Genomic DNA, 57,671 nt, shown 5'->3' with positions numbered 1-57,671 from the left:
TCAGATTTACAGTCTGATCCCTTTGGCCGCTCGGGAACCCCTCCACACTAATTTTATTGCATTTGGCCCCACTTAACTTAGCGGTAAGAAAAGTGGTGGAGGGAGCTGGATTCGAACCAGCGAAGGCTGAGCCGTCAGATTTACAGTCTGATCCCTTTGGCCGCTCGGGAACCCCTCCAATGCAACGGCGCTGATAATAGCAAATTGCGTATTTAAGTAAAGAAAAAAGCTAAAGAAAATTGAAATAAAGCCGATAAATATCTATCAGTTACCACAATCGACTAAAGACTATGCAAATAGATGATTTGTTAATCACAGAGAGTCAGTTAAACAGTAGGCTCAATAATAGTGTGCATGAAAATCGCCGTGGCGAATTTTCTCTATTATTAGCGATGCTGTCACATGACGCACTCGACTTTAGCCAATTTCATTTACCAAAAACTGAAATAGATAATTTAGTTATAGAAGAAGAGGCATTAAGAAAGCAATTTGGCGCAGGTCCAAAGCAACTTTTAGCCCCTGATGAATACAATATGTTGGTTGGACAGTTTAATGCATCATTAATATCTCAAGAAGGAGAGCGCTGCGGTATGACAAGTATTAAGCTAAAACAGTGCTTAAAGCCTGAACCACTTGCGATTAGAAATGATGATAAGCATATTCCACTTAATATAATAGATAACTGTGAGCTTGCTGTCAGAAGAAGAATTAAAAGCGAACAAACACAACTTGCGAATCCTCCTATAGATGCAGCTGCTTTTTACGACAGCCTTAATAATGATGCAATACATCAACCACTTCAGCTTATTGCGGTGTGATATATGATTGTATTAATCATCAGTTAATATATGCTTTATAACGGGTCTGCTTTATATATTTGCTAATAATTGATTTAATGAAAAAAAAGCATCCAAAAATTAAATGCAATTGCTATAATGGCGTCAAATGGTATGACATGAAATGCCATTATCATTAAACCAAGGTAATTAGGAACGTAATGAAGAAAACATTCACGCTAAATCACGAGAAAATCAAATACCCTCGTATGGTTGATGCTGCAAAGCACGAAGTGAAAAAATATTTGAAAAGAGAGCGTAATAAAACGCTACCTGAAGATGCTGACTATTGGGCATTTGACTGTAAGTTTGGTAACACAGCTGAAGATGCGCAAGTTGTGCACGTTGCTGAATTAAGTAACCAAATTGGCGAAATTGAAAAGCAAGGTTTGACCTCTTTCTACGTAGAGATTTTAGCTCGACCTGCTCAACGTCAGCAATTAGATTTAGATGATGACGAATAATACTTAACTAAATTAAGTATTCGAAGTTTTAAAATGAGCCCAAGTGGCTCATTTTTTGTTTTTATGCATTAAAGATTCACCATAAATCATTTTTATTAGTAACTAATAAGTAGAATTTTATTATATTAACATTTACATAACAAAATATAGTGATATAAGGTGTGTTTAATTAAAAAAACAAAACAGTTGTACCATGCCTATAAATTACTCTGACCACCAATTGAAATTAAGCTTAAAGAACTCTAAGGTACTTGTCGTTGATGATCAGCTATTAAGCTTAATTGTATTAAAAAAAATATTATCAGAGCATTTTAGTGTAACAACAACGAGCTGTGGTGAGGATGCGATTGAAATTTGTAAACATAATCCGCCAGATATAATACTACTCGATATTAATATGGAAGGAATGAGTGGTATTGAAACATGTCTAAAATTAAAAAATATACCTGAAACACAAGATATCCCCGTTATTTTTGTAACCTCATCTGAAAATCAAGAAGAAGAGTGCTGGGAAGCAGGGGCTGTAGATTTTATAAAGAAACCAACTAACTCGGAAACTTTATATAGAAGAGTGCGCGCCCATATCACGATGAAACTTCAACACGACTTACTCAATCAAAAAGTATTTTTAGATGATTTAACTAAAGTATTCAATCGCCGTTATTTTGATGCACATTTTTCTAAAATGGAACGAAGCGCCTTACGAGAAAAAGTTGACTATGCACTATTACTCATCGATATAGATTACTTTAAGCAATACAATGATATCTATGGTCATGTGCAGGGGGATACGGTGTTAAACCTAGTAGCACAAACTATTACTAATAGTTTGCAAAGGCCAACCGATTTTGTTGCGCGTTATGGCGGCGAAGAGTTTGTAGCTGTTCTACCGCATACAAGCACTGAAGGTGCAATTTGTGTTGCTGATAAAATTAAACAGAATGTGGCCGATTTAGGAATATTACACAAATATTCAGAATATGATTTTGTGACTATTAGTATTGGCGGTGCAACCCTACAACCATACGTAAATAACAAAAACACGTTGCAGATCGCAGATGAAAAAATGTATGAGTCTAAAATGCAAGGGCGTAACAAAGTGTGTTTTTAAGTTTAGTTAGCTAATAAATCACTCTGCCACTTAAAAACACCTTTTAGGTAATAAATATTAAATAAGATTATTGATTACATGCTATGACATTTTTTGTACTTTTTATTGCTACCGCATGGGCAGTTATCATTTCTGCCTACTTTAATATCTTCAACAGGATATATAGTGCCATCTAAATAACGCCATTGAGTGTTTTCTTTAATAAACTGCGATTTTTCATGAAGCTCACAAAATAAGTTTTGATAAAAATATTGGGCTTTAAATTCTACAGTTCCAGTATCGCCATCATGGCTTGAGTCAATTAAATCAAGATTTATAAATCGACAGCTGTTAGCAAAATCATTGATTTCTTTAACCGGATTCTCAGCTTGTTTTTCTTTTGCGTAGGTTTGATAAACATATTTTGCATTTTTAATAACATAAGCGCTGAATCGTGAGCGCATAAGTTGTTCAGGAGTGTCAGCTTGCTTTACAGATAAGTGAAGCGGCTCGCAGCAATCGGCATAATTGTGCCCACTGCTGCAAAAACATAGTATGGCATTGAGTGAAGTCATAATAATAATACAAAGTCTAAAACATTAGTTTAACAAGCTTATTGAGCGAGTGGTATCTCTGTTGTTTGTGCGTTTTTAGTAAAACAGTATAGTTTTGTATTCGTTTTACTTAAATCGAACGATAGATTTGTAAGTAGTTGGTTATTAACTATATCGGTCCAGGTGATTACCGCTGCAAAGTTTCCATTATGTAACGCAGAATTTAATACATACTCTAGATTTACTAGGTGCTTCTGTCTAATAACAAGTAATTTACTTGTATCAATAGAGCATGAGTCAAGTAAAGCTTTGCTCGGTACATGATCTGGCGCAATTAATAACGTCCATGCATTAGAGCTATTGTATTGGTGTAATACTTTTAAAAGCTCAAAGGTCGCTGAAATTTCATCTTCAATTTGGATCAAATTTACGCAATCGCTTTGCTCGTCTTGTTGGTAACTTTTAACTGTTCGCACGGTAATAGGCTGTAACATAGTTTCACTCACTGGGTTTTTATACAGTATTCATATACAGTATTCATATACAGTAGTTTATACAGTGCTTTCGTGCAAGCATTTTATGCTATTTATTTGTACAGTTATTCAGCCTTTGATCATTGTTTTTTATTTTTAAATCTATAATTCTTTATTAATCAACTTGTTATAGGCTTGTTTTTGAGAAGGTTGTTTTAAAATAAATTTTTGAGTAGTGTCTTCATTTGTGGGTTTTATACTGTGTAGGAGTATCTTTGTAACTATATACAGTATTTTTCAACACTGTATACAGTACTTATAACTTAGTTGGTTTATGTGTTTTCACTCGTGCGAGGGATCATATGAGAAAACTGGAGTTGGTGAATTTGTTCGTACAAACTTGCTGCATAACATTGAGCATCTTTAAATCGCTTAGTTTCGATATGTTTGCGTATATCTGTAACCGCTGCAGTGGCAGGTGCATACCCTTGGCTACTCGCTAAGCTCAACCACGCTACAGCATGAAATACACTTTGTGGCACGCCTTCACCTTTTACAAAAAATAAACCTAAATAAAACTGTGCTCTATGGTTTCCTGCCATTGCAGCAAGGCGCATCCATTTTGCAGCCAATGGAGCTTGATTATTTTTTAAATAATATAGGGCTTTATTAATAGTACTTTGCTCATCTTTTTTATTATCAATGGGCGCGGGGCTGCTTTCTGGTTGAGTAACAAAACCTAAAATGTTGTCTAGCTGTTGCTCTAAGTCTTGCTCACAAGGTGTTGTTTTAAGCATATTGGTTCATTTATTATTTTAACTACTTTAACAGTTTAGTATATAGCAAGGTAAAATGTCCTGTAAAAGATAATTTTTATGTTAAAATCTCGCCACTTTTTACTATCACAAGTTTATTATGTTTGAAGCCTTATTTAAACTCAGCGAAAATAATTCAACAGTTAAACGCGAATGCGTTGCTGGCCTAACTACCTTTATTACTATGGTATACATTGTATTTGTAAACCCGGCTATGCTTGCTGAGGCAGGGATGGACCAAGGGGCTGCATTTGTAGCGACATGTATAGCAGCTGCGATAGGCTGTTTTATAATGGGCTTATGGGCTAATTATCCATTAGCATTAGCGCCTGGCATGGGACTAAATGCCTTTTTTACGTATGGCGTCGTATTAGGAATGGGTTATACCTGGCAAGCCGCATTAGGGGCTGTTTTTATGTCGGGTTGTATATTTTTATTCTTAAGCTTATTTAAAGTCAGAGAATGGATTATTAATGCCATACCTCTGGTGCTCAAGCGAGCTATCGCAACAGGTATTGGTGCTTTTTTAGCCTTAATTGCCCTTAAAAATGCAGGCATTATTGTCTCAAGCCCTGCAACACTAGTGCAATTGGGCGACATTACTTCCCCAGGCCCATTATTAGCTATATTAAGCTTTTTTGTAATTGCAGCGCTTTTATACCGCGATTTTAAAAGCGGTGTACTTATTAGTATTTTATTAGTGACAGGCATTGCACTAAGTTTAGGGCTAGTTGAATATCACGGTGTTATGGCTATGCCACCATCAATAATGCCTACTTTTATGCAACTAGATTTTGCCGCCGCTTTTGATATATCAATGATGAGTGTTATTTTTGCATTCTTGTTTGTCGATCTTTTTGATACTTCGGGTACATTAGTTGCAGTCACTCAAAAAGCTGGTTTAGCTGATGAAAAAGGTAACATGCCTCGTTTAGGACGCGCACTAAGTGCTGACAGCTCTGCAACAATTGCAGGTGCGATGCTAGGCACGTCTACGACTACATCGTATATAGAATCGGTTGCTGGTGTATCTGTTGGCGGACGTACTGGCTTAACGGCTGTAGTTGTAGGTATTTGCTTTTTACTAATGATGTTTTTTGCACCGCTTGCACAAATGGTACCGGCTTATGCTACGGCAGGTGCTATTTTATATGTCGCTGTACTGATGCTACAAAATTTAAAGTTTGTAGATTGGGATGATATGACCGATGCAATTCCCGTAACGGTTGTGTTGCTAATGACACCATTAACGTTCTCGATTGCACACGGTATTGCGCTTGGCTTTATATCTTACACCGCGGTTAAAGTATTGTGTGGTAAAAAAGATCAAGTCAGTATTAGTGTTTGGATATTAACAGCCTTGTTTGTTTTCAAGTTTGCATTTTTGTCTTAATGGCTAACGAAAAATAAAAAAAGCCTGCACAAATTTAATTTGTGCAGGCTTTTTAATGCTTTTATAAAAACGCTACCATTTCTTTTTAGGAGCAAACAATATATCTAAGTCGTCTTGCTCTTCTTCTGTTTTCTTTTTAAGTGCGCTTGCATTAGAAGCTCTTAGTTCAACACTAATTGCTTCTAAGTAACCTTCAACTTCTTGGCGTTTTGTTGTTACATATTCATCGGTGTATGTAACTGCATTGAGCGTTGCCTGTGCTTTTTCAAAATACTGTCTTGCAGAGCCAACCATACTTGCTGAGCGGGCAGATAAGCCACGTTTTATTTGGCTTTCAATATTAATACGCAGTTGTAGTTTTTCAAGACGTTTATCTTCTAAAACAAAAACTTGGCTGTCAATACGACCTTTACTGTGTTCAGAGCGTAAAATTGAGCGTAATTTTTTAATGCCCTGAATTAAGCCTACAAGTTGCTTGTCATTATTCGGTAGCGTTAAAGCTTCACTGCTATTATCTTGAACGGGATTAGATAAGTGCGTTTTCGCTTCACTTAAGCGGCTTTTAAGTGCTTTAGATGTTTGCGAGTTATTAACCATTGTATTTAAAGCTTCGTAAATACGGCGTTGTAACGTACGAATTAGATTCTCAGACAGGGGTATGTTAGCACTATTCATTAGTGCTTCTTCTGTTTCTTCTATTATAGCTTTTTGTTTTGTAAGCTCTTTGCGGCGTTCTGCCTCTTGTTTTTCTTTGTGTTGTTGTACAGCACTTACCCAAAGTGCAATCACAATCAATGCAACTATAAGCACTATTATAATAGAAACGATCATGGTGTAATTCTCGGACATATAACCTAATTATTTAATCTTACATTAAATATACGTTAACAGGGTAGCTTTGCGCCGATTAACTTAAAAAATACACCCAAAAATTGATAGGTTGAGCTCTTTATAAACCGTAGTCACCCTAAGGGCTTATAAACTAAAGCTGAATAAACATCGCTACCTCAAGCATATTTATTATGCTAGCCTTGAGCTCTAATCAGATAATTGCACACCTAAAGACCTAAAGTGATATTTTACGTAAATAACACTTGGTTTTAAGCTGTATTGCCTTTATAAATAATATGAATAATAACGTTAAAATTTGCAGCCATGAAATTACAACAACTCAGATACATCGTAGAAGTACAAAATCATAAATTAAATGTTTCAGCGACTGCTGAGAGTTTATTTACCTCGCAGCCAGGAATTTCTAAACAAGTACGCATGTTAGAAGATGAGTTGGGTGTACAAATTTTTGGTCGCAGTGGTAAACATTTAACGCATGTAACCGGTGCTGGCGAAGATATAATTAATATTTCTCGTGAAATACTCTCCAAAGTAGAAGGTATTAAAGCCGTTGCTAATGAGCATACGTTACCTGATCAAGGTAAGTTAAATATTGCCACAACACATACCCAAGCCCGTTATGCTTTGCCTAACGTTATTCAAGGGTTTATGAAAAAATACCCTGCGGTATCGCTTCATATGCACCAAGGTACTCCACAGCAAATATCGGATGCTGCAGCACGCGGTGATGCCGACTTTGCTATTGCAACAGAAGCACTGCATTTGTATTCAGATTTAGTTATGTTGCCTTGTTATCATTGGAATCGCAGTATTGTTGTTGCTAAAGACCATCCGCTCGCTAAAAAGGCAAATAGTTTAACTGTTGCTGACATTGCCCAATATCCACTCATTACATATGTATTTGGTTTTACGGGCCGCTCAGAGTTAGATAAAGCATTTAGCGCACACGGACTTGAGCCACACATTGTATTTACTGCAACCGATGCTGATGTTATAAAAACATACGTACGACTGGGTTTAGGAGTTGGTGTTGTCGCTTCAATGGCGATAGATCAAGTGAGCGATACCGATTTAGTGTGTATTGATGCAAGCCACTTATTTGAAGCAAGCACGACCAAAATTGGTTTTAGAAAGGGCAGCTTTTTACGTACTTACATGTATGATTTTATTGAACGTTTTGCACCGCACTTAACTAAAGAGCGCGTAGAGCGAGCAAGCTTGTTACGTAACCAAGATGACGTAGATAAGTTATTTGCAGATATAGAGTTACCCGTTAAATAATGTCACTACATTAAACGAATAATAAAAAAGCCGCCTATTTTAAAAATAGGCGGCTTTTTCTTTTTATAGCGAGCTGATTAACATTCGATAATATTAACTGCTAATCCACCGCGAGCGGTTTCTTTATATTTAGTTTTCATATCGTTACCAGTTTCAAGCATGGTCTTAATCACTTTATCAAGTGATACCTTTTGCTCGCCACTGCCACGTATAGCTAAACGTGAGGCATTAATTGCTTTAATCGCGCCCATTGCATTACGTTCAATACACGGTACTTGTACTAAGCCACCAACAGGGTCGCACGTGAGGCCTAAATTATGTTCCATACCAATTTCTGCTGCGTTTTCTACTTGCACAACATTGCCACCAACAATTTCTGTTAATGCGCCTGCAGCCATAGAGCACGCAACGCCGACTTCACCTTGGCAACCTACTTCGGCACCCGATATAGAGGCATTCTTTTTATATAAAATACCAATAGCAGCAGCGGTTAATAAATAACGCGTGGCTATATCGCGGTCTACTTCTTTCACAAATGTGTGATAGTACATAAGCACAGCCGGTAAAATACCCGCAGCACCATTAGTTGGTGCGGTAACTACACGGCCACCTGCCGCATTTTCTTCGTTTACGGCAAGGGCAAATAAATCAACCCAGTCCATTGCACGAAGTGGGTCGTTACTGACCTCTATATTTAGTTTTAAGTATAAGCTAGGCGCTCGGCGCTTTACTTTTAAGCCGCCAGGTAAAATACCTTCGGTACGCATACCACGGTCAATACAGGCCATCATTACTTTCCAGATATGAAACAGCGTGTCTTTTATTTCATCTTCAGTGCGTAGTGTTTTTTCGTTCTTCATCATTAAGCTTGAAACACTAAGCCCTGACTCTTTACACATCTCTAGTAGCTCTTTTGCGCTACTGAAAGGGAAAGGAGCTGGGTTTTCTTCTCTAATATCAAGGGCTGCTTGTTTTTCGTTTTCAAACTCTTCATCAGTGACAATAAAGCCACCGCCAATAGAGTAATATACTTTGCTGTAAACTTTTTCGCCGTTGTTTGAGGCGATAATTTCCATTGCATTAGAGTGCTTAGGCAGCGTTTTGCGACGATGAAAAACAATAGCGCCTTGTTTTGGAAACTTAGCTTTGTGTGTTTTGTTTAAATAAATAACCTGATCTTTTTCGATTGTCGCTAAAATGTCGTCGACTAAATCGGCATCTATAGTTTCAGGGTCATAACCGGCTAAACCAAGAATTACGGCTTTACCCGAGCCATGGCCAACACCTGTTTGACCCAAAGAGCCATAAAGCTCTACTTTAATATCGGTCACATTTGCTAATAATTGTTGTTCTTGTAGGTCATTAACAAATAAGCGTGATGCGCGCATTGGGCCAACGGTGTGTGATGACGAAGGGCCAATACCAATGCTAAACATATCAAATGCACTGATCATAATGTGTGTGTCTCTACTTTGTTTTATCAGCACGAAGCTGCTCTTTGAACGGTCGAGCATGATAACGTGGAATTGTGATTGTGTAACTACTAATAACGAAGATTTAAACTGGTAAGGCGAGTTGTTTTGTAAAGTTTTTTATAATGCTTGCTGTCGCACCCCAAAGTAAACCATGTGGCGTTTTAAAACCTTGCAAAATAACCGTTTTCCCAAATCGTTGAAAAGGTAAGGGTTGCCAATTAGCTTCGTTATTTAACTCAGTGACCGAGAGTAAAAAGCTCGCTTGTACTTCATTATAGTCATTTTCCCAGGTGGTGTCTTTTTTGAGTAAACCCACATAGGGGCTAATACTAAAACCCGTTAAGGTTGAATACTCAGGTAAGTGACCTAATACATTAACGTTGTTTTGGGCAATATTTAGCTCTTCTTTTAGTTCGCGAAGGGCTGTGGTGCGAAGGGTAATGTCGCTTACTTCAAACTTACCTCCGGGCAAACAAATCTCCCCTGGGTGATGGTGTAAATAAGTAGGGCGTTTACACAGTAAAATATGTGCATGATTATCTATATCAATAATTGGCAGCATAACAGCGCTAGCACGTTTTTTACGCGTGTCTTTTAACTGGTTTGGCGCAGCTGTAGGGCTTAACAGAAACCGCGCCATAATGTGTTCACTATTCAAAGCGACCTACTGTTTTAATAAAGGGAGGATTTTATTTACTTTATCGTAAGTTTCTTGATATTCCAATTCGACTTTAGAATCAGCTACTATTCCGCCACCTGCCCAGCAGTAAATTTGCGCTTTGTGGCACACCAAGGTGCGAATAGTGATACTCGTATCCATATTTCCACATGCACTTAAATAACCAATTGAACCACAATAAATGCTGCGTCGATGTGGTTCTAGTTCTTCAATTATTTCCATCGCTCTAATTTTGGGCGCACCGGTGATTGAGCCACCCGGAAAAGCCGCTTTTAATTGATCGACCGCTGTTTTGCCTTCATCAAGTTCTGAGGTTACCGTGCTTACTAAATGATGCACTGCCGGAAAGCTTTCAATAGCAAAAAGGGAAGGGACGTGGACGCTGCCAGGTTTTGCCACTTTGCCTAAGTCGTTACGCAGTAAATCAACAATCATTACGTTTTCAGCGCGATCTTTAGCTGATGCTGCGAGTATTTGGGCTTGGCGTTGATCCTCCAGCGCATCCGCTTTTCGCGGCAGAGTGCCTTTAATAGGTTTGGTTTCTACAACGTTATTATTTACAGATATAAAGCGCTCAGGGGAAATTGATAAAATTGCCCCTTGAGGGTGATTTATAAAGCTCGAAAATGGCGCTTTATTTGCCTCACGCAGTTTAATATAAGCTGCCCAAGGGGAGCCTTCAAACTGAGCGTTAAAGCGCTGCGCTAAATTAATTTGGTAACAATCGCCACTTTTTAGATACTCCTCAATTTGGGCAAACTTTGCAGCGTATTCCGTTTCGCTCATATTTGATTGCCAGTCGCTGTTTAGGGCAAAGGACTGCGTATTAACTTGGGAGTTAGCGTGTGTATTTAAGTATTGCTCATAAAGCGCTAATCGATCGGTGTTTGGCTGCGATACATAAAACCAGCTTTGTTGCTGCTTGTCGTAAATAAGGGCATCTAAGTAAAGGCCAATAGCCATTTGGGGAAGATTAATGTCTTCAATGGCATGAGTGGGGATGTTTTCAATTGTACGCCCTAAGTCGTAGCCAAAGTAGCCAAGCCAGCCGCCGTTAAAGGGTAAATCGTAATCGGCTTTTGTTTTAGCAAGATGCGAAAGCTCATTATTCATAATTTCAAAGCAGTTATCACTACTTTCTATATTATTTAAAAAGCTTTTATTATTTTTTACTTCAAGGGTACTTTGCGGCTCAATGGCAATAATATCAAAACGGCTGTTTATATGATTACTATTTGCAGAATCTAATAGAATTGCGTAAGGCAAATGTGAAAAATGCGCAAAAACGTCAATGCAGTTTTGTGTTATGCCTAATTTAATACAATTTTTTTTATTGTTTAGCATTTACTGCCCCTTTAAGAACTGGCTCGAAACGGGCTGGGAGGGTATCATAAGTCAAATTTTTTGGCAGCACTAAGCTGCAAAAAACAGTGCAAACCACCGTCACCGGTTTGATTTAGATTACGCGACAACGCGTAACGGTAACTTAAGGAACCACTATGAGTACAATTTGTCAGCAAGACTTTATTGATAGCATTGAAGATGCATTGCAATATATTTCGTTCTATCACCCACTTGATTTTGTTCAAGCACTCGAAAAAGCGTACAACAAAGAACAAAGTAAAGCGGCTAAAGACGCCATTGCACAAATTTTAATTAACTCACGCATGTCGGCTGAAGGCAAGCGTCCACTTTGCCAAGACACCGGTATTATTACCTGTTTTGTTAAAGTAGGTATGGATGTTAAGTGGGATAAAACAGATTTAACCGTTCAACAAATGGTTGATGAAGGTACTCGTCGTGCATATTTAAATCCAGATAACCCTTTACGTGCATCTATTGTTGCAGACCCTGCTGGCACACGTAAAAACACTAAAGATAATACGCCTTCGGTTGTGCATATTGATTTAGTAGCGGGTGGAAAAGTAGAAGTAATGGTTGCGGCTAAAGGCGGCGGCTCTGAAAACAAAAGTAAAATGGTTATGTTAAACCCGTCAGATGATGTTGCTGCATGGGTAGAAAAAACACTACCAACAATGGGTGCTGGTTGGTGTCCGCCAGGCATGCTAGGTATAGGTATTGGTGGTACGGCTGAAAAAGCAGCAGTAATGGCTAAAGAGTCGTTAATGGATCCGGTTGATATCCATGAGCTAATGGAACGCGGCGCAGAGACAACAGAAGAAAAACTGCGTTTAGAAATTTTTGATCGTGCTAATAAATTAGGTATTGGCGCACAAGGCTTAGGCGGTTTAACAACGGTTGTTGATGTTAAAATTAAAACGGCACCAACGCATGCCGCTTCAAAACCTGTAGTAATGATCCCAAATTGTGCGGCAACTCGCCATGTACATTTTACGCTTGACGGTTCTGGCCCTGCTAATTTAAAAGCACCTAAACTAGAAGATTGGCCACAAGTAACATTTGAAGTAGGCGAAGGCACACGTCGTGTTGATTTAAATACACTGACTAAAAAAGATGTTCAAGAATGGAAAATGGGTGAAACCGTTTTACTTTCGGGTACTATTTTAACAGGTCGTGATGCAGCGCATAAACGTTTGCAAGATATGATCAATTCAGGTGAAGGTTTACCTGAGGGCGTAGACTTTGATAATAAATTTATTTATTACGTAGGCCCTGTGGATGCGGTACGCGATGAAGCAGTAGGTCCTGCTGGCCCTACAACAGCCACTCGCATGGATAAATTTACCGATATGATGCTAGAAAAAACAGGCATTGTAGGCATGATTGGTAAAGCTGAACGTGGCCCTGCGACTGTTGAGTCTATTAAAGAGCATAAATCTGTTTATTTGATGGCTGTAGGCGGCGCAGCTTACTTAGTATCTAAAGCGATTAAAAAAGCGCGTGTTGTAGCTTTTGAAGATTTAGGTATGGAAGCTATTTACGAATTTGAAGTAGAAGATATGCCAGTGACTGTTGCAGTAGACAGTGAAGGCGCCAATGCGCATACACAAGGCCCTGCTATCTGGAAAGCTAAAATTGAAGAGCTTGATAGCAAGCTAAAATAACGTACGTTTTGTATTTTTAAAAAGCGAGCCTAGTGCTCGCTTTTTTGTTTTTTTAAATAGAGTTATTAGCAAGTTTACAGCTCTGACCAGTTTGCGAAAAAGCTTACTTTTTACTGGAAACCTATAGGCACCAGTACGTAGCAGCCAGGTAGCACTTGTATATTAAACTTTACATGCAACAATTGCATTACGTTCACGTAAACGTAAGTCGGTGTGGTTCTTATATTTATAGTATTTAAAACTTAAAAATGACGGTTTTGTAAATTTTTTATCTATATAAAAGTTTTAATTAGGTTATTTAATTTAAGCTTAATGTTTTCATTGGTTTTATCATCTGTGAGTATAGCGAACACGTATATGAAGTGATAAAGTCTCGGCAATTTCCAGCGCGCATACCCTCTCACGGGTTAACTATTTCGGAGTATTTTAAGTGGCTGTGTTTAATCGAGTTGAATTTGATAACCATGAACAAGTGGTTTTTTGTTCTGATGAAGAGTCGGGTTTAAAAGCAATTATTGCTGTACATAATACCAACCTAGGTCCTGCAGTTGGCGGATGTAGAATGTGGGATTATGCGAACGACGAAGATGCTGTTTATGACGTGCTACGTTTATCAAAGGGCATGACTTATAAAAATGCAGTTGCGCGCTTACCCTTTGGTGGCGGTAAATCTGTAATTATAGGTAATGCGAAAGAAATTAAATCTGAGCAATTATTCCGTGCATTTGGTCGTCAATTAGAGCGATTAAATGGCAGCTATTACTCAGCAGAAGATGTAAACATCACATGTGCTGATGTAGCTATTATGAATAAAGAAACTAATTACGTACTGGGCCTTGAAGGTAAAAGCGGTAACCCATCGCCATTTACAGCATACGGTACTTTTTTAGGAATTAAAGCAGCGCTACAGCATCAACGTGGCCATCAAAATTTTGCAGGTGTGAAAGTGGCTGTGCAAGGTCTAGGTGCTGTTGCTTATGGTTTATGTAAACATTTACATGATGCGGGCGCTGAGTTGTTTGTAACTGATATTAACCAAGCTGCCATTGATCGTGTAGTAAGTGACTTTGGCGCAACTGCGGTTGGCATTGATGACATTTACGACTTAGATGTTGATGTTTATGCACCTTGTGCATTAGGCGCAACTATTAACGATTTAACGATACCGCGTTTAAAAGCGACTATTATTGCAGGCTGTGCTAATAATCAGCTGGCAGAATCTCGCCACGGTGAAGTTATTCGTGAAAAAGGCATTTTATATGCACCAGATTACGTAATTAACGCCGGTGGTATTATTAATGTTTATTACGAAACAGCGCCAGAAGGTTACAGTGCAGCAGCGTCTAATAAACATGTTGAAGGTATTTTTAATACGTTAACTGAAATTTTTGCTCGCAGCGAAAAAGAGCAAAAATCAACGCATTTAATTGCTGACGAATTAGCGCAAGAGATCATTAAAAACGGTCTGTGATCTAAGTTCTAATTTATATAAGGGTGTGCAATTGCACACCTTTTGTTTATCTGTAAGTTAATGCAATTATTACTGAACAGCGGTACACTTTATTTTTAATTTTGTGCGGCAAATTATGACTCCCTCAACTTCTCTCATGCAGCCTATCGATTTAGATAATTGGCCTAGAAAGCAACACTTTGAATTATTTAAACACTTTTCTCAGCCTTATTTTAATGTGTGTGTGCGTTTAGATGCTCAAGCACTTTACGACTATTGCAAAACCAATCAATTTTCTTTTTTTCAAGCATATGTATATTGCACCTTAAAAGCGTGCCATGAGTACGATTCAATAATGCTACGTATAATAGATAGTAGGCCATGGTTACTTAATAGTGTTCGCGCAAGTGTGGTTGAGTTGTCTGAAAACGATACGTTTGTTTTTAGTTATTTTAATAGCGCAAGCGATTTTAAAGAGTTTGCAAATCATGCAAGTGACGTAAGCAAAAAAGCGAAACAACAGCCGTTATTTTCTGATGCATTTGCCCAAACAGAAGGGCAGGCCGACTTAATTCATATATCTGTTTTGCCGTGGCTGAATTTTAGTGCGTTTTCGCATGCATTTAGTGAAGGGGAGAGTTTAGGCATTCCTAAATTTGTATTTGGTCAGTTTGATAAACACACAGGTACAATGCCTTTAGCTATCGATGTACACCACTCATTAATGGATGGTTTGCACGTAGCGAAATTTATAAACACATTGCAGGGTACATTTGACTCCTTTTGCAAAGGTTAACTTAAACACGTCATCTAACGGCAGTGCAAGCAGTAATTAACCTGAACTTTGGATAATAAATCTATCTCAAGCAGCTATTTTTAGCGCTAACTGCGTTGAATTTACTTGCAATAGGCCCGCTATTGACGCGTAAATTCGCCTTGTTTTCACTAAAAATCTCTGGCTAGAGAAAATAAATTTAAATATCACCATGATCCAATACATTAGTAAATCTCTTAACCAAAGTTCAGGTTAAGTAATCTATAAGCAATGCGATGTGAATTACTTTTTATTCAAATACATAACCTTATATGCTTGAAAAGCACGTGTGCTGGACATATTTATATACCATACCTTAGCTCAGGAAATCCCCATGATAAATGGACTGTTAATTGTTGTTTTAATTCTTTTTGTGGTGATTTTCTGGCGTTGGCCATCAATTCAAAACCGATTATGGCGCAGTAAATATAAAGACTTTGCTTTAAATTCACAGCAAAAAGATATTTTACTGCGTTGCATGCCCATCTATAAAAAAATGACCGATGCCGACAGAGAAAAGTTAGAGCGACATATTACGTGGTTTTTAAATGAAAAACGCTTCGTTGGTTGTGATGGCTTAAAGCTAACGTCTGCAATGAAGTTAATTGTAGCCGCCGATGCGTGTGTATTAGTGCTTAATAAACCGTGGCCGTTATATAGAAATGTAAAAGAAATTTTATTATACCCCAGTGCTTATTACGCCCCACAATCAACTCGCGATAGTGCAGGACTTGTGAGTTACCACAATACGGTAAGACTAGGCGAGTCATGGCCTGGCGGCACGCTTGTACTCAGTTGGCATGATGTGCTTGAGGGTAACCGCTTGCCAAGTGATGGACATAATTTAGTTTTTCATGAGTTTGCTCATCAACTCGATCAAGAAACAGGTAAAACAACGGGCACACCCATTTTAAAAAGCTCAGCAGATTACAAAGAGTGGGGCCGAGTATTTAGCCGTGCTTTCACCCAGTTAAAAAGTCACGTTGCTTATAGCATGCCGCATGTTATTCACAGCTATGGTGCGACTAACGAAGCTGAGTTTTTTGCTGTACTCACCGAAACCTTCCTCGAAAAACCCGCAGAGCTTCGCCGATACGATCCTGAAATTTACAGTATGCTAGTTAATTACTATCAATTTGACCCTATTGTTTGGCATTAAACCTACATAAACCGCGCTTTATCATATAACGCTGGCAAGTTGCGTTTGTTTTTGTTGCAATCATGTGAAATAGTTTTTACTGCAACAAAAACAAGCGAGAAACGCATGAAAAAAATGCTTCATACAGTATTAGCATTGTCGGTGTCATTAGCGATAGGGCAGGTAAATGCCGCTGAAAAAGACGAACAAAAATGGCAAGTAGATTCACCAAAAGGGCAATTTGTTGACGCTGCAATTAGCGTTGAGCAAGGCACATGGATGAATATAGATATTAGCCCTGATGGTAAAACTGTGGTGTTTGACTTACTTGGCGATATTTACATTATGCCAATGAGTGGTGGTACAGCTACAAAGCTCACCTCTGATATTGCATGGCAAATGCAACCACGCTTTAGTCCTAACGGCAAAAGTATTGCGTTTACCTCCGACCAAGGTGGCGGCGATAACATTTGGATAATGGACTTAAATGGCGAAAATCAACACGCTGTTACCGATGAAACCTTTAGGTTATTAAATAGTCCTGCATGGAGTCCTGATGGCGACTACTTAGTTGCGCGTAAACACTTTACAGCTAGCCGCTCATTGGGAGCAGGTGAAGTGTGGTTGTATCATAAAGCGGGTGGCAAGGGCGTGCAGCTTACAAAACGCGAGAACGATCAAAAAGATTTAGGTGAGCCAATGTTTTCACCTAATGGTCGTTATGTATACTTTTCGCATGATGCAACACCCGGTAAAACCTTTCATTATTCAAAAGATTCTGTAGCGGGCATTTATAAAATTAAGCGCTACGACCGTGAAACGGGTGAAATTGAAACCATAATCGATACGATGGGCGGTGCTATTAGGCCTACACCGTCACCTGATGGAAAAAAACTGGCGTATATAAAGCGTGATGATTTTCAAACTAGTCTTTATTTATATGACTTAACCAGCGGTGAGCACACTAAGCTTTACGATAAGCTTGAGCGAGATATGCAAGAAACCTGGGCTATTCATGGTGTATACCCAACCATTGCATGGACACCAGATAACGAAGAACTGGTGTTTTGGGCTGGTGGCACAATTCACAAGCTAGATGTTGCAGACAAATCTGTAAAAACCATTCCTTTTAAAGTGCAAACAAGTAAAAAAATTCAAAAAGCGGTGCGCTTTACACAAAACTTAGATACTGATGAGTTTGATGTAAAAATGCTGCGTAATGTGCAAGTAAGCCCAGATGGCGAAACGGCAATTTTTGAAGCGCTTGGGCATATTTATAAACGTGATTTAGAGTCGGGTAAAATTAAGCGTTTAACAAAGCAAACAGATCATTACGAATTATTTCCACAGTACTCTCGCGATGGTAAAAAAATAGTTTACACCACATGGGATGATAACAAACAAGGGTCTGTAAGAGTGGTTTCTGCGCGCAGTGGTCGTGGCGATACAATTACTAAAGAGCCTGGGAAATATGTAGAGCCAACGTTTAGCCCAGATGGTAAAACGGTTGTTTATCGAAAAGCTACTGGCGGCAGTATTTTAAACCCTAAATGGTCACTTAACCCTGGTATATATAGCGTAAGCGCAAAAGGCGGTAAAAGTGAGCTTATTTCAAAAAGTGGATATCAACCACAATTTGGAGATGCAAACGATCGCGTTTTTATAATGAGTCCCTGGCCAAAACCAACGCTTAGCGTAGTTGAGCTTGAAAGTAAAAAAGTTCGCAAACTGTACGAATCAGAGCATGCTACTGAATTTAGAGTATCACCAGATGGGCAATACCTCGCTTTTGCTGAGCGATTTAAAGTATTTGTAACGCCGTTTGTTCAAAGTGGTAAAACAATTAATATTGGGCCTAAAGACAGTCAATTCCCAATAGAGCAGTTATCGGTACGTGCTGGTGAAAACATTAGCTGGAGTGCTAAGAGCAACAAACTTTATTGGACATTAGGGCCTGAGCTTTATCATGCAAGCCTTGAGGGGATGTTTGCCATTAACAAAGCCGAAGATGCCGACTTTAAAGTGAAAAGTGGCGATAATATTGGTTTCAGTAAAAAAATGGCAGAGCCTAAAGGCATGATTGCGCTCACTGGTGCAAAAATTATAACTATGGATGGCGAAAAGGTTATTGAAAATGGTGTAATCATCACCGATGGCAAGCATATTAAAGCAATTGGTACAGCCAGCGAGATAAGCATCCCTAAAGGTGCTGAGGTTATTGATGTAACAGGCAAAACAATTATGCCTGGTATTGTTGATGCTCATGCACATGGCTCGCAAGCAAGCGGTGAAATTATACCTGAGCAAAACTGGAAAAACTTTGCAGGTTTAGCGCTGGGTGTAACTACAATTCACGATCCATCAAATGATACCTCAGAAATATTTACCGCAAGCGAAATGCAAAAGGCAGGCATGATTGTTGGTCCGCGTATTTTCTCAACGGGTACTATTTTATATGGCGCAAATATGCCAGGTTATACGTCGCATATTGACTCGTTAGACGATGCTAAATTTCATTTAGAGCGCCTTAAAAAAGTAGGGGCGTTTAGTGTTAAATCGTATAACCAGCCACGCCGAGAGCAGCGCCAACAAGTTATTGAAGCAGGCCGTGAACTTGAAATGATGGTTGTCCCTGAAGGTGGCTCATTATTACAACATAACTTAAGTATGATTGTAGATGGACACACAGGTATTGAGCATTCAATCCCTGTAGAGAACATATATGACGATATAAAGCAGTTATGGTCGCAAAGTGATGTTGGTTACACACCAACACTTGTAGTGGCTTATGGTGGCATTTGGGGTGAGAACTACTGGTACGATAAAACTGATGTGTGGAATCATCCACGTTTAAGTAAATTTGTGCCAAAAAATCAATTATTACCACGCTCTATGCGCCGCATTAAAGCGCCCGATCATCACTATAATCACTTTAATAACGCACGCGTTGCTGCTGAGCTGCAAGACCTAGGTGTATTAGTTAACTTAGGTGCGCACGGTCAGCGTGAAGGCTTAGGTGCACACTGGGAGATGTGGATGTTCGCACAAGGCGGAATGACACCGCTTGAGGCAATACGTGCATCAACACTCGATCCGGCTAAGTATTTAGGACTTGATAAAAACGTAGGCTCGCTTGAAGTGGGCAAACTGGCTGATTTAATGGTTATAGATGGCGATCCGCTTAAAAATATTCGAGATTCGGATAAAGTAGATTACACCATGATCAATGGTCGACTATTCAATGCAGAGACAATGAATGAAGTGGGTAAAAAAGAACGCGAACCACTTTATTTTGAAGAACTGTAATTTACTTTAAACTTCTTAAAGCGGCTACATAGCCGCTTTTTTTAGCTTTGTATTATGTGTTTTAGCAAAGCAGTACTTGGCATAGTAAGCGGTTGAGTATGCATGACACGTGCTTGGCATATAAGCCCTTCCTTTAGAGTAAATAATGTTTGTGCGACATTTTCGGCTTTAGCTTTATTATTTTTTAGCTGAGGAGTGGCAAGTAAAGCATTCAATATAATTTTAAATACAGCTTGTTTATGTGCCTTACACTGAATTGCAATAGTATGCGCTGCGAGTGGGTATTCTGCTGCTGCGTTTATGAAGAAGCATCCATTAAAATCGCCCAATTCCGGCACTCCACTATTAAACCAGCTCTCTAAACCTTTAAATAATCCATTCGCAACGTCAAGGGCGCTTTGTTTATCACAGACTTGTTCTAGCCAATTATTAAAATTTTTATCACGTGTGGCTAAGCAAGCAAGTATTAGCTCATCTTTGCTTGCGAAGTGATTATAAAGCGTTTTTTTAGCGATACTTGAAACGGCTAGAATTTCATTAATACCCACAGCATGTAATCCTTTGCTATAAAAGAGATTAAGTGCTGTTGTAATAATTTGCTCTTGTTTATTCATAAAACCCCTTAAATATTAGCTGAAAGGTATCTTGACATAAGTAGACAGACTTGTCTATCATTGCCAGGTAGACAAGTCTGTCTGCCTTATTTGAGGATGTAGCATGAATATTGAAGATATTAAATTAGCCTGTGTTGCTGGCTTTTTTTCAGCGCTAGTATTGGGTTTTTTATCTTGGCTGAATAATATTGGAGGCTATGGACTGTGGTTAATGGCACCTTTTGGCGCAACGGCAGTACTTGTATTTGGCATACCAAATAGCCCATTAGCACAACCAAAAAATGTGATTTTTGGTCATCTTTTAACAGCATTTGTGGGGATCATTTTTGTAACCTATGTTGGTGACGGGAGTGTATCTATTGCATTGGCCGTTGGTTTTGCAATTACACTCATGATGCTCACTAAAACAGTCCACCCTGCGGCGGGTGCTAACCCTATTCTGATTATTGTATCTGGACAAAGTTGGGACTTTTTAATTATGCCAGTATTAGTCGGGACGATGTTCATTGTTATTTGTGGCTTTGCTGCAAAGTGGTTACTGTCTTCCACGGTAAATCGCGCACATAAAAAAACCGCTTAACGCGGTTTCTTTTAAAAATCATAAATGTTGATTAAACAACACCGCGCGGTAAGCGACAGTCATGATCTTTACGAGCTAAAATTACAATCCAAAGTTCTTCCGCTGTGTAACCTTCTTCATTTTCGGTAACAACAGTGAATGGCGCTTTTTTCTGTGCTTTAACAGGAGCAGCTGCTTTTGGTTTTTTCGTTTTAGTTGTTTTACCAGAGTTTAATTTTTTAGTAAGCTCTGCTACGTCAGCTAGGCGTAAATTTTTACCGCCATCAATGCTGTACCAACCAGGTTTGGTTGTGATTTCAGGTTTTTTACCATTGGCAGTTTCGTACGCTGCTTCAAAGGCAGATAACACTTCTGTTTTGTCTAGTTTGCTCATCAGAGACCCTATACGTTGTGAACACAGATAAAGAAGAGGTATTTATACCTATTTTAAAACAGTTTTTCAATTTTTTGCGATTTTCCTTCCATTTTAGGCCTATAAACGCCAAAATTTGCACAAAATTCAGTGCTAAGTAAGGTAAGTTGTATGCAACGTAGAGAATTTAACCAACTCCTAAATGACATTTTGAAACCTCATTTAATAAAAGATTTTTGCCCAAATGGCTTACAGGTCGAAGGTAAAAACGAAATTAAAAAAATTGTGACGGGTGTAACCGCAAGTCAAGCTTTAATAGAAGCTGCCATTGAGCAACAAGCAGATGCTATTTTGGTTCATCATGGTTTTTTTTGGAAAGGGGAATCTCAACCAATAACGGGTATGAAAAAGCGTCGCATAGGCGCACTACTAGCAAACGATATTAATTTATTCGGCTATCACTTACCACTCGATATTCATCCAGCAGTTGGCAATAACGCACAACTTGCAAAGTTATTAGATATTGAAATTGAAACAGGGCTAGAGCCAACTTCAAATAGCGTAGCAATGAAAGGGCGTTTAAAAACACCATTAAGTAGTGAAGATTTTGCAGATAAAATTGCAAAAGTGCTTAATCGAACCCCGCTCACAAGCTTAGTACGCTCAGCTAAAATAGAAACCATTGCACTGTGTACTGGTGGTGGGCAAGGATATATTGACTTAGCAGCAGAGCAAGGCATTGATGCTTATTTAACGGGTGAAGCATCGGAGCAGACAATTCATAGTTCTCGTGAGCAAAACATTGATTTTTTTGCAGCCGGGCATCATGCAACAGAACGCTATGGTGTAAAAGCACTAGGTGAGTTACTTGCTCAAGAGCATGGTTTTGATGTGACATTTATAGACATAGATAACCCAGTTTAATTAGGCTATATAAGTTACAGCGCCTCTGGATCTATCCAGCGGCGCAAACTTATCCATATATTTCCTACTACTTCGTGACTGTATTGCGTAACCACAAGTAAGGCATGAGCATTGGGAATAAACTGCTTGCTCCATGGAAGTGCAGCAAAATTATGATAATCAGTGGCTGCGGTTATGACTTCAATACCTTGAGCATTAAATAAGTCTTTGGCACGGGGCATGTGCAGTACAGATGTTACTAGTGCAACTTTAAAGTCGACTAATTTTGATGCCAGTAATTTAGCTTCTTCACCTGTGTCCATTGCTTTTGGATTTTGGAAAATACGGCTCTTATTAACGCCTAAACTAATTGCCGTTTGATACATAAGCCCGCTATTAGTGGTATTTTTATAACCCCCGCCTGAAACTATAAGCTCTGCGTTAGAGTAGTGCTTTGCCAGTTTTACACCTTCTACCAAGCGCGTTAGCGCACAATTACCTAATTGATTATTAGCACTGAGTGCAGGATTTGGGTTTATATCGCAACCTAGTACAACTATTTTGTCTATTTTTGGATGCTTTAGAGTATTAAATGCAAGCGACGCAGGTTCATTATTTTGGATAATTAAATTGGCGATAAAGGGTGTGCTCAATGCAAGTAATACAATTAAACTTAAAGTAGACAAAAAGAGAGCTGATTTGCGGCCTTTAAATGCCAGTAGGAGCATCAGACACGCAAATAAACCAAATAGAGGCAGTGGCATAAGTAAACCACCAATCATTTTTTTAATAACAAACATAAGAGTTAAACGCTGTAGAGTTAATTACAGCGATATTACTTATTATATTGATGATTATCGACCGTTATTTAGCTTACAGGTATTTAAAAAGTGACGATAAACAGGGTTATCTTTCATGTCTTTTTTCATCGCTAAATACATAGGGCGAGTAAGACCAAGAGCGCCTAAAGGAATTGATTTAATTAAGCCTTGGCTTTCATAAGGTGTAACTAGCCAATCGGGCAAAGCAGCAACGCCCATTCCAGCACTTACTAGTTGAAAAATAAGTAGCCCTTGGTCAACCGTTTTTAGTGTACCGTCAAAACGAGCATTTTGAATGAAATGCTTAAATATATCTTGGCGTTCACGCGGGATAGGGTATGAAATAATAGTTTCGTTTTTTAAATCAAGCGCTGTTACATACGCTTTTTTAGCAAGTTCATGATCCGGCGCCACAATAAGCTTCAATTTAAAATCAAATAAGTGCGCGTATTCTAATGTGTCGGGTTCGCGTATGTCAGACGTTAAAACTAAATCGAGCTCATCGCTTAGTAAGTCAGGAATAGCGTCGTAACTAAAGCCACGTTCATAATCAATTTTTATATCAGGCCAAAAGTTATTAAATTCTTTAATAGTAGGTAATAACCAATGAAAACATGCATGGCATTCCACGCTCAAACGTAGTTGAGAAATAGGCTGGTTTAAGCTTTCTTTTAAACGACATTTAGTCGCTTCCATTTTTGGCAATATTTCGTGAGCTAATTCAAGTAATAGCATTCCCTGAGGGGTAAAGCGGACTGGTTGAGTTTTACGCTCAAATAATTGGCAATCCAATTTATTCTCTAAATCTTTGATTTGATGAGATAAAGCAGACTGTGTCAAAAATAACTCTCGTGCTGTATTAACCAAAGATCCTGTTTCTTTTAGGGTTGCTATGGTTTTTAAATGTTTAATACCAATCATCTTTAAAAATTCTCATGGGAAAAGTGAGTTCAGCTCAGATTAATTACATACTACGCCTATATAAAAAACGTTTCAACGTCTAGATGGCTAAAGTTATGCGTTTTATTGCAGTTTATCGCTATGAATCGTGAAAATATTAGAGTTAGTAATGATAAAAGTCATTTGAAAACTGGTTTGATGAGTTTTAGATGAGTTTGCTTCATGTTGTATTTTAGATATAACGATTGCTGTGCGTTTTAGCTCAGCGTGAGTTTTAACCATGCTGATAACGGTATGAGGTGAGGTTTGTTGAATGCTTACTTTAGATTGTGCTTTAAAAAATAGAGTCGTTTTGCCTTATAGCTTAAGTTTAGCTCAATGGGAGAGTATATGCGTAATACCTAAGCCAGCGACCTACTCGCTGGCTCTTTTTATAAGGGTTTATTAATTAGTAATATGGCTTCTTTGGCAGTAACAGGTTTTGATTTTAAAAAGCCTTGGCCATAGTCGCACGCGGTGGATTGCAAAATAGTTAATTGCTCAACTGTTTCTATTCCTTCAGCTACAACTTCAAGTTTTAATGATTGCGCAAGTGATAAAATGGCTTCAACAAGTGGGTTAGTAGAATCCTGTAGATGGTCAATAAAGCTTTTATCTATTTTTAAAATATGAATAGGCAGTTGGTGCAAGTAGCCTAGTGCTGAATAACCTGTTCCAAAATCATCAAGACATAATTTTACTTTTAGAGGTGAGAGACCTTCAATTATTTGAGTGGCGAGTTCTAGATTTTCTATTAAGCCAGATTCGGTAATTTCTAAGCATAAAGAACCTAGAGGTAATTGGTACTTATTATAAATGGAATGTATTTGCGCTACAAAATCGAGGCTTGCAAAGTGTCGTGACGATACGTTAACGGTGACTTTTAAAAAGCGATGGCCTTGTTGGTGCCAATTTGAAATATGCTGGGCCGCCAAATCAAGTAAATGTAAATCAAGATTTATAATTTGCCCTGTAGTTTCAGCTATCGGTATAAAGTCATTAGGGGGTACAAACCCTTTTGTAGGGTGGTGCCAACGAACAAGTGCTTCAAAGCCGATAACTTCACTGGTATTAATTGTGAAAATTGGCTGAAAATAGAGTTCAAACTCGTTGTGTTCTATACCGTGTTGTAAGTCGTTTTCTATATCGGCATGGGTTTTAAGTTTTTTACGCATCGTGTTATTAAAAAACTTTACCTGACCACGTCCGGTTGACTTAGCTTCATACATAGCGGCATCGGCTTGTTGCAGTAATATATAAGCTTTGTCGTTTACGTTATCTGTATAGGCAATCCCAATACTCGTTGATGCTTGGAGTAAGTGGTTATCTATATTTAAAGGTTTTGATAATGCGTTTTTAATGCGGTTTAAAGCTTCATTAACTTGGTTTTTATGCGTGATGTTTTCCATAAAAATTGCAAATTCATCGCCGCCTAAACGTGCAAATGTATCCGTGCTTCGTACTGTACCTTTAATCAAGTCGCATATTTTTATAAGGAAGTGGTCCCCAACTTCATGCCCGAGCGAATCATTAATACTTTTAAAACGGTCAAAGTCTAGATACAACAGGGCATGGCTAGTACTCTTTTTAGCACGCGTTAAACGTAAAATAGCATGTTTTATACGTTCAATAAGTAGTGAGCGGTTAGCAAGGCCTGTAAGCTCGTCATGTAATGCTTTGTGCTCAAGTTCTTGGCGGGCTAATTGCCTATCAATTGCCATACTTATTTGGCGACTTACATACGTTAGAAGAGCACTATCGTGTTTGTTGTAATGCAGTGTTTTATCGTAGCTTTGTACAACGATAACCCCGCTTATACGATCACTTGTTTGAAATGGAACACCTAACCAAGACTCAGATTGCCGACCTACCATTTTAAAATCACCGTTATTAATGTGACTTTGAAAGGCATCTTTGTTAAGTAATAGGGTTTGCTCTGTTTTTAGAAGGTAATATGAAGCGGTATCTTTAAGTTGTTCTTTAGATATTTTTTGATGAGTTTTAGTGTTTATGCCTTCTTCGACTATGTAAACGAGGTCAAGTATATCTACTTTTTTGTCGTATAGAGCGATAAAAAAGTTATCGGCTCGAAGTAAGTTATTTATGATTGAATGCAAGGCTTTAAAAAATGTATCTAGGTCATTCGCTTTGTAAGTTAGGTTAGCTATTTGTAATAAGCTGTTTTCTAATTTTTGTGCATTGTTGAGTTGCTCAACTGTTTTTTGTAAGTTGTTTACTGTATTAACCTGGTTAATCTTGGCACTGAGTAAGTGAGCAACTGTTGTAAGAATTTCAAGGTGTGCATTGGTAAAATAACCTTTGATTGGGTGCTCACAATCAATAACACCTAAAACTTGTTCTTTATATATAAGGGGAACACATAGTTCTGATTGAGCAGGGCGTTCATCAGGGATATAACGGCTGTCTTTCGTTACATCGTTAATAATTACCGCTTTTCCGGTCGTTGCAACTGCGCCCGTTATACCTTCACTAAAACGTATTATTTTACGTTCCGCTTGATATTTGTCCCGCGCGTGTGCAATACCCATTGATGCAACTTGGTTTAATGTATTTGCATTATTGTCAGCTAGATATATGACACAATCAACAAACCCTAAGCGATTTACAACGTGCGTTGTAACATACTCAAACAATTCTTCTAATGTATCGAGTTGCAATAGGCTAGATGAAAATTGATTAATGATACTTAGTTGATCAGTTTTTATCTCAAGCGCTCTAGTAGCATCGGTTTTATAAGACATAGGCAATTTATATTGTTCTTTTTATTTTTAAATTCGCAGTTAAGTTAACCTAATCTTGGGTTTTTGTACAAATTAAAGCGATGAGTGGTTTCATACACTGTAAAGTTTTAATATAGCGAGTTTTAATTAATCATAAATCATTACAATAAGCTAATAACATTGAATTTGCTCATTGTGCTTTAAATAGTACCTCAGTAATTTTATCCATATAAAAACTTTATTTTTAATAAAATCTTTACTCGAAAACATCATATGCCTATGATCGGATAAATTCAGCCGTGGAACAAAGTAATGACAAGTAATAATACAAACTCTGTAACAACCCTTACTATCACTCGCCCTGATGACTGGCATGTACATTTACGTGATGGTGACCAGTTAAAAGACACTGTACGCGATATTAGCAGATACATGGGCCGCGCTATTGTTATGCCAAACCTTGTTCCGCCAGCAACGTGCACAGATACGGCATTGTCGTACAGAGAACGCATTATGTCTGCAAATCCACAAGGCAACTTTGAGCCATTAATGGTTTTGTATCTCACGGATAAAACTACACCAGATGAAATAATAAAAGCTAAAGCGACAGGTAAAATAGTAGCAGCTAAGCTTTACCCTGCTGGCGCTACCACTAATTCTGACTCGGGTGTTACATCAGTAAAAAATATTTATCCAGCTTTAAAAGCAATGCAAGAAGTAGGCATGTTGCTGTTAGTGCATGGGGAAGTGACAGATTCGTCGATTGATATTTTTGACCGTGAAAAAGTATTTCTGGATACAATTTTAGGAGATGTAGTAAATGACTTTCCTGAGCTTAAAATCGTACTCGAGCATATTACGACTAAAGATGCAGTAGAGTTTGTAGTTAATGCACCTAGCAATGTAGCGGCAACAATTACAGCGCATCACTTGCTTTATAACCGCAATCATATGTTAGCGGGTGGAATTCGCCCACATTATTACTGTTTGCCAATTCTCAAGCGTAACATTCACCAGCAAGCATTAATGGCTGCAGCAATAAGTGGAAATAAAAAATTCTTCTTAGGAACTGACTCTGCACCACATTATAAAGATAAAAAAGAAGCTGCTTGTGGGTGTGCTGGTGCATACACGGCTCATGCTGCTATTGAATTATATGCTGAAGCATTTGAGGATGCAGGAGCTTTGGACATGCTTGAAGGGTTTGCAAGCCACTTTGGCCCTGATTTTTACGAATTGCCGCGTAATACAGATACAATTACATTACAAAGAAAGCCGTGGAAAGTACCTGCAAGTTATACATTGGGCGACTCTGAAGTTGTGCCTATAAAGGCTGAAAATACAATGGATTGGTCTGTCGAATAACCAATAATATATTTAAATCTAAAGCCGCTTAATTTTTAATGCGGCTTTTTTGTTTGTGCTTTTGATATTATTGAAGCGTAATTCGACGACAGGGTGGTTGTAGGTGGCTTTTGATCTCGCTTACAGCAATAAATATTACAATAATACTTATAGCTTTTTGCTTGTAAATTAGTCAGTTAAAGGCGATTTAAAACAAATTTATATTTTTAAGAAATAATTCCTAATTAATAGAGCGAAAAAAAATATAATGTGTTAATCTTACCTTGCTTTGAGTTTTTATGTATTGAATTTACGGATATTGTGCTGCGTTTAAGGTTACCGGTTAGGTTATTACTTGTTCCTGTACTGTACCTCCATATTTTTGAGCATTGACTCAGGGAGGATATTGCCATAATAATATGGCTGAATTTTAATTATTGACTTACAGGAAAATTTAGTATGTCGGTTACTGGTAAAGTAAAGTTTTTCAACGAAGCTAAAGGCTTTGGTTTCATTGAACAAGAAAATGGTCCTGACGTGTTTGTACATTTCAGCGCAATCACTGGTTCTGGTTTTCGCACTCTTAGCGAAGGTCAAGCAGTGACATTCAGCATCAAACAAGGTCAAAAAGGCCCTGAAGCTGAGAACGTAGAAGCAGCATAATTTATTATGTGAACTCTAGTTCATCTTGGTGAAGCAGGTTTCTGTTTCACCATAATTCCCCTTACTTAAATCTATTTATTTCATACCTCAAATTCTCCTTTTTTTAAACTTAGAAAACTACTCAAACATTCTATCTTTGCAAAGCTAAACAACTAATAATCTAACGAACAAAACATTCCTCTAATACTTTTAAAAACCATTCATAAGAATTTATTCAATGGGCCTGATACCAGCTTAAATAAAATCGATGCTCAATATCAATCCATGCAAATTCTGTTTCAAGCTTACTCTGTATGACGAAGGCTACTCATTGATAAGGGCTTCTAGGTGCTTCTATTACTTTATTATGTGAACGTAAAGCTTAATTTATAGTGTATTACTAATAAAGTAGGGTAACTCTTCATGATTAACTTAATTACTGAATTAACCTTAACGTTAAAATAGTATTAAAGAATACTTTAAAGCGGTAAATACAACCTGTTTAATTATCAAAAGCTTTTATGCTGCTAAAAGAAATGCATTGTTGAGTTTATTATTACTATTTATGGAAAAACACGTTTTAAAATAGTTTTAAAAGTAACGTATATAAAGCGTGAGTATCCGATATTAAATATTATCCAGTGTTGTTTTTTTGTGCGACAAATGGTTTGTTTTTTCAGATGAAGTGTAACTGAGGCGATAAAACACGATAAAATCGTGTAAAAAATAACTTTTGTTATATCAATTTATATTTTTTTTAGTTTTTTTTCAGTGCGAATTCAGCTTTAGCTAAATGTTGCAATAATGTTGTTTTATGTCAGTGCAATGCGAATAAATACACCCCTTAAAAGGCTTTAATAGAAATATTAAGAAAAAGCTTCGTTGCAATAATGTTAACCGTTGTGGGCTGGTACTTTCGTTTAAGCATTAACTTAGCTATTTATTTACTGAGATTAGTAAACATCAAGTTGACAGCGCTAATTGCATTTAGCATTATTGGAAGGTTGATATCTATTAAAAGATATCAGGGTTGTTCTCCTCGGAGGATAATTAAATTATAAAAGTAACATTACTTAATTGGTTGGGAACTATGTCTGTTAAAATCAGAAAGAGTCTTGTAGCAACTGCGTTGGTTGGCGCATTTGCATTTGCAAGCAGCAATGTGATTGCAGATCCTTTGAATGACGTGCAAAAAGCAGGTCAACAAATTCAAAAGGCTGCGGTTAAGTCTCAAACTAAAATTGACAATGTATATGGTCAAACTCAGGAGCTAATCGCTGAGTACCGTAGCGTTGTTGATGAGACTGAACTTATGAAAGTGTATAACGATCACGTGTCGCGCTTGGTTGATAGCCAAAACGCTTCAATTGAATCGTTTGATCGTCAAATCGCGACTATTGATAACACTAAACAAAACGTTGTGCCTTTGATGTATCGCATGATCGATACGCTTGAGCAATTCATCAAAGCGGACGTTCCATTTAATCTTGAAACGCGTTTAGGACGTGTTGAAAGACTACGTGAGATCATGGTTTCTGCGTCTGTAACGACGTCTGAAAAATTCCGTCAAGTACTTGAAGCTTACACTATTGAAACAGCATACAGCTCACTTGTATCTGCTTCACAAGGTACTCTAGAAGTTGATGGTAAAAGCATTAACGTTGATATCGGTCAGTTAGGTCGTATCACTTACGTTGCTCAGTCTTTTGACTTGAAACATGCTTGGGTGTGGGATAACAACACTAAACAGTGGAAAGAATTAGGCGAAGAATACCTAAAACCTGTTAAAGAAGTTATTCGTATGGCGCGTAAGCAAGCGACATTAGAACTTGTTAAACTACCTATCTTTGGCGCGGAGTAATCAATAATGAAGAAACTATTTAAAGGTTTTGCTGTTGCAGCAGTACTAACTGTTTCTGCAGGTACCGCGCTTAATGCACATGCAAATACTGGAGCTCTAGATAAAATTCTTGAGCAAGTAAAGCAAGAGCGTATCTCTGAAGGTAAAATCAATAAGCAACGTGAGCAAGAGTTCTTATCAGAACGTGCTGACAAGCAAGCATTACTTAACAAAGCTAAAAGCCAACTTGCTTCTGAGAAGTCTCGTGGTGAAAGCTTAGCTAAGCAATATGCACAAAACGAAAATACGCTAGCTGAAAAAGAAGCAGCTCTTCAAAGTGCCCAAGGTACTTTAGGTGAGATGTTTGGTGTTGTACGTCGTGCAGCTCAAGATGCTATCGGTTCTATCGAAGCGTCACTAGTTAGTGCTGAAAAACCAGGTCGTGCTGAAATCTTACGTTCATTAGCAGCTGCTAAAGAACTTCCTACAGTTCGCGAACTTGAAGAACTTTGGATTTCACTTCAAACTGAAATGACAGAATCAGCTAAAGTTTCAACTTTTGAAACTGAAGTTGCTGGTCTTGACGGTAACCCGTCAATGAAAAAAGTAACACGTATCGGTAACTTTAACTTAGTTACAGACGATGGTTACTTAATTTATTCACCAGAGACTAAGTCTATCCAGCCTCTAGGTAAGCAACCAGACGGTTATATCTTAGACGGTATCACGGCTCTAGAAAATACATCACCAGATAACTACGCTGGTGTTTACATAGATCCGACTCGTGGTGCTATCTTACGTATCAACACTCAAAAAGCGACCCTTATGGAATACTTCCATCAAGGTGGCGTAGTTGGTTATATCATCACGGCTTTACTTGGCCTAGGTATGCTAATTACTCTAATCCGCTTTGTTGACCTTACACTTACTACTAGTAAGATTAAGAGCCAGCTTAAAAATGTTGCTACACCGAATACAAATAACCCACTGGGTCGTATTCTTAAAGTGTACCATGACAACAAGAACCAAGATGTTGAAAACCTTGAGCTTAAACTTGATGAAGCGATTCTACGTGAAACGCCACGCATTGAAGCTGGTATCAATATAATTAAGATTCTTGCTGCAATCGCACCGTTACTAGGTCTACTAGGTACAGTAATCGGTATGATCTTAACGTTCCAAACAATCACATTGTTCGGTACGGGTGATCCGAAGATCATGGCAGGTAACATCTCTCTAGCACTTGTAACTACAGCGCTAGGTCTAATTGCTGCATTACCACTAATTCTACTTCATGCTCTTGTAGCTGGTCGTAGTAAGTCGGTATTACACATCCTTGATGAGCAAAGCGCGGGTATCGTTGCTACTCACGCGGAGAAGGAGAAAGCCTAATGCTAGTCCTGATGGAGATATGGGAATCTATCAGGGATTTTGTTGGCACAGGCGGCCAGGTTTTATACGTGGTCGCGATAGCACTCTTTCTTATGTGGGTTTTAATGATTGAGCGCTATTGGTTCCTACTTGCAGAATTTCCTCGCACAGCGAAAGAAATTGTAGCAAAGTGGGATGCCCGCCAAGACACTACGTCTTGGTACGCACACAGAATCCGTGAAGCATGGATTTCTGAAGCGTCTGAAAAATTAGATCAGCGTATGTTGTTGATTAAGACATTAGTAGCTGTTTGTCCTTTAATAGGCTTACTTGGTACTGTTACTGGTATGATCTCGGTTTTTGAAACCATGGCCAACCAGGGTACGGGTAACGCACGTTTAATGGCATCAGGTATTTCAATGGCAACAATCCCAACAATGGCTGGAATGGTTGCGGCATTATCTGGAGTATTTTTTAGCTCACGTCTTGAGACAAAAGCTAAAATGGTGAAAGCCAAACTTATTGATAGTATGCCTCATCACTAGAGAGAGAATTAAATATGGCACGTAAACAACGTTTTCGTGAAGAAGAAGAAGCAGCGGTTGATATGACGCCAATGCTTGACATCGTATTTATCATGCTTATTTTCTTTATCGTAACTACATCGTTCGTTAAAGAGGCTGGTATCGAGGTCAATAAACCTAAAGCGGCTCAAGCTACTAAGCAAAAAAATGCTAACATTTTTATTGCTATTCGTAGTAACGGCGAGATCTGGATTGATAAACAGCAGGTTGATGTTGAACGTATTTCAGCAAAAATCGAAAGTTTATTAGCAGAACAACCTACTGAAGTTGTAATTTTGCAAGCTGATAAAGAAGCAAAACACGGCGTAGTGGTTAAAGTTATGGACCAGATTAAAGCGACGGGTGATAACCTGAGAATTTCAATAGCTGGAGATCAGTAATGATTCGTTTTCTGTTTTCACTGATTGCAGGTGGGGCAGTTACTTTCGGCTTGTTCTACTTCATGGCATTCCTCATCTCTGGTGGGGCTGACCGTAATACGGAACAAAAAGAGCAGATCATAGTCGAAATAATGACGAATCCGCCTGAATCTAAGGTGCAGGAGAGGAAGCGTGTACCGCCTCCTCCTCCGCCACCGCCAAAGCAGCCGCCTAAACCGCAGCCGCCACAGCCGGAAAATAATAATCCAAATCCTGGTGCTATGTCATTTAATATGGGAAGCATTGATGTTGGTAGTTCGGCAGGTGGACTAAGTGGTCCTGGTGCATTTGGACGAGATGGTGATGCGACACCTATCGTTCGTATAGAACCAAAATATCCAACGCAAGCAGCACGTGATGGTAAAGAAGGTTGGGTTCAACTTTCATTCACAATTGATGAGTTAGGTGGAGTAACTGACGTTGAAGTAATCGACGCAGATCCGAAACGTATCTTTGACCGTGAAGCTAAACGTGCACTGCGTAAGTGGAAGTACCGTCCTAAGATCATTGACGGAAAACCACAGAAACAACCAGGTTTACAAGTTCAATTAGACTTTAAACTTAACCAAGGCAACTAAGGAGGCGAGTAATGAGAAATTTTTCTAAAGTAACTGCTCTTGCAATTCTTATGTCTGTGTCGGGTGCTACTTTAAGTGCATCTGTTTTAGCAGCGCCGGATTACGCAAAGATTGAAGAGCGTAAAAAAGCAAAAACTAAAATCATGGGCGAGCGTACTGGTAAAAAAGTAATTAAAGCATTTGATTTGTACAACGAAGAAAAAGTTGATGAAGCAATTGTTTTGCTTAGAGAAATCGAGCCTTCGAATGACTTTGATAAAGCGACCGTAAATCGTTACTTAGGTAGCATGTACGCTCAAAAAGAAAAGTATGACGAAGCGATCAAGTACTCTAAGCAAGCCGTTGCACCTGATGTTTTAAACTTTGCTGATCAAGAACAAACTCTTAAGTTGTTAGGTGACTTATACGCTGGTACAGAAAAGTTCCAAGAAGCTAAAAAAGCATATGTAGCTTGGATGGACTTTACCGGTGAAGAGGACCCTACGGTTTATACACGTATTGCTCAAGCTAACTATCAGTTAGAGCAATACCGTGATGTTTTTGAACCAGCAGATAAGGCAATAAAACTTCAAAAAGAGCCTAACAAAGGCCCTTACCAATTAAAACTTGGCGCATACTTTGAGCTTAAAGATTATGCAAACATGGTTAAAATTGGCGAAGAAATTGTTCGTGTATGGCCTGATGATAAAAAAGCTTGGGTTAGCTTAGGTAAGTATTACCTACAAACTGAAGATTATTCTAAAGGTTTAGCAACTATGGAAGTTGCATACAAGAATGGTTACTTTGAAAATGAAGTTGAGTATAAAGTCTTATCTAACTTTTACTCTCTAAATGAGATCCCTTATAAAGCAGCTGTAACGCTAGAAAAGGCCATTAAGAGTGAAAAAGTAGAACGTACAAAGCAGAATGTTAGCGCGATTGCGAGTAATTACCATCGTTCTAAAGATTTAGAAAAAGCTGCTAAGTACTACGAAGATGCTGCTAAATTTGATGACGACGCTGAGCTTTACCGCAAAGCAGGTTCATTACTTTTACAATCTGAAAAATTCAGTGCTGCTATTGTTCGCTTGAACAAAGCATTAGAGCTTGGCTCTGACAAAAAAGGCACAATTTATTCAGATTTAGCTGAAGCGTATTACTACCAAGGTAAGTATAAGCAAGCATATGCTGCAATTACTAAAGCTATGGATGACCCTCGCACACGTAAGTTTGCAAAAGGTTGGTCTACATATATTAAAGATAAAGCCGCTCGCAACGGTGTTAAAATTTAATTTTAATTAGCTTAAGCAACTTATAAAAAGCCCCTCTGGGGCTTTTTTTATTGGAACTACTATGTATAAAAAGCTCTTTTTATCATCATTACTGTGCCTATTTTTAACTGCATGTTCAAAGCAGTCTCAACCTTATGAGTCGTTTGAGGACGCACAAGTCGCTTTAAAAGCTTTAAACATGGCGCTTGTACAAACAGGTGCTACTAAAGGCAATAACATTGAAAAAGATCAGTTGGTTTTCTCTGATGCTTATTTAACAAAACGCCATACTATTTATCAGAGCCTAATGGGTATGGAGCTTAATCTAAATCAAATTGCGCAAGTAAACTATTTGGTAATTGCAGAGCGTTTCCCTGAGCGCTACTTTAATTGGCCGGCCCAAGTAAATGTGTTAAAAAACATGCTTGCTTTTGAAGGCTCAAAAAACACACCTGATAATGTTATTAATTGGCTCAAGTTAACCCAAGATACCCTAGACAGTGCTCAACAAAGCAATTTAAAGCTGAACAAGGTTGAACTTACATTGTTACAAAGCTATGTATTAAGTGCGATAGCAAGTAACGATGTTCAACCAGCGCTTAAAAGCCATATAAGAGCTTTTAGCGATTATTTAGCTAGTTATAAGCCAAGAGGAAGTGTCGGTCTAAGAGGTCTGCCAAATGGCACTCAGTGGTATCAGAGCAAACTTAATTACTTTAGTGGCGAAGTACATTCACCGTTAGAATGGGTTACTCTTTTAAACGAAAAAATAAAAGTATTAGATCGTGTTGCATTCGACAGTAAGCTGCCAACTTCTCACCAAAAATCGTTTTTAGTTCAGTATTTATCTGATGAAAAATTAATAGAAGGCTTAGATTGGCAGGCTAACTATCGAGACTTACCTGCAATGGCGAGCGCTACGGATATGTCTAATAAAGATAAAACATTGATGCTTGCGATGATGGAATCAGATATAGGTATTCACTACCATGCGTGGACTTTGCCTCAAGCAAAGGTAAACCTTATAAAGCGCCTACAAATGAGTCCAGAAGAGGCCCAGTACTTGGTTGAAGATATAATTCTCTACCCAGGGCAATCATTTAGCTTTATACAACACATTATATAATGATTTGAAAGTGCGCTTATTGTGCGCACTTTGTACACCGTTGAGTTGCGGGGTCTAGTTCAAGTGACTTAGCTGATATTTTTTCTTCACAATCACAGCAGTAGCCATACTGGCCAATTTCTATTTGACTTAGTGCGGCTTCTAGTTTGGTCATGCGACTGATTAAAAGTGCATACTCAGGGCCTAACTTCTCTGCTGCGCAGTCTAACCATTCATTATTTGCTGTATCAGCTAAAATTTGTATTAAATGGTGATGTGCAGGGTAAGCTGATTTAGAAAGCATGGTTAATATATTTAATTTAACTTGTGCTATTTCATCGTTAAGTCTTTTTTGATGATGCATTATCAGTACAACCTTATTAAATGGGCTTTACGTTATACTGATATTATCTAGAGTCTTTAAGTTAGTCGTTATGATTTGAATCAAGTTGAGGTGCTTTGGCATATTTATTTAATACGCTCGCCACATCTTCTTTACTTTTTAAACGTCTGATTTCGTCAAACAAATCGATAGCTTGCGGGTACTGGCGTTTTAGATAACCAAGCCATTGTTTAGTACGCGAAGCAAAGTATTTTTCATCCTTCGCGGGGTCTTGATGAATAGCTGAGTGAATTAAGTGATAAATAATATGCTCCCACTCAAGGCTATCATATTGCTCATTATTTACATGAGCTTTAATTTTTTTTGCTAAATCAGGGTGCGAAAGGGCGCCACGACCAAGCATTAAATCAGTGCACCTACTTCGTTTTTGACAAAGCATTGCGTCCTCTACTTGCCAAATTTCACCATTGGCAACAACGGCAATATTTTTACCTTTTATTATTGGTGGAATTTTTTCCCAATAAGCTGGCGGGTTATAACCATCTCGTTTGGTTCTGGCGTGAATAGCTACACTATTTGCACCTGCACTTACCACAGCATCAACAATTTCTTGGCTGTTACTGTCATCATCAAAGCCTAAGCGAATTTTTGCACTTACTTCATGTTCATCATCTACAGCATCTCGGACTGCTTTAATAATCGTATACATATGGTCAGGGTCTTTAAGCAGTACAGCCCCCCCTCGGCTACGATTAACTGTTTTTGCTGGGCAACCAAAATTTAGGTCGACCCCATGGGACCCTAATGCGATTGCTCTTATTGCATTTTCGGCTAACGGATTTGCTTCTTGACCGAGTAATTGAACACGCACAGGAATACCTGCTCGTGTAAATCCATTATTATGTAGTTCAGGGCAAAATCGATGAAAAACTTTGTCAGGTAAGCATGTTTCAACCACTCTTACAAACTCTGTAACGCACAAATCGAACCCACCAATGTCTGTGAGTAATTGGCGCATTTTAAAATCAACGACACCTTCCATAGGTGCTAAAACAAGTTTCATAAAGAGATTAATTTTGATAAAAAACTGGAGGCATAGTTTACCTGTAAATCACACATTGATAAATCTGTAATTACCGCCCATATTTGATGTATAAATTGCAAAAGTAAATATTATGAAAATAAATGAAAGTTTTTATTTTTGTACGGGTCTACTTAAGCATACAAGCAATTTAAAAATACATTTTTATTGCTGAGATTTACAATCCTTGATTAAAGAGAGTCATAAAATGAATACAGTTAAAAAAAATACAATCGCGTTAACTTTAGGTGCAGTAGTAGTTGGCTCTGCAAGTTTTGTATCTGCAGATGTACAAGCTAACCCATTTGAGTTTCAACAACTAGTAACAGGTTACCAATTAGATGCTGCAGAAGGTAAGTGCGGTGAAGGCAAATGTGGCGGTGATGCAAAAGATAAAAAAGAAGGTAAATGCGGCGAAGGCAAATGTGGTGGCGACGCAAAAGATAAAAAAGAAGGCAAATGCGGCGAAGGCAAATGTGGCGGCGATGCAAAAGGTAAAAAAGAAGGTAAATGCGGCGAAGGTAAGTGTGGCGGCGATGCAAAAGATGCAAAAGCTAAAACAGAAGGCAAATGTGGTGAAGGTAAATGTGGCGGCGACGCTAAAAAAACTAAAAAAGAAGGTAAGTGCGGCGAAGGTAAATGTGGTGGCCGTTAATATCTTATTCTAAATAAGTTATGCTAAAAGGGCCCTAAGGCCCTTTTTTGTTAAGTCAGAGGTAGTTATGATACGAACTCAAAGTAAAGATTTTGGGATGGTGGGCCTTGGCCTACGACGAGAAATGCTTGATGAGCTGCTTGAGCATGTACCTAATCAAGTAGACTTTTTAGAAGTTGCGCCAGAGAACTGGTTAAAACTGGGTGGACGCTTTAAAAAGCAATTTAAAACATTAACCGATGCTAATAATTTTGTGTGTCATGGATTATCACTGTCTATCGGTTCTCCCGAACCTCTTGATGTTGAATTTGTTAAGTCTTTAAAAGTGTTTTTTGAAGAGCACAATATAAAAATTTTTAGTGAGCACTTAAGTTACTGCTCCGGTAAAGGGCATATGTATGACTTAATGCCCATTCCATTTACACAAGATGCTATAGCACATGTTGTTCCTCGTATTAAACAAGTTCAAGACATACTAGAGCAGCAAATTGCGATAGAAAATGTTTCCTATTATGGCGCTCCTGGACAGCAATTATCAGAACTTGAATTTACGAATATTATTTTAGAGCAAGCTGACTGCAAACTTTTACTTGATGTGAATAACATTTATGTTAATTCGATAAATCATGGCTACAACGCACAAGCATTTTTAACTGGGTTACCCTCTAATCGTATAGCCTATGGGCATGTTGCTGGCCATTATAATGAGGCTGATGACTTAATTGTTGATACACATGGCGCTGATGTGATTGATCCTGTTTGGGAGCTACTCGATAAAGCATACGAAGTGCATGGCGTATTTCCAACCTTGCTTGAGCGCGATTTTAATATTCCTACCATGAATGTTTTAGCCAAAGAGTTAGATATAATTCATGATCTACAAGCTAAACACTTTGATTCAACTGTTTCAAAACAACGAGCTTAATATAAGCCTTTATCAACATTAAAAGAGTGCCTAGTTATGAGCTTCATTGAAATACAAAACGAATTTATGGCGCATATTCGCGAGCCTCAAAAAAATAAAAAGCCCGGCGGTATCGAAGACAGGCGTATGGCTATTTATCGCGACCTATTTTTTAATAACATTGAAGGTTTTATATCATCAGGTTTTCCGGTATTAAAAACGTTATATACCCAGAAGCAATGGCAAGTCCTCGTACGCCAGTTTTTTAGCGAATATGATTGTCATTCGCCGTACTTTTTAGACATAGCAGGGGAGTTTATTAATTACTTATCAAGTGATTATAAAATGCAAAAATACGATCCCGTGTTTATGCTAGAGCTTGCCCATTATGAATGGGTAGAGCTAGATGTATCCATTGCACACGAAGATGAGCAAGAGAAAAAATTACAAACAACAGCGCTCACTAGTTCAGCTTTATATTTATCGAAAACGGCAAGAAATTTAAGTTATCGATTTCCGGTTCAAAATATTAGCAGTCGCTTTAAGCCAAATGAGCCATCACCTCAGCCAAATTGTTTTGTTGTATATAGAGACGAAAATGACGACGTTCAATTTTTAGCTACGAATGCAATGACAGCTTTGCTATTGTCAATCATAGAGGCAAGCGAAGGCGCGATATTTGACAACGTCTGCCAACAGGTATTAGCTCATGCACCACAATTTAATGCAGAGCAAATTGCTCAAGGTGCACTGGTTACTCTTAATGCTATGGTTGAACGAGGAGTAATTGTGACAAAAAATCAAGACTAAGGTCTTTATTGATGATTTTACATCGTCTATTATGGCAGCCTTATTTGCCGTGCTTAATAAAAGGTTGTACCAATGTCAGATGATAAAGACTTTAAAGATCCGTTCAACGCTACTTACTTTCTTGCTTTTTTAGCTGTATTTGCAGGGATTGGTTGTTTAAATGCAATATTAGGCTGGATCACTAGCTTAACGTAAAATGTATAGCGTGTATTAAGGCTGTTGCTAACTTCAGCCTTGAACCACTTTATTTTAATTACCCCGTCCATATTTAATACTTCTTTTATAATAACGCCAAACTCGCAATTAAAGGTTAGTTAAGGTTATAATCACCTGCTTTGTAATATAAACAATTGAGCAGTTAAAATTATGACTCAAGTAACACCAGCAATTATCAAAAACAGCATAACTACAATTGCTGATTATCCAAAAGCGGGCATTATGTTTCGCGATGTAACCACTTTAATGGCAAATCCAGAAGCCTTTAAAGCAACTATTGACGCGTTTATCGCAGAATATAAAGATCAGGGCTTTACTAAAATCATAGGCACAGAATCACGTGGTTTTATTTTTGGTGCGCCATTGTCTTATGCGTTAGGCATTCCGTTTATTCCAGTACGTAAACCAGGTAAGTTACCACGCGAAGTTATTCGCCAAGATTACTTACTTGAGTACGGTGAAGACACGCTAGAACTGCATGTAGATGCAATTGTACCTGGCGACAAAGTATTACTAGTTGATGACTTATTAGCAACTGGTGGCACAATTGAAGCCACTGCTAAGTTAGTTAATAAACTAGGTGGCGAAGCCACAGATGCAGCATTTGTTGTATCACTACCAGAACTTGGTGGCGAGCAGCGCATCAAAAAAATGGGTATTAAAATCCTAAAATTGGTTGAATTCGAAGGCGAGTAATCGATGAGTTATCAGGTTCTAGCGAGAAAATGGCGTCCTCAAACCTTTCATGAATTGGTTGGGCAGTCTCATGTTAAGCAAGCGCTTGTAAATGCGCTTACGCAAAATAGACTGCATCACGCTTATTTATTCACTGGAACCCGCGGTGTAGGTAAAACCACCATTGCACGTATTTTTGCTAAAAGCTTAAATTGCGATGAAGGTATATCTGCAAATCCGTGTGGACAATGTAGCAGCTGTTTGGATATAGAAGCAGGGCGCTACATTGACCTACTCGAAATAGATGCGGCTTCTCGTACAAAAGTAGAAGACACTCGCGAAATACTTGATAACGTTCAATATGCACCAACTCGTGGACGTTATAAAGTATACCTAATCGATGAAGTTCACATGCTTTCTAAGCACAGCTTTAATGCGCTTTTAAAAACGCTTGAAGAGCCACCAGAGCATGTGAAATTTTTATTGGCGACCACCGATCCTCAAAAATTACCAGTTACTATATTATCTCGCTGTCTACAATTTAACTTAAATGCCTTGTCGCAAAGTGAAATTAAAACACAGCTTGAACACGTACTTACTCAAGAGCAGCTTAGCTTTGATAGCGATGCACTTAGCATTATTTCAAAAGCCGCTGATGGCAGTATGCGTGATGCACTTAGCTTAACCGACCAAGCTATTGCTCAAACAAATGGTGATATTAATAATCAAGCAGTACAAACAATGCTTGGTTTAATGGATACTCAATATAGCCAAAGCTTGCTTGCAGCATTACTTGCACAAGATGGCGCTGCGTTAATGGATGAGATTGCGCAGGTGGCAAGTCGTAATCCTAATTATGTGGCATTGCTTGATGATTTAATTGCACTTACGCATTTGACACAACTAACCCAGTTAGTACCTGAAGCGGCAGGGCTAGATGAAAAAAATGTAGATTATATTGCTCATGTTGCACAACATACGAGCCCACAACAAATTCAAATTTATTATCAGTTACTGTTAAATGGTAAAAAAGATTTACAATGGGCACCAGAGCCTCGCTTAGGTTTTGAAATGATTATGCTAAGATTATTAGCATTTAAGCCTTCCGATGTGCAACAAACTGTACACACAGCAAACGAAGAGCCAGCCCCAAATAAACAAGGCCGCGCAAATGCACTGCGAGATATATTAAATAAAAATAAAACATCGCAAAACACCGTAGCTGGCCAAAGTAGTGTCCCTGTAAATAATACTAAGCCAGTTAGCAATGCAGAGCAGCCTAAAGCCGTTGAGATAGAGTCTTCAGTTAACGCTGCCGCTCAGTCATTAAATAATGAAGTCGTGCAAAGTAATAATGAGCCTGCCCAAGTTGCAGTAGAGCAACCGGTTCAACAAAGTGAAAACGCTTCAAAGCAACAGGCTTTAGCTAAAGAGCAACCACAAACCAATGTTGTTTCAGATGCTCAAGCCCAGCGACAAAGTGAAGATGAAGCTTATATGCTCCATAGTGATGCTGAACAAACGCTGGCCTCGCAATTTGACGATATAATGAGTAGCGCTGTAGATCAGGGTTTTAACCCTGCACCTACTGCAAACTCAGAGTCTTCACCAGAGCCCTTAACAAATCACAATGCAAGTACGCCAATAGCTGAACAAGAAGCGCAGGCGCAATCTGCCATTGCTCGTATTTTACGTGACAGAAACATATCCGGTGCGGGTAGGTTATCAAGCAAGAGTACAAGCACCTCTGCAAATAATGTAGCAGCGCAGCCAAACCAAGCACCCGCTAAAAAGCCAGAACATCACGCAAGAATGCCTAAAGCTCAAAGTGTTCACCAAGATAGTACCGCTGAAAATACAAACGAGCTCAACAGCGTTTCAAGCGTAGCACCTAGCGATCCCCCACCTTGGGTGAATGATAGTGCAGGTGCAAGTGAAAAAAAGCATGAGCTCCCACTAACAGGGAGCGAAAGCCAGGCACATGGTCACGCTAATACAAAACCAGCACGAAAAGTTGATTTTAAAGAAAAGCATCAAACAATTACCGAAAATCTAGCGCCAGAGCTACTTGAGCAAATAAACCCTCAAAAAGTACCTGAAGCAGCGCCCGAGGAAATTAGCATTCCCGTGCCTGATGATTTTCAAAGTCCAATTAGTGAAATTAGATTTGCACATCAACAAGATGAATGGGCTTATTTAATTAAACGTATGGGACTGGGTGGTCGTATGCGCCAATTTGCGTTGCATTCAATATTTACCAAGCAAGGCAACAGCTTACATATAGACGTTGATGAATCACAAAAGCATTTAGATACACCGATGCTTCGCCAAAGATTAGATGCCGCATTGTCAAGTATTTATGAGCATAACGTGTCGTTAAGTATTAATTTTGCTAAGGGAGTTATTGATTCTCCTTATCTTATTCAGCAAAAAATAGATGCAGGACGTCATCAACAAGCAATCGATGTGATCACATCGGATGAAAACATAGTACAATTTCAGCAAGTATTTAGCGCCGAAATTGACGAAAACAGTATTCAGGCATTGTAATTACTTACAATCGCCCTTATGTTCATGTTAATTAATGTATTAAAAGAAAGAGAGAAAGTTATGTTTAAAGGTGGAATGGGCAACATGATGAAGCAAGCGCAGCAAATGCAAGATCGCATGCAAAAAGCCCAAGACGAAATCGCAACTCTTGAAGTTGTTGGTGAAGCCGGTGCAGGTTTAGTTAAAGTAACTATGCTTGGTAACCACAATGTACGTCGTGTTCAGCTTGATGAGAGCTTGATGGAAGATGACAAAGACATGATTGAAGACTTACTTGCAGCAGCATGTAACGATGCTGTTCGCCGTGTTGCAGAAGAAACACAAGAGCGTATGGGTAAAGTAACTGGCGGTATGCAATTACCACCAGGTATGAAAATGCCGTTTTAAGTCAATAATGCAACTTTCAGATAGTTTAAATCAGCTTATAGAAGCACTGCGCTGTCAACCGGGCATTGGTCCAAAGTCAGCGCAACGTATTGCTTTTCATCTGCTTGAGCGCGACCGAAAGGGAGGCACTCAGCTGGGCAATGCACTCACTAAAGCAATGACCGCCATAGGGCACTGTCAGTCTTGTCGTACTTTTTGCGAACAAGCTCAGTGCGATATTTGTTTAAGTACAAAACGCCAAGTCAGCGGTATATTATGTGTTGTTGAATCGCCTACTGACGTACTTGCCATCGAGCAAACAGGTCAGTATTTAGGTCTATACTTTGTATTAATGGGTCACTTATCGCCAATAGACGGTATTGGTCCTAAAGAGATTGGCTTAGATGTTTTAGAGCAAAAGCTTGCTCAAGGCGATATTAATGAGGTTATTTTAGCGACTAACCCTACCGTTGAAGGCGATACTACCGCACATTATATTGCTCAGCTTTGTCATAAATACAAAGTAGGCGCTTCACGTATTGCCCATGGTATTCCTGTGGGAGGTGAGCTTGATTTAGTAGATGGTAGAACACTTATGCATGCCTTTAGCGGCAGGCGCCTAGTTACTCAAGACTAGCTCTAAGTCACTATTTGAAAACAAATTACCAAAGCCTACATGATTAAATCATGTAGGCTTTTTCGTTTTTAAGGTAAGCTTAAAAACAATCTAATTTATTTTTGGGCTATGTCTCTAATTAGTAAGGAATACAATGAAAGATAACCAACCCTATCAAGGTGCATTACTCGGTAGTAAGCGTTTTTTACCGCTTTTTATTACGCAGTTTTTCTCAGCGATAAACGATAACGTGTATAAGCAATCAGTGCTTATTCTATTGATATTTCAGGCTGCAACGCTTGCAGATGGCGCACTTTTTTCAAATATTGCTGCTGGGTTATTTATTCTTCCGTTCTTTTTATTTTCAGGGATGGCAGGGCAGCTTGCAGAAAAAACAGAAAAATCAAAATTGATTAGAATCGTAAAACTATGTGAAATTCCTATTATGGTTGTAGGGGCAATTTCTATTTTAACGCAGTATGTGTGGCTAATGTTAGCCACCGTATTTTTAATGGGCGTGCAAAGTGCGTTTTTTGGTCCATTAAAATATTCTATTTTACCGCAGCACGTAGCACCTAATGAATTAACAAAAGCAAATGGCTTGGTTGAATCAGGCACGTTTGTGGCGATACTAATGGGTACAATTTTTGGCACTTATTATATTACTCAATCAGTAGGGCCTACGCTTATAAGTATTGCTGTATTAGTCTTGGCCGTGATGGGTTATGTGAGCAGTCGCTTTATACCCACTAGTGAAGCAAACGAGCCTAACTTAAAATTTACCTATAATATATTTTCATCCACAAAAAATGTATTTTCAGTACTTAACTCGCAAACAGAATCGGTTGGTAAATCAGTCCTTGGGATCAGTTGGTTTTGGTTAATTGGCGCCATCGTTTTAACGTCCCTACCAAATTATGTAAAACACACAATGGGTGGCGATGAACTGGTTGTAACTAGCGCACTTGTTGTGTTTTCACTAAGTATTGCTATTGGTTCGTTACTGTGTGAAAAGCTTTCTCGCTCACGAATAGAATTAGGAATTGTGCCTTTTGGCGCTATCTTAATTACCTTGTTTTTATACTTACTGAGCCAAGAGCCAGCCATTAGCTCTTATTTACCTCAACACCCTGCGTTATTGACGCTTCAGGAGCTATTAAAAACAGGCGATATGGTGTGGCACTTTGTTTGGATGGCAGGCATTGGTATTGGCTCTGGTTTTTACACTGTACCGCTGTATGCGCTTATTCAACAGCGTACTGAAGAGTCGAGTCGCTCACGAGTTATAGCGGCTAACAATGTATTAAATGCACTGTTTATGGTGGGCAGTGCTGTTTTAAGTATTGTAACGCTGTCTGTTTTTCAGTGGAGTATTTCAGAGTTGCTACTGTTACTTGCTGGGCTAAACTTACTTATCTCTGTTTATATTTATACCAAAGTACCAGAGTTCTTTTTACGATTTATTATATATATTTTAGCTATTTGTATGTACAGAGTGCGTACAAAAGGTGAAAGTAATATACCTGATGCAGGCGCTGCGGTTGTCGTGTGTAATCATGTCAGCTTTGTTGATTGGATGTTTATTTTAGCCGCATCACCAAGGCCTATCCGATTTATGGTATTTGCCCCTATTTATTATTCGCCGGCCCTACATTGGTTATTTAAAATGGCTAAGGCTATTCCCATTAACAGTGAAAAAACCAATCCAGAAGCGTTTAAAAAAGCCTTTGACGAAGTAGCTGCTGCGCTTAATAAAGGCGAACTTGTTGGTATTTTCCCTGAAGGAAAACTAACCAGTGACGGCTCAGTGGATATTTTTCGCCGTGGAATCGAGCGTATTATTGAGCGCTCACCTGTGCCCGTTATTCCTGTGCACTTAGGTGGTTTATGGGGCAGCATGTTTAGCCGTAAAGCTAAATGGCAATTACCTCGATTAAAATGGTCTTTGGTGTCGGTTGCAGTCGGTGCCCCGATTGCTGCTGATAAAGTAGTAGCAGATGATTTACGTGAAAAAGTATTGGCTTTAAAAGCGCTTCATTCAAAAGATAGTGACTAATTTAATGATTAACTTAATGGCTAACTCAACATCGCAAACACCTTCAGAACAACCCATTATAGTTGATGATTTTGTAGCCCCTAAGTGCGACGGGTTGATTGAAATATTATATCAAGATGACGATATTTTACTGATCAATAAACCCAGTGGACTATTAAGTTTATCAGGTAAAAATCCGCTTAATTGGGACTCAGTGCATTACCGCTTAGTAAATGGTCAAAAGGGCTTAACAGCTGCATTCGCAGAGGCTAAGTTACCGCATCGGCTAGATTTGGGCACATCGGGCATTATGATTGTTGGATTAAACGCGATTGCGTCAAAGCACCTTAATAAGCAATTTCAGGCACGCACTATTCAAAAGCGTTATGTTGCCATGTTAGAGGGATGCTTGGCTGTTGATGAAGGGCAAATTACTGCGCCAATTGCAAAAGATAAACTGCTTTTTCCGCGTGTTAAAATTTGCCAATCGACAGGTAAAACATCGCTGAGTGAATATAAAGTACTTGAGCGGCTCAGGCAGCCGTGCAGAACCTTAGTGCAATTTACACCTATTACTGGGCGTACCCATCAATTACGAATACACAGCCAGTTTATAGGGCACCCAATTTTAGGCTGTGATTTATATAAAAGTGCGCAAAGTGAACATATGGCACGGCGGTTACAATTACATGCCAGCGATTTATATTTTGAACATCCAACAACTGGTGAAAAGATTCATATTAATTGTCCGCATTCGTTTTAAACAAATTAATGGTTCTTTGTTTTCGTTTCACCTTTTTTAAATTTTTCCCTTGAAGTTCTAACACCTCACCCCATATTAAGTGCATAACGCAGACACTTTGCAAATTGGAGATATATAAATGACTGCAGCACAAAAAGAAACATTAGGCTTTCAAACAGAAGTAAAACAATTATTAAACTTAATGATTCATTCTCTTTATTCTAATAAAGAAATATTTTTACGTGAGCTTGTGTCAAATGCATCAGACGCAGCAGACAAGTTACGCTTTTTAGCATTATCTCAAGGTGACCTTTACCAAGGTGATGCCGATTTACGTGTTCGTATTAGTGCAGATAAAGAAGCAAATACAATTACCATTTCAGATAATGGTATTGGTATGACGCGCGATGAAATCATTAGCTCATTAGGTACTATTGCAAAGTCGGGTACTGCTGAGTTTTTCAAAAACTTAACGGGTGATCAAAGTAAAGATTCACAATTAATTGGTCAATTTGGTGTTGGTTTTTACTCAGCATTTATTGTTGCTGATTTAGTGACTGTTCGTACACGTAAAGCCGGTGAAACAACCGCTTACGAGTGGGAATCTCAAGGTGAAGGCGAATACACACTTCAAGAAATTGAAAAAGAAGGCCGTGGTACCGACATTATTTTACATCTTCGCGATGAAGAAAAAGAATTTGCTGATGACTGGCGCCTACGTAGTATCGTTACTAAATACTCTGATCACATCTCAACGCCAGTACAAATGTTTAAAGCAGAAGTGCCTGAATCTGAAGGCGAAGACGGCGAAAAAATTCCAGCAGTACCAGGTGAGTGGGAAAGCATTAACCGCGCGACTGCATTGTGGACACGCGATAAATCAGAGCTTTCTGATGATGAATACAAAGAGTTTTACAAGCATGTAAGCCATGATTGGGAAGAGCCACTTAGCTGGGCACATAATAAGGTTGAAGGTAAAACTGAATACACTAGCCTTTTATATATTCCTAAAAAAGCACCTTTCGACTTATGGAACCGTGAACGTCAAAGTGGTTTAAAACTTTACGTACAACGTGTGTTTGTAATGGATGATGCTGAGCAATTCATGCCAAGCTACCTTCGCTTTGTAAAAGGCTTACTAGATTCAAACGATTTACCACTGAACGTATCTCGTGAAATTCTACAAGACAACAAAGTAACGCAAGCTATTCGTAAAGGGTGTACATCGCGTATTATTAAAATGCTTGAGCGTATGGCTAAAAACAAAGCTGAGGATTACCAAGTATTTTGGAATGAGTTTGGTCAAGTAATGAAAGAAGGCCCAGCTGAAGATGCTGCAAATAAAGAAGCTATTTGTAAGCTACTTCGTTTTTCTTCGACACATACTGACTCAGAAACACAAGATGTGTCGCTTGAGCAATATGTTGAACGCATGAACGAAGGCCAAGACAAAATTTACTACGTAGTAGCTGATACATTCACCGCTGCGAAAAACTCACCGCATTTAGAGATTTTCCGCAAAAAAGGCATTGAAGTATTACTACTAAGTGACCGTGTTGACGAGTGGATGATGAGCCACTTAACTGAATTTGCTGATAAGCAGCTACAGTCAATCACACGTGGTGACTTAGATTTAGGTAAGCTTGACGACGAAGAAACTAAAAAAGCGCAAGAAGAGTCTGAAAAAGAAATGGCTGGGCTTGTTGAACGTATTAAAACAGCACTAGGTGATGACGTTAAAGAAGTGCGCTTTACGCACCGCTTAACAGATTCTCCAGCATGTGTTGTAAGCGACGACAACGACATGAGCTCACAAATGCAAAAGCTAATGGAATCTGTTGGTCAAGCAGCCCCTGAAGCAAAACCTGTGTTTGAGCTAAACCCAGAGCATCAACTTGTTAAGCACTTAAATGACGAACAAGATGAAGATAAGTTTGCGCAGTGGTCACACGTTTTACTAGATCAAGCACTACTTGCAGAACGCGGTACACTTAAAGATCCAACAGGATTTGTTACTCGCTTAAATAAATTGATGCTTGAACTAAGTAAATAAGCAAATAGGTATTTACTCAGTTAATAAAGTATAAATTATGTACTTTAAATAAAAGGGAACGTGTGTTCCCTTTTTTAATGCCCTGTAAACACCCCAACGGCTCATCAATTAGTATAAGTTGCTTGAGTATCGGCGGCGCTTGTGGAAGAATTCAGGCTTTAAAATAAATATCCATACTAGGGGACAATAATATGCGCATTATTCTTTTGGGCGCGCCGGGTGCAGGTAAAGGTACTCAAGCTCAGTTTTTAATGGACAAATACGGTATTCCACAAATTTCTACTGGCGATATGTTACGTGCAGCAATTAAAGAAGGCACGCCACTGGGTCTAGAAGCAAAAAAAGTAATGGATGCTGGTCAACTAATTTCTGACGATATTATTATTGGTTTAGTTAAAGAGCGTATTACTAAAGCGGATTGTGAGAAAGGTTTTTTACTTGATGGCTTCCCGCGTACAATCCCACAAGCGGATGCAATGAAAGAAAATGGCGTAGTGGTTGATCACGTTATTGAATTTGATGTGGCTGATGAAGTCATTGTTGAGCGTATGGGCGGACGTCGTGTTCATCCTGGTTCTGGTCGTGTTTACCACGTTGTTTATAATCCACCAAAAGTGGAAGGTAAAGACAACGAAACTGGCGAAGACTTAATTGTTCGCGCTGATGATACTGAAGAAACAGTACGTAAACGTTTAGGTATTTACCACGAGCAAACTATGCCATTGGTTGATTACTATCAAGCAGAAGCGGCTGCTGGTAATACTCAATACCATAAACTAGATGGTACACAAGCTGTTGAAACTGTTAGCCAACAACTTGGTGAACTTTTAGGTTAATTATAAAAGCACATTAAAAAACCGCCAATTGGCGGTTTTTTGTTTTAAGGCTATTTAGCATTGCTTAATTAGTGCTACTTAATGGACTTTACAGTGTTTTAAGTTTTTCAATCACGCTGTTGTATTCAGGTTCAGTTGAAAGGCTACTAACTAACTGTTTATAAATGACGTTATGGCTTTCATCCAAAATAAATACAGTTCGCGTTAGTAAGCCCATATCTTTAATAATCAATCCGTATTTTTGACCAAAATCACGCCAAACAGAATCTGATAACGTAATGATTTTATCGATATTTTCAGCTTTGCAAAAACGCTTTTGAGCAAATGGTAAATCAGCACTAATTGTTAGCATAACTACACTTGGGAATTGTGAGGCTACTTTTTCATTAAAGTGCTTAGTTTGCAGGCTACAAATACCGGTATCTAGGCTGGGTACTACACTTATTAATACAGCTTGGCCTTTATAATCCTCAAGTGTCACTGGAGTAAAGTTGTCATCAACAACTTTAAAGTTTGGCGCACTATCTCCAATTGAGATACCTTGACCTAATAAAGTGACTGGTTTGCCTTGTGCGGATACTTTTCCTGCATCAAGTGTGTTTTCTGGATAGTCGGCTGCAATAGCCACAGAACAAAATGCACTCAAAGCAAAGGCAAGTGAACGTAACATAAGGTATTTCCTTTTAAATTAACGCAATGGGCGTCAGTGTATTATACTGGGCTTTAGTTACCAAGTGATTAAACCTGCTTAATAGAGTGTGTATTAGCTCTGAAATATAAAAATTGTAACTATGCTAAACTTTGATTAACATGAAGTTACAAAAGATATCTTCAATAATAAAAATAAAAACCATCATAAAATGATTTTAATGCTCATTACTGGTTTAGAAACAGAGAGATAATATGTCAACATCGGTATTAATATGTGATGACTCGAAATTAGCTAGACGTCAGTTGGCTCGCTCATTACCTGAAGATTGGGACATTAAAGTTGAATTTGCACTTGACGGCGTTGATTGTATAAAGCAAATAAAGTTAATTGAACCAGAGATACTTTTTCTCGATTTAAACATGCCAGAAATGGACGGTTATGAAGTATTAATCGCTATGAAAGAACAGGGGCTTAATATTCTCACTGTTGTTGTCTCTGGTGATATACAACCAAGTGCACACCAAAGAGTGCTTGAGCTTGGTGCTATCGATTTTATTCAAAAACCATGTTCCCCCGAAAAACTAGCCAGCATAATTGAACACCATGGGATTAAAGATAAAGCCATGCGTGAGCGTCTCTCTCATTCGCTAGGAGAGCAAGTCGACCCTGATGTTCGTGATATATACCAAGAGCTAACTAACGTTGCTATGGGGCAGGCTGGGGATTTACTTGCACGTCTTCTTAATGTATTTGTAGAGTTACCAATTCCTAATGTGAATATTTTGGAAGTTAATGAACTCGATATGGCGCTGCAGTCTATAGATAATAACGCAGCTACATCGGGTGTGTGTCAGGGCTTTATTGGCGGTGGTATTTCGGGCGAGGCGCTATTACTTTTAAATGATTCAAGCTTTAAAGAAATAGCTTCTTTGATGAACTATGACGGCGAGTTAAACGATAAAGTTGAACTTGAGCTGCTTATGGATATTAGTAATATTTTGATAGGCGCTATTTTAACGGGTCTTTCAAAACAGCTCGATATGTCATTTAGTCAAGGGCACCCGATTGTACTTGGCCAACACAGAGATGTATCTGAGTTGGTTAAATCAAACAAGTCACGTTGGCAACGCACCCTTGCAATAGAGATTAGTTACGGTATTGAAAACCATGATATAAATTGCGACCTCATGCTGTTATTTACTGAAGATTCACTTAAAACTTTGAAATACAAAGTTGCTTACCTATTAGAAGATTAAGTTATGGCCGCTGATTTAGAAATGAATGAGATCCATTGGTTAATGGATATGTTTAATACCGTTGATGTAGGCCTTGTGGTACTCGATAGGGATTATAAGGTGTGTGTATGGAATGGTTTTATGGAAAACCATTCAGGGCTTCTACCAAGCGCAGTAAAAGATAAAGATCTATTTGATTTATTTCCTGCAATAGACGAAAAATGGTTTAGAAGTAAATCAGAATCGGTTTTTGTTTTAAAAAACCGCTCTTTTACGATTTGGGAGCAGCAGCCATACATTTTTAGGTTTAAAAATTATCGACCTATTACTGGTAAAGCTGATTACATGTATCAAAATGCGACATTTATCCCTCTTACCAATACGATGGGCGAAGTTAGCCATATTTGTATTATTTTATATGATGTAACAGATGTCGCGGTAAATAAAAAAGAGCTTGAAGAGTTAAATAAAAAATTAGAACAAGTAAGTCAAACAGATAGCTTAACGCAGCTTGCAAACCGTGGACATTGGGAAGGTACGCTACGCCAAGAGTTTTTAAGAGTTAAGCGAAGTGGTGGCTGTAGTACATTATTAATGTTTGATATTGATCACTTTAAAAAAATAAATGATGAATATGGCCATAGCTGTGGTGATGAATCGCTTCGTCATTTATCTAACTTACTACGTACGACGCTGCGCGAGACTGATGTTGCAGGGCGCTATGGCGGTGAAGAGTTTGCAGTGACATTACTTGATACAGACAAAGAAGGCGCTTTTATATTTGCTGAGCGTTTAAGGGTATTGATTGAAACTAACCCTGTTAAGTATAAACACTTTGAAATAACAATGACGGTAAGTATAGGGCTGGCTGGTAGCAGTAATGATTTTAAAAATCATGAGCGCTGGATAGAGGCTGCAGATAAAGCACTGTACCAGTCTAAAAATACAGGGCGAAATAAAGTAATAGCCTACGAAGATATAAAAAATGACGCTTAAGCGTCATTTTTTATATCCAGAATTTAGGGTTAAATAATACCGTGTTTTTTTACAATCTGCTGGGCAAACCCAATCAGTATGGAAATTGTATTGCCCTTCATTATTGTGTTGTGTGTCGAGAGTCATCTGTTGGGCATTGACCAATCATTGAAACTTCACCAGAATTTGACTCTTGTTCTAGTTTTACTTTAAAGCCCCATAATCTGTAAAGATGCTTAAGCACTTCCTCGTGCGAGTTTGCTAAAGGAATATTGTTATGGGGTACATAGCGTAGGGTTAATGAACGGTCACCTCTAATATCAACATCATACACTTGAATGTTAGGCTCATGATTACTTAAATTGTGCTGCGCTGAGAGTGCTTCTCTCACTGCCTTATAGCCGTTGTCGTTATGTATTGCGCCAATCTCTAAATGGGGATTATTAGTATGGTCAATAATAGTAAATAATTTAAAATCACGAATTAACTTCGGCGATAAAAACTGGCTAATAAAACTCTCATCTTTAAAGTTTTCCATTGCAAAATGCAGTGTATCTAGCCAGTTACTACCTGCATATTCAGGAAACCAGCGTTTATCTTCTTCAGTTGGGTATTCACATATTCTGCGAATATCAACCATCATATTAAAGCCTAAAGCATATGGGTTAATGCCTGAATAATATTTACTGTTATAAGGTGGCTGATAAACTACGTTGGTGTGGCTTTGTAGAAACTCTAACATGAAAGAGTCGGTGAGCTTTCCCTCATCATATAAGTGATTAAGGATGGTGTAATGCCAAAAAGTTGCCCAGCCTTCGTTCATTACTTGAGTTTGTTTTTGTGGGTAAAAGTATTGCGAAATTTTACGAACAATACGTATCACTTCACGTTGCCAAGAGTCCAGTAATGGGGCATTTTTTTCAATAAAATACAAAATATTTTCTTGAGGTTCAGAAGGGAAATGGCGGACTTTCTTTTTGGTTTCTTGCTGTTGCTCAGGAATAGTTCGCCATAATTCGTTTACTTGCGATTGAAGGTAGTCTTCGCGCTCTTGTTGGCGTTTTTGCTCTTCAAATAGCGATATTTGTTGTGGACGTTTGTAGCGATCGACCCCGTAATTCATTAATGCATGACATGAGTCGAGTAGGGCTTCTACTTGTGTAATACCATGCTTTTCTTCACAGCGGCTTATGTAGTTTTTAGCAAATACCAAGTAATCAATAATTGAACCTGCATCGGTCCAGGTTTTAAATAAGTAATTACCTTTAAAAAATGAGTTATGTCCGTAACACGCATGTGCCATTACAAGCGCTTGCATAGGTAGGGTGTTTTCTTCCATTAAGTACGCAATACAAGGGTCTGAATTTATCACTATTTCGTAAGCGAGACCCATTTGTCCGCGCTTATAATTTTGCTCTGTTTGAATGAACTTTTTACCGTACGACCAATGACTGTAGCCAATAGGCATACCAACACTTGAGTAAGCATCCATCATTTGCTCTGCGGTTATCACTTCAATTTGATTAGGGTAGGTGTCTAACCTATAGTGAGCTGCAACACGAGCAATTTCACCTTGGTACTCATCTAATAAATCAAAGGTCCAATCTGGGCCATCACTCAATCGTTTATCATTCATAATGTTACCTCGCTTTTGGCTATGCAGAGTTTTGCTGTTGACGACCTTTTTTAAATAGCTCCCTAAAAATTGGGTAAATATCTTCAACGCTTTGAATATGCTGTATGGCGAAATTATTATGGCTGTGTGTTATAGATTCATATTCGCGCCATAGGCTTTGATGGGCACGAGTGGTTATTTCAATATAAGCAAAATAACGTACTGCGCTTAAGAGCTTATTACGTAATATTTCACCACACTGCGGGGTGTCGTCTGCCCAGTTATCGCCATCAGAGGCTTGTGCGGCGTATACATTCCACTCATTTGCGTGATAACGCTCTTTTATTATTTCGTTCATTAATTTAAGAGCGCTCGAAACAATAGTGCCGCCAGTTTCTTGGGAGTAAAAAAACTCTTGTTCGTCTACTTCTTTAGCTTGTGTGTGGTGGCGAATATAAACAACTTCTATGTCTTTATAGCTGCGTGTTAAAAATTGATAGAGCAAAATATAAAAACGCTTTGCCATGTCTTTTGTTGGCTGATCCATTGAGCCTGACACATCCATAATACAAAACATCACGGCTTTGCTGGTGGGGTGAGGGCGCTTTTCGTAATTACGAAAACGTAAATCGTAGTTATCAATAAACGGGACCGATTTAATTTGCACTTTTAATGCTGCAATTTCTTTTTGTAATAAAGCAATTGCCGCTTTATCGCTATGTGAACCAGCAAGCAGCAGAGCAAGTTGTTCTTCGAGCTCTTTTAAACGGCGTTTTTTACCTGCACTCATGGCAACACGCCGTGCAAGCGAGCCTTGAAGAGAGCGGACAATGTCAATATTACTTGGCATGCCGTCGCTACAAAATCCTGCGCGATGGGTTTTCATTTGCACTAACTTATCAAGTTGGTTTTCTTGTAAGTTAGGAAGTTCTAGATCTTCAAACAGTAAATCAAGGTATTCATCTTTTGATATTGAAAATACAAACTCATCTTGTCCCTCGCCCGAATCGCTGGCGTCACCTTCACCGGCACCACCGCCTTGTCCGCCTTTAGGGCGCTCAATTTTATCACCTGTAGAAAACTGATCGTTACCAGGGTGAATTTGTTCTCTATTCCCGCCTTGCCCTTGATGAAATGTAGGTTCACTGATATCGCGTTGTGGAATAGAAATACTCTCACCAGAGCTTGAATCGGTAACGCTGCGTTTGTTAATCGCATCTGAAACCGCTTCTTTAATTTGCTTTTTATAGCGCCTAATAAAGCGCTGGCGATTAAGCGTACTTTTATTTTTTCCGTTTAAACGCCTATCTATAAAATGCGCCATATTGACCTCCTATATACTACGACTATGAAGGTTATTGCGATTTTCTAACCCGTAAATACCACTCAGAAAGCAAGCGAACTTGTTTTTGTGTATAGCCTTTTTCGACCATACGGTTCACAAAGTCTTCGTGCTTTTGCTGATCCTCGGCAGACGTTTTAGTATTAAACGAAATAACGGGTAGTAAATCTTCGGTATTAGAGAACATTTTTTTCTCAATCACCGTGCGTAGTTTTTCGTAGCTTGTCCATAGTGGGTTTTTACCGTTGTTGTGTGCACGGGCACGCAGTACAAAGTTCACTATTTCATTACGAAAATCTTTAGGATTAGAAATACCCGCTGGCTTTTCTATTTTTTCAAGTTCAGCGTTTAGCGCTGCGCGGTCAAATAGCTGACCAGTATCAGGGTCACGATATTCTTGGTCTTGTATCCAAAAGTCTGCATAAATAACATAACGGTCAAAAATATTTTGTCCGTATTCTGAGTACGATTCTAAATAAGCGGTTTGCAATTCTTTACCTATAAACTCGACATATTGTGGAATTAAATAGCCTTTTAAAAAGCTTAAATAACGCTCTTCTATTTCACTTGAAAATTGCTCGCGCTCTATCTGTTGCTCAAGCACATAGAACAAATGCACCGGATTTGCAGCAACCTCAGTGGTATCAAAGTTAAACACTCGGGACAAAATTTTAAACGCAAAGCGCGTAGAGAGCCCCGTCATACCTTCATCAACACCTGCGTAATCACGATACTCTTGATACGATTTTGCTTTAGGGTCGGTGTCTTTTAGGGTCTCGCCATCGTATACCCGCATTTTAGAATAGATACTTGAATTTTCTGGCTCTTTTAAACGTGATAGCGTCGTAAATTGCGCCAATGTCTTAAGTGTCCCCGGTGCACATGGCGCGTTGTATAGCTCGCTGTGCTCAAGTAATTTGTCGTAAATTTTAATTTCTTCAGTTACACGTAGGCAATAAGGGACTTTTACAATATAAACACGGTCTAAAAATGCTTCGTTGTTTTTATTGTTTTTAAAGGTTTGCCACTCAGACTCATTCGAGTGAGCGAGGATCATGCCATTAAAGGGCAGGGCACTAATGCCTTCTGTGCCGTTATAGTTACCTTCTTGGGTGGCGGTAAGTAAAGGATGCAGCACTTTAATAGGCGCTTTAAACATTTCTACAAATTCCATCAGCCCTTGGTTAGCTAAACATAAAGAGCCAGAGTAGGCGTATGCATCAGGATCGTTTTGGGCAAAGTGCTCAAGCTGGCGAATATCGACCTTACCAACCAGTGCTGAAATATCTTGGTTGTTTTCATCTCCTGGTTCGGTTTTGGCAATGCCTATTTGGTTTAAAATAGAAGGGTAGCGTTTAACCACTCTAAACTGGCTTATATCACCATTGAACTCTTTTAAGCGTTTGCCAGCCCAAGGCGACATAATGGTTTTTAAGTAGCGCGGTTTAATACCGTATTCTTTGCTGAGTACGTCTGCATCTTCGATAGGATCAAACAAGCAGAGGGGGTGATCGTTTACAGGAGACCCTTTAATTGAATAAATAGGCACTTGTTGCATTAAATACTTTAGTTTTTCAGCAATGGATGATTTACCCCCACCAACAGGTCCAAGTAAATAAAGCACTTGTTTGCATTCTTCAAGCCCTTGGGCCGCATGTTTTAAATAAGAGACTATTTGCTCAATGGCGTCTTCCATACCATAAAAATCAGCAAAGGCAGGGTAGCGCGCAACTACTCTATTTGAAAATAATCGACTTAGTCGTGCATCCGTTGCGGTATCTACCATGTGTGGTTCGCCAATTGCCATGAGTAGGCGTTCTGGTGCGCTGGCGTAGGCAGACTTATCGGTTTTACAAATCTCAAGAAATTCAGCGATACTGTATTCTTCTTCCTGTGCCGCTTCATATCGTGCTTGGTAATGCTCAAAAATCGTCATAATAACCTCCGAAACCCGCTGTAAAAAGGTGCTTACCTTTTAAAGTCTAGTCACGAATGTGTATTTTTGTGCAATAAAATTAAAAATTTAAGTGAAAAAAGATCATGTACTAAAAGTGCTTTATTAAATGATGAGGCGCTTAGGTGTGGTAAACAACAAACAAAAAAAGACGCCTAAGCGTAATGCCGATCAGTTAAGAAAATGACCGGTTGACCGATCCAAGCGATCATGCAAAATCCGTAGTTAGGAAACTAACTACGGATTTTTTGTGAATATAGAACAAGCACTGCAAGCAACACTTGAAG

The 57,671-nt window shown here is 38.6% G+C and carries 53 protein-coding genes and 2 tRNA genes (1 of these 55 running past the window's edge); 35 read left to right on the top strand and 20 right to left on the bottom strand.

Going from position 1 to position 57,671, the window contains the following annotated elements:
• Together H5115_RS15460 and H5115_RS15455 are read right to left on the bottom strand one after the other, a co-directional pair.
• Window positions 1-44 (bottom strand) — tRNA-Tyr (locus H5115_RS15460) (it extends 41 nt beyond the left edge of the window).
• A gap of 49 nt (window positions 45-93) precedes the next feature.
• Window positions 94-178 (bottom strand) — tRNA-Tyr (locus H5115_RS15455).
• A gap of 112 nt (window positions 179-290) precedes the next feature.
• Between H5115_RS15455 and H5115_RS15450 the strand changes: the two genes are divergently transcribed.
• The 3 genes from H5115_RS15450 to H5115_RS15440 all read left to right on the top strand — a co-directional run bounded on the left by H5115_RS15450 (window position 291) and on the right by H5115_RS15440 (window position 2,411).
• Window positions 291-818, top strand: a complete 528-nt coding sequence (locus H5115_RS15450) for a VC2046/SO_2500 family protein (protein WP_182756173.1) — start codon at window positions 291-293, stop codon at window positions 816-818.
• A 179-nt stretch (window positions 819-997) separates the two neighbouring features.
• Entirely contained in the window at window positions 998-1,300 is a 303-nt protein-coding gene (locus tag H5115_RS15445; RefSeq protein ID WP_002961433.1) for a DUF6172 family protein, read from the top strand.
• 193 nt (window positions 1,301-1,493) lie between these two features.
• Window positions 1,494-2,411 (top strand): diguanylate cyclase, encoded by a 918-nt coding sequence (locus H5115_RS15440; RefSeq protein ID WP_182756171.1) that lies wholly within the window; start codon window positions 1,494-1,496, stop codon window positions 2,409-2,411.
• 74 nt (window positions 2,412-2,485) lie between these two features.
• Here the strand turns inward: H5115_RS15440 and H5115_RS15435 are convergent, their stop codons facing one another.
• From H5115_RS15435 to H5115_RS15425, 3 genes are all read right to left on the bottom strand, one after another.
• Complete coding sequence (locus H5115_RS15435) at window positions 2,486-2,965, bottom strand: YchJ family protein (RefSeq protein WP_182756169.1); 480 nt, start codon at window positions 2,963-2,965, stop codon at window positions 2,486-2,488.
• A gap of 38 nt (window positions 2,966-3,003) precedes the next feature.
• Window positions 3,004-3,438, bottom strand: a complete 435-nt coding sequence (locus H5115_RS15430; protein ID WP_002961428.1) for a SulA-like leucine-rich domain-containing protein — start codon at window positions 3,436-3,438, stop codon at window positions 3,004-3,006.
• Window positions 3,439-3,749: 311 nt separating this feature from the next.
• Window positions 3,750-4,214 (bottom strand): tetratricopeptide repeat protein, encoded by a 465-nt coding sequence (locus H5115_RS15425; RefSeq protein ID WP_002961427.1) that lies wholly within the window; start codon window positions 4,212-4,214, stop codon window positions 3,750-3,752.
• A gap of 118 nt (window positions 4,215-4,332) precedes the next feature.
• Between H5115_RS15425 and H5115_RS15420 the strand changes: the two genes are divergently transcribed.
• Window positions 4,333-5,625, top strand: a complete 1,293-nt coding sequence (locus H5115_RS15420) for an NCS2 family permease (protein WP_182756167.1) — start codon at window positions 4,333-4,335, stop codon at window positions 5,623-5,625.
• Window positions 5,626-5,697: 72 nt separating this feature from the next.
• On the opposite strand, the gene H5115_RS15415 is transcribed toward H5115_RS15420, so the two are convergent.
• A complete protein-coding gene (locus tag H5115_RS15415; protein WP_182756165.1) occupies window positions 5,698-6,456 on the bottom strand; it encodes a hypothetical protein in 759 nt (252 codons plus the stop codon).
• A 324-nt stretch (window positions 6,457-6,780) separates the two neighbouring features.
• On the opposite strand from H5115_RS15415, the gene cysB reads away from it, so the two are divergent.
• Entirely contained in the window at window positions 6,781-7,758 is a 978-nt protein-coding gene (cysB, locus tag H5115_RS15410) for an HTH-type transcriptional regulator CysB (RefSeq protein WP_002961670.1), read from the top strand.
• Window positions 7,759-7,835: 77 nt separating this feature from the next.
• Here cysB and H5115_RS15405 read toward each other — a convergent pair whose 3' ends face one another.
• The 3 genes from H5115_RS15405 to pabB form a co-directional block, all read right to left on the bottom strand.
• Window positions 7,836-9,212, bottom strand: coding sequence for an L-serine ammonia-lyase (locus H5115_RS15405; RefSeq protein WP_024603668.1), 1,377 nt, complete (start codon window positions 9,210-9,212; stop codon window positions 7,836-7,838).
• 103 nt (window positions 9,213-9,315) lie between these two features.
• Window positions 9,316-9,891 carry a CoA pyrophosphatase gene (locus H5115_RS15400; protein ID WP_182756163.1) on the bottom strand — a complete coding sequence of 192 codons (576 nt, stop codon included), beginning with the start codon at window positions 9,889-9,891 and terminating at the stop codon, window positions 9,316-9,318.
• 6 nt (window positions 9,892-9,897) lie between these two features.
• Complete coding sequence (pabB, locus tag H5115_RS15395) at window positions 9,898-11,256, bottom strand: aminodeoxychorismate synthase component I (RefSeq protein ID WP_182756161.1); 1,359 nt, start codon at window positions 11,254-11,256, stop codon at window positions 9,898-9,900.
• 155 nt (window positions 11,257-11,411) lie between these two features.
• On the opposite strand from pabB, the gene H5115_RS15390 reads away from it, so the two are divergent.
• The 5 genes from H5115_RS15390 to H5115_RS15370 all read left to right on the top strand — a co-directional run bounded on the left by H5115_RS15390 (window position 11,412) and on the right by H5115_RS15370 (window position 19,646).
• Window positions 11,412-12,938 (top strand): fumarate hydratase, encoded by a 1,527-nt coding sequence (locus H5115_RS15390; protein WP_007375888.1) that lies wholly within the window; start codon window positions 11,412-11,414, stop codon window positions 12,936-12,938.
• A 430-nt stretch (window positions 12,939-13,368) separates the two neighbouring features.
• Window positions 13,369-14,409: a Glu/Leu/Phe/Val dehydrogenase gene (locus H5115_RS15385; protein ID WP_182673535.1), complete on the top strand. Its 1,041-nt coding sequence runs from the start codon at window positions 13,369-13,371 to the stop codon at window positions 14,407-14,409.
• Window positions 14,410-14,545: 136 nt separating this feature from the next.
• On the top strand, window positions 14,546-15,184 hold the full coding sequence (locus H5115_RS15380; RefSeq protein ID WP_182694181.1) for a chloramphenicol acetyltransferase: 639 nt from the start codon (window positions 14,546-14,548) through the stop codon (window positions 15,182-15,184).
• A gap of 352 nt (window positions 15,185-15,536) precedes the next feature.
• Window positions 15,537-16,361, top strand: coding sequence for a M90 family metallopeptidase (locus H5115_RS15375; RefSeq protein WP_024595522.1), 825 nt, complete (start codon window positions 15,537-15,539; stop codon window positions 16,359-16,361).
• 105 nt (window positions 16,362-16,466) lie between these two features.
• Window positions 16,467-19,646 (top strand): amidohydrolase family protein, encoded by a 3,180-nt coding sequence (locus tag H5115_RS15370; protein WP_182756160.1) that lies wholly within the window; start codon window positions 16,467-16,469, stop codon window positions 19,644-19,646.
• A 41-nt stretch (window positions 19,647-19,687) separates the two neighbouring features.
• Here H5115_RS15370 and H5115_RS15365 read toward each other — a convergent pair whose 3' ends face one another.
• Window positions 19,688-20,260 (bottom strand): TetR/AcrR family transcriptional regulator, encoded by a 573-nt coding sequence (locus H5115_RS15365; protein WP_182756158.1) that lies wholly within the window; start codon window positions 20,258-20,260, stop codon window positions 19,688-19,690.
• Window positions 20,261-20,363: 103 nt separating this feature from the next.
• Between H5115_RS15365 and H5115_RS15360 the strand changes: the two genes are divergently transcribed.
• Window positions 20,364-20,840 (top strand): HPP family protein, encoded by a 477-nt coding sequence (locus H5115_RS15360; protein ID WP_182756157.1) that lies wholly within the window; start codon window positions 20,364-20,366, stop codon window positions 20,838-20,840.
• Between the two features lie 31 nt (window positions 20,841-20,871).
• Here H5115_RS15360 and H5115_RS15355 read toward each other — a convergent pair whose 3' ends face one another.
• On the bottom strand, window positions 20,872-21,213 hold the full coding sequence (locus H5115_RS15355) for a hypothetical protein (protein ID WP_002961684.1): 342 nt from the start codon (window positions 21,211-21,213) through the stop codon (window positions 20,872-20,874).
• 150 nt (window positions 21,214-21,363) lie between these two features.
• Between H5115_RS15355 and H5115_RS15350 the strand changes: the two genes are divergently transcribed.
• On the top strand, window positions 21,364-22,116 hold the full coding sequence (locus H5115_RS15350) for a Nif3-like dinuclear metal center hexameric protein (protein ID WP_182671657.1): 753 nt from the start codon (window positions 21,364-21,366) through the stop codon (window positions 22,114-22,116).
• 14 nt (window positions 22,117-22,130) lie between these two features.
• Here the strand turns inward: H5115_RS15350 and H5115_RS15345 are convergent, their stop codons facing one another.
• The 3 genes from H5115_RS15345 to H5115_RS15335 form a co-directional block, all read right to left on the bottom strand.
• On the bottom strand, window positions 22,131-22,895 hold the full coding sequence (locus H5115_RS15345; RefSeq protein ID WP_182671658.1) for a YdcF family protein: 765 nt from the start codon (window positions 22,893-22,895) through the stop codon (window positions 22,131-22,133).
• A gap of 54 nt (window positions 22,896-22,949) precedes the next feature.
• Window positions 22,950-23,837, bottom strand: coding sequence for a LysR family transcriptional regulator (locus tag H5115_RS15340; protein ID WP_002961689.1), 888 nt, complete (start codon window positions 23,835-23,837; stop codon window positions 22,950-22,952).
• Between the two features lie 410 nt (window positions 23,838-24,247).
• Window positions 24,248-26,617 carry an EAL domain-containing protein gene (locus H5115_RS15335; RefSeq protein ID WP_182756155.1) on the bottom strand — a complete coding sequence of 790 codons (2,370 nt, stop codon included), beginning with the start codon at window positions 26,615-26,617 and terminating at the stop codon, window positions 24,248-24,250.
• Between the two features lie 291 nt (window positions 26,618-26,908).
• Between H5115_RS15335 and pyrC the strand changes: the two genes are divergently transcribed.
• The 9 genes from pyrC to H5115_RS15290 all read left to right on the top strand — a co-directional run bounded on the left by pyrC (window position 26,909) and on the right by H5115_RS15290 (window position 35,750).
• On the top strand, window positions 26,909-27,961 hold the full coding sequence (gene pyrC, locus H5115_RS15330; RefSeq protein WP_182673530.1) for a dihydroorotase: 1,053 nt from the start codon (window positions 26,909-26,911) through the stop codon (window positions 27,959-27,961).
• Between the two features lie 438 nt (window positions 27,962-28,399).
• Window positions 28,400-28,603, top strand: coding sequence for a cold-shock protein (locus H5115_RS15325; RefSeq protein ID WP_002961702.1), 204 nt, complete (start codon window positions 28,400-28,402; stop codon window positions 28,601-28,603).
• Window positions 28,604-29,672: 1,069 nt separating this feature from the next.
• A complete protein-coding gene (locus H5115_RS15320; RefSeq protein WP_024590812.1) occupies window positions 29,673-30,443 on the top strand; it encodes a DUF3450 domain-containing protein in 771 nt (256 codons plus the stop codon).
• A gap of 6 nt (window positions 30,444-30,449) precedes the next feature.
• Window positions 30,450-31,814 (top strand): MotA/TolQ/ExbB proton channel family protein, encoded by a 1,365-nt coding sequence (locus H5115_RS15315; protein ID WP_002961707.1) that lies wholly within the window; start codon window positions 30,450-30,452, stop codon window positions 31,812-31,814.
• Window positions 31,814-32,338 (top strand): MotA/TolQ/ExbB proton channel family protein, encoded by a 525-nt coding sequence (locus H5115_RS15310; RefSeq protein ID WP_002961709.1) that lies wholly within the window; start codon window positions 31,814-31,816, stop codon window positions 32,336-32,338. Before H5115_RS15315 ends, H5115_RS15310 begins: the two co-directional genes overlap by 1 nt.
• A gap of 14 nt (window positions 32,339-32,352) precedes the next feature.
• Entirely contained in the window at window positions 32,353-32,757 is a 405-nt protein-coding gene (locus H5115_RS15305; RefSeq protein ID WP_002961710.1) for a biopolymer transporter ExbD, read from the top strand.
• Window positions 32,757-33,374 carry an energy transducer TonB gene (locus H5115_RS15300; RefSeq protein ID WP_007583869.1) on the top strand — a complete coding sequence of 206 codons (618 nt, stop codon included), beginning with the start codon at window positions 32,757-32,759 and terminating at the stop codon, window positions 33,372-33,374. The genes H5115_RS15305 and H5115_RS15300 overlap by 1 nt, the downstream gene beginning before the upstream one ends.
• An 11-nt stretch (window positions 33,375-33,385) precedes the next feature.
• A complete protein-coding gene (locus H5115_RS15295) occupies window positions 33,386-34,645 on the top strand; it encodes a lipopolysaccharide assembly protein LapB (protein ID WP_002961712.1) in 1,260 nt (419 codons plus the stop codon).
• 61 nt (window positions 34,646-34,706) lie between these two features.
• Entirely contained in the window at window positions 34,707-35,750 is a 1,044-nt protein-coding gene (locus tag H5115_RS15290) for a hypothetical protein (RefSeq protein ID WP_182756153.1), read from the top strand.
• 16 nt (window positions 35,751-35,766) lie between these two features.
• On the opposite strand, the gene H5115_RS15285 is transcribed toward H5115_RS15290, so the two are convergent.
• Complete coding sequence (locus tag H5115_RS15285; RefSeq protein WP_024603666.1) at window positions 35,767-36,093, bottom strand: hypothetical protein; 327 nt, start codon at window positions 36,091-36,093, stop codon at window positions 35,767-35,769.
• A gap of 61 nt (window positions 36,094-36,154) precedes the next feature.
• Window positions 36,155-37,135 carry a tRNA-dihydrouridine synthase gene (locus H5115_RS15280; RefSeq protein WP_182756151.1) on the bottom strand — a complete coding sequence of 327 codons (981 nt, stop codon included), beginning with the start codon at window positions 37,133-37,135 and terminating at the stop codon, window positions 36,155-36,157.
• Window positions 37,136-37,361: 226 nt separating this feature from the next.
• Here H5115_RS15280 and H5115_RS15275 point away from each other — a divergent pair, with 226 nt between their 5' ends.
• The 12 genes from H5115_RS15275 (at window position 37,362) to adk (ending at window position 49,611) form a co-directional block, all read left to right on the top strand.
• The gene (locus H5115_RS15275) at window positions 37,362-37,808 is read left to right on the top strand and encodes a hypothetical protein (protein WP_182738286.1); all 447 of its coding nucleotides are present in this window, start codon (window positions 37,362-37,364) and stop codon (window positions 37,806-37,808) included.
• 97 nt (window positions 37,809-37,905) lie between these two features.
• The gene (locus H5115_RS15270) at window positions 37,906-38,733 is read left to right on the top strand and encodes a DUF692 domain-containing protein (protein ID WP_182756175.1); all 828 of its coding nucleotides are present in this window, start codon (window positions 37,906-37,908) and stop codon (window positions 38,731-38,733) included.
• 36 nt (window positions 38,734-38,769) lie between these two features.
• Window positions 38,770-39,522, top strand: coding sequence for a DUF2063 domain-containing protein (locus tag H5115_RS15265; RefSeq protein WP_182756149.1), 753 nt, complete (start codon window positions 38,770-38,772; stop codon window positions 39,520-39,522).
• Window positions 39,523-39,594: 72 nt separating this feature from the next.
• Window positions 39,595-39,717 (top strand): hypothetical protein, encoded by a 123-nt coding sequence (locus H5115_RS20255; protein ID WP_002962301.1) that lies wholly within the window; start codon window positions 39,595-39,597, stop codon window positions 39,715-39,717.
• 171 nt (window positions 39,718-39,888) lie between these two features.
• Complete coding sequence (gene apt / locus H5115_RS15260; RefSeq protein WP_002962303.1) at window positions 39,889-40,434, top strand: adenine phosphoribosyltransferase; 546 nt, start codon at window positions 39,889-39,891, stop codon at window positions 40,432-40,434.
• Window positions 40,435-40,437: 3 nt separating this feature from the next.
• The gene (gene dnaX, locus H5115_RS15255; protein ID WP_182756147.1) at window positions 40,438-42,963 is read left to right on the top strand and encodes a DNA polymerase III subunit gamma/tau; all 2,526 of its coding nucleotides are present in this window, start codon (window positions 40,438-40,440) and stop codon (window positions 42,961-42,963) included.
• A 60-nt stretch (window positions 42,964-43,023) separates the two neighbouring features.
• Window positions 43,024-43,350 (top strand): YbaB/EbfC family nucleoid-associated protein, encoded by a 327-nt coding sequence (locus tag H5115_RS15250; protein ID WP_002962306.1) that lies wholly within the window; start codon window positions 43,024-43,026, stop codon window positions 43,348-43,350.
• Between the two features lie 7 nt (window positions 43,351-43,357).
• Complete coding sequence (gene recR / locus H5115_RS15245; protein WP_182756146.1) at window positions 43,358-43,966, top strand: recombination mediator RecR; 609 nt, start codon at window positions 43,358-43,360, stop codon at window positions 43,964-43,966.
• Between the two features lie 133 nt (window positions 43,967-44,099).
• The gene (locus tag H5115_RS15240) at window positions 44,100-46,001 is read left to right on the top strand and encodes an MFS transporter (protein ID WP_182756144.1); all 1,902 of its coding nucleotides are present in this window, start codon (window positions 44,100-44,102) and stop codon (window positions 45,999-46,001) included.
• Window positions 46,002-46,005: 4 nt separating this feature from the next.
• Complete coding sequence (locus H5115_RS15235; RefSeq protein WP_182756141.1) at window positions 46,006-46,743, top strand: RluA family pseudouridine synthase; 738 nt, start codon at window positions 46,006-46,008, stop codon at window positions 46,741-46,743.
• 118 nt (window positions 46,744-46,861) lie between these two features.
• On the top strand, window positions 46,862-48,775 hold the full coding sequence (gene htpG, locus H5115_RS15230; protein WP_182756140.1) for a molecular chaperone HtpG: 1,914 nt from the start codon (window positions 46,862-46,864) through the stop codon (window positions 48,773-48,775).
• A gap of 191 nt (window positions 48,776-48,966) precedes the next feature.
• Window positions 48,967-49,611 carry an adenylate kinase gene (adk, locus tag H5115_RS15225; RefSeq protein ID WP_002962321.1) on the top strand — a complete coding sequence of 215 codons (645 nt, stop codon included), beginning with the start codon at window positions 48,967-48,969 and terminating at the stop codon, window positions 49,609-49,611.
• A gap of 88 nt (window positions 49,612-49,699) precedes the next feature.
• Here adk and tpx read toward each other — a convergent pair whose 3' ends face one another.
• A complete protein-coding gene (gene tpx / locus H5115_RS15220; RefSeq protein WP_182756138.1) occupies window positions 49,700-50,281 on the bottom strand; it encodes a thiol peroxidase in 582 nt (193 codons plus the stop codon).
• A gap of 233 nt (window positions 50,282-50,514) precedes the next feature.
• Between tpx and H5115_RS15215 the strand changes: the two genes are divergently transcribed.
• Together H5115_RS15215 and H5115_RS15210 are read left to right on the top strand one after the other, a co-directional pair.
• Entirely contained in the window at window positions 50,515-51,519 is a 1,005-nt protein-coding gene (locus H5115_RS15215; protein ID WP_024590825.1) for a response regulator, read from the top strand.
• 3 nt (window positions 51,520-51,522) lie between these two features.
• Window positions 51,523-52,494: a diguanylate cyclase gene (locus tag H5115_RS15210; RefSeq protein ID WP_182673523.1), complete on the top strand. Its 972-nt coding sequence runs from the start codon at window positions 51,523-51,525 to the stop codon at window positions 52,492-52,494.
• A gap of 100 nt (window positions 52,495-52,594) precedes the next feature.
• Here the strand turns inward: H5115_RS15210 and H5115_RS15205 are convergent, their stop codons facing one another.
• The 3 genes from H5115_RS15205 to H5115_RS15195 are packed head-to-tail and all read right to left on the bottom strand — an operon-like array spanning window position 52,595 to window position 57,366.
• Window positions 52,595-54,109, bottom strand: a complete 1,515-nt coding sequence (locus H5115_RS15205) for a SpoVR family protein (protein WP_182756136.1) — start codon at window positions 54,107-54,109, stop codon at window positions 52,595-52,597.
• A 19-nt stretch (window positions 54,110-54,128) separates the two neighbouring features.
• On the bottom strand, window positions 54,129-55,412 hold the full coding sequence (locus H5115_RS15200) for a YeaH/YhbH family protein (RefSeq protein WP_182681076.1): 1,284 nt from the start codon (window positions 55,410-55,412) through the stop codon (window positions 54,129-54,131).
• Between the two features lie 31 nt (window positions 55,413-55,443).
• Window positions 55,444-57,366 (bottom strand): PrkA family serine protein kinase, encoded by a 1,923-nt coding sequence (locus H5115_RS15195; RefSeq protein WP_138489317.1) that lies wholly within the window; start codon window positions 57,364-57,366, stop codon window positions 55,444-55,446.
• Between the last annotated feature and the right edge of the window lie 305 nt (window positions 57,367-57,671).

It is taken from the genome of Pseudoalteromonas sp. SR44-2 (genome assembly GCF_014163745.1).
Classification (GTDB): domain Bacteria; phylum Pseudomonadota; class Gammaproteobacteria; order Enterobacterales; family Alteromonadaceae; genus Pseudoalteromonas; species Pseudoalteromonas distincta.
This window is presented reverse-complemented; position numbering and strand designations above follow the sequence as displayed.

What these genes read in the sequence shown, in the direction of transcription:
- H5115_RS15450 (WP_182756173.1), top strand. Translation starts at nt 291, where the DNA reads ATGCAAATAGATGATTTGTTAATCACAGAGAGTCAGTTAAACAGTAGG.
- H5115_RS15445 (WP_002961433.1), top strand. Translation starts at nt 998, where the DNA reads ATGAAGAAAACATTCACGCTAAATCACGAGAAAATCAAATACCCTCGT.
- H5115_RS15440 (WP_182756171.1), top strand. Translation starts at nt 1,494, where the DNA reads ATGCCTATAAATTACTCTGACCACCAATTGAAATTAAGCTTAAAGAAC.
- H5115_RS15435 (WP_182756169.1), bottom strand. Translation starts at nt 2,965, where the DNA reads ATGACTTCACTCAATGCCATACTATGTTTTTGCAGCAGTGGGCACAAT.
- H5115_RS15430 (WP_002961428.1), bottom strand. Translation starts at nt 3,438, where the DNA reads ATGTTACAGCCTATTACCGTGCGAACAGTTAAAAGTTACCAACAAGAC.
- H5115_RS15425 (WP_002961427.1), bottom strand. Translation starts at nt 4,214, where the DNA reads ATGCTTAAAACAACACCTTGTGAGCAAGACTTAGAGCAACAGCTAGAC.
- H5115_RS15420 (WP_182756167.1), top strand. Translation starts at nt 4,333, where the DNA reads ATGTTTGAAGCCTTATTTAAACTCAGCGAAAATAATTCAACAGTTAAA.
- H5115_RS15415 (WP_182756165.1), bottom strand. Translation starts at nt 6,456, where the DNA reads ATGATCGTTTCTATTATAATAGTGCTTATAGTTGCATTGATTGTGATT.
- cysB (WP_002961670.1), top strand. Translation starts at nt 6,781, where the DNA reads ATGAAATTACAACAACTCAGATACATCGTAGAAGTACAAAATCATAAA.
- H5115_RS15405 (WP_024603668.1), bottom strand. Translation starts at nt 9,212, where the DNA reads ATGATCAGTGCATTTGATATGTTTAGCATTGGTATTGGCCCTTCGTCA.
- pabB (WP_182756161.1), bottom strand. Translation starts at nt 11,256, where the DNA reads ATGCTAAACAATAAAAAAAATTGTATTAAATTAGGCATAACACAAAAC.
- H5115_RS15390 (WP_007375888.1), top strand. Translation starts at nt 11,412, where the DNA reads ATGAGTACAATTTGTCAGCAAGACTTTATTGATAGCATTGAAGATGCA.
- H5115_RS15380 (WP_182694181.1), top strand. Translation starts at nt 14,546, where the DNA reads ATGCAGCCTATCGATTTAGATAATTGGCCTAGAAAGCAACACTTTGAA.
- H5115_RS15375 (WP_024595522.1), top strand. Translation starts at nt 15,537, where the DNA reads ATGATAAATGGACTGTTAATTGTTGTTTTAATTCTTTTTGTGGTGATT.
- H5115_RS15370 (WP_182756160.1), top strand. Translation starts at nt 16,467, where the DNA reads ATGAAAAAAATGCTTCATACAGTATTAGCATTGTCGGTGTCATTAGCG.
- H5115_RS15365 (WP_182756158.1), bottom strand. Translation starts at nt 20,260, where the DNA reads ATGAATAAACAAGAGCAAATTATTACAACAGCACTTAATCTCTTTTAT.
- H5115_RS15360 (WP_182756157.1), top strand. Translation starts at nt 20,364, where the DNA reads ATGAATATTGAAGATATTAAATTAGCCTGTGTTGCTGGCTTTTTTTCA.
- H5115_RS15355 (WP_002961684.1), bottom strand. Translation starts at nt 21,213, where the DNA reads ATGAGCAAACTAGACAAAACAGAAGTGTTATCTGCCTTTGAAGCAGCG.
- H5115_RS15350 (WP_182671657.1), top strand. Translation starts at nt 21,364, where the DNA reads ATGCAACGTAGAGAATTTAACCAACTCCTAAATGACATTTTGAAACCT.
- H5115_RS15345 (WP_182671658.1), bottom strand. Translation starts at nt 22,895, where the DNA reads ATGTTTGTTATTAAAAAAATGATTGGTGGTTTACTTATGCCACTGCCT.
- H5115_RS15340 (WP_002961689.1), bottom strand. Translation starts at nt 23,837, where the DNA reads ATGATTGGTATTAAACATTTAAAAACCATAGCAACCCTAAAAGAAACA.
- H5115_RS15335 (WP_182756155.1), bottom strand. Translation starts at nt 26,617, where the DNA reads ATGTCTTATAAAACCGATGCTACTAGAGCGCTTGAGATAAAAACTGAT.
- pyrC (WP_182673530.1), top strand. Translation starts at nt 26,909, where the DNA reads ATGACAAGTAATAATACAAACTCTGTAACAACCCTTACTATCACTCGC.
- H5115_RS15325 (WP_002961702.1), top strand. Translation starts at nt 28,400, where the DNA reads ATGTCGGTTACTGGTAAAGTAAAGTTTTTCAACGAAGCTAAAGGCTTT.
- H5115_RS15320 (WP_024590812.1), top strand. Translation starts at nt 29,673, where the DNA reads ATGTCTGTTAAAATCAGAAAGAGTCTTGTAGCAACTGCGTTGGTTGGC.
- H5115_RS15315 (WP_002961707.1), top strand. Translation starts at nt 30,450, where the DNA reads ATGAAGAAACTATTTAAAGGTTTTGCTGTTGCAGCAGTACTAACTGTT.
- H5115_RS15310 (WP_002961709.1), top strand. Translation starts at nt 31,814, where the DNA reads ATGCTAGTCCTGATGGAGATATGGGAATCTATCAGGGATTTTGTTGGC.
- H5115_RS15305 (WP_002961710.1), top strand. Translation starts at nt 32,353, where the DNA reads ATGGCACGTAAACAACGTTTTCGTGAAGAAGAAGAAGCAGCGGTTGAT.
- H5115_RS15300 (WP_007583869.1), top strand. Translation starts at nt 32,757, where the DNA reads ATGATTCGTTTTCTGTTTTCACTGATTGCAGGTGGGGCAGTTACTTTC.
- H5115_RS15295 (WP_002961712.1), top strand. Translation starts at nt 33,386, where the DNA reads ATGAGAAATTTTTCTAAAGTAACTGCTCTTGCAATTCTTATGTCTGTG.
- H5115_RS15290 (WP_182756153.1), top strand. Translation starts at nt 34,707, where the DNA reads ATGTATAAAAAGCTCTTTTTATCATCATTACTGTGCCTATTTTTAACT.
- H5115_RS15285 (WP_024603666.1), bottom strand. Translation starts at nt 36,093, where the DNA reads ATGCATCATCAAAAAAGACTTAACGATGAAATAGCACAAGTTAAATTA.
- H5115_RS15280 (WP_182756151.1), bottom strand. Translation starts at nt 37,135, where the DNA reads ATGAAACTTGTTTTAGCACCTATGGAAGGTGTCGTTGATTTTAAAATG.
- H5115_RS15275 (WP_182738286.1), top strand. Translation starts at nt 37,362, where the DNA reads ATGAATACAGTTAAAAAAAATACAATCGCGTTAACTTTAGGTGCAGTA.
- H5115_RS15270 (WP_182756175.1), top strand. Translation starts at nt 37,906, where the DNA reads ATGGTGGGCCTTGGCCTACGACGAGAAATGCTTGATGAGCTGCTTGAG.
- H5115_RS15265 (WP_182756149.1), top strand. Translation starts at nt 38,770, where the DNA reads ATGAGCTTCATTGAAATACAAAACGAATTTATGGCGCATATTCGCGAG.
- H5115_RS20255 (WP_002962301.1), top strand. Translation starts at nt 39,595, where the DNA reads ATGTCAGATGATAAAGACTTTAAAGATCCGTTCAACGCTACTTACTTT.
- apt (WP_002962303.1), top strand. Translation starts at nt 39,889, where the DNA reads ATGACTCAAGTAACACCAGCAATTATCAAAAACAGCATAACTACAATT.
- dnaX (WP_182756147.1), top strand. Translation starts at nt 40,438, where the DNA reads ATGAGTTATCAGGTTCTAGCGAGAAAATGGCGTCCTCAAACCTTTCAT.
- H5115_RS15250 (WP_002962306.1), top strand. Translation starts at nt 43,024, where the DNA reads ATGTTTAAAGGTGGAATGGGCAACATGATGAAGCAAGCGCAGCAAATG.
- recR (WP_182756146.1), top strand. Translation starts at nt 43,358, where the DNA reads ATGCAACTTTCAGATAGTTTAAATCAGCTTATAGAAGCACTGCGCTGT.
- H5115_RS15240 (WP_182756144.1), top strand. Translation starts at nt 44,100, where the DNA reads ATGAAAGATAACCAACCCTATCAAGGTGCATTACTCGGTAGTAAGCGT.
- H5115_RS15235 (WP_182756141.1), top strand. Translation starts at nt 46,006, where the DNA reads ATGATTAACTTAATGGCTAACTCAACATCGCAAACACCTTCAGAACAA.
- htpG (WP_182756140.1), top strand. Translation starts at nt 46,862, where the DNA reads ATGACTGCAGCACAAAAAGAAACATTAGGCTTTCAAACAGAAGTAAAA.
- adk (WP_002962321.1), top strand. Translation starts at nt 48,967, where the DNA reads ATGCGCATTATTCTTTTGGGCGCGCCGGGTGCAGGTAAAGGTACTCAA.
- tpx (WP_182756138.1), bottom strand. Translation starts at nt 50,281, where the DNA reads ATGTTACGTTCACTTGCCTTTGCTTTGAGTGCATTTTGTTCTGTGGCT.
- H5115_RS15215 (WP_024590825.1), top strand. Translation starts at nt 50,515, where the DNA reads ATGTCAACATCGGTATTAATATGTGATGACTCGAAATTAGCTAGACGT.
- H5115_RS15210 (WP_182673523.1), top strand. Translation starts at nt 51,523, where the DNA reads ATGGCCGCTGATTTAGAAATGAATGAGATCCATTGGTTAATGGATATG.
- H5115_RS15205 (WP_182756136.1), bottom strand. Translation starts at nt 54,109, where the DNA reads ATGAATGATAAACGATTGAGTGATGGCCCAGATTGGACCTTTGATTTA.
- H5115_RS15200 (WP_182681076.1), bottom strand. Translation starts at nt 55,412, where the DNA reads ATGGCGCATTTTATAGATAGGCGTTTAAACGGAAAAAATAAAAGTACG.
- H5115_RS15195 (WP_138489317.1), bottom strand. Translation starts at nt 57,366, where the DNA reads ATGACGATTTTTGAGCATTACCAAGCACGATATGAAGCGGCACAGGAA.